General features: G+C 71.5%; 51 protein-coding genes and 1 pseudogene (2 of these 52 running past the window's edge). 20 read left to right on the top strand and 32 right to left on the bottom strand.

The window, feature by feature from the left end; genetic code table 11:
* Positions 1–66, bottom strand: the 5' end (the start) of a protein-coding gene (locus ACIA5G_RS47915) for a hypothetical protein (RefSeq protein WP_395936123.1). The gene continues 78 nt to the left of window position 1, outside the view; only the first 66 of its 144 coding nucleotides appear in the window; its start codon is at positions 64–66; its stop codon lies beyond the left edge, outside the window.
* 3,436 nt (positions 67–3,502) lie between these two features.
* On the opposite strand from ACIA5G_RS47915, the pseudogene ACIA5G_RS47910 reads away from it, so the two are divergent.
* Together ACIA5G_RS47910 and ACIA5G_RS47905 are read left to right on the top strand one after the other, a co-directional pair.
* A pseudogene (locus ACIA5G_RS47910) lies at positions 3,503–3,826 on the top strand (lysine 2,3-aminomutase); the annotation flags it as partial.
* Positions 3,827–4,103: 277 nt separating this feature from the next.
* A complete protein-coding gene (locus ACIA5G_RS47905) occupies positions 4,104–5,345 on the top strand; it encodes a hypothetical protein (protein ID WP_395936121.1) in 1,242 nt (413 codons plus the stop codon).
* A gap of 41 nt (positions 5,346–5,386) precedes the next feature.
* Here ACIA5G_RS47905 and ACIA5G_RS47900 read toward each other — a convergent pair whose 3' ends face one another.
* From ACIA5G_RS47900 to ACIA5G_RS47885, 4 genes are all read right to left on the bottom strand, one after another.
* Positions 5,387–5,809, bottom strand: coding sequence for a hypothetical protein (locus ACIA5G_RS47900; RefSeq protein ID WP_395936119.1), 423 nt, complete (start codon positions 5,807–5,809; stop codon positions 5,387–5,389).
* 437 nt (positions 5,810–6,246) lie between these two features.
* Positions 6,247–9,267, bottom strand: coding sequence for a tetratricopeptide repeat protein (locus ACIA5G_RS47895; RefSeq protein WP_395936117.1), 3,021 nt, complete (start codon positions 9,265–9,267; stop codon positions 6,247–6,249).
* Positions 9,268–9,331: 64 nt separating this feature from the next.
* Entirely contained in the window at positions 9,332–10,720 is a 1,389-nt protein-coding gene (locus tag ACIA5G_RS47890; RefSeq protein ID WP_395936115.1) for a hypothetical protein, read from the bottom strand.
* A 27-nt stretch (positions 10,721–10,747) separates the two neighbouring features.
* Positions 10,748–11,965 (bottom strand): twin-arginine translocation signal domain-containing protein, encoded by a 1,218-nt coding sequence (locus ACIA5G_RS47885; protein ID WP_395936113.1) that lies wholly within the window; start codon positions 11,963–11,965, stop codon positions 10,748–10,750.
* A gap of 250 nt (positions 11,966–12,215) precedes the next feature.
* On the opposite strand from ACIA5G_RS47885, the gene ACIA5G_RS47880 reads away from it, so the two are divergent.
* Entirely contained in the window at positions 12,216–12,794 is a 579-nt protein-coding gene (locus ACIA5G_RS47880) for an RICIN domain-containing protein (protein WP_395936111.1), read from the top strand.
* Between the two features lie 41 nt (positions 12,795–12,835).
* Here ACIA5G_RS47880 and ACIA5G_RS47875 read toward each other — a convergent pair whose 3' ends face one another.
* The 19 genes from ACIA5G_RS47875 to ACIA5G_RS47785 all read right to left on the bottom strand — a co-directional run bounded on the left by ACIA5G_RS47875 (position 12,836) and on the right by ACIA5G_RS47785 (position 31,701).
* On the bottom strand, positions 12,836–13,591 hold the full coding sequence (locus ACIA5G_RS47875) for a LuxR C-terminal-related transcriptional regulator (protein WP_395936165.1): 756 nt from the start codon (positions 13,589–13,591) through the stop codon (positions 12,836–12,838).
* A gap of 76 nt (positions 13,592–13,667) precedes the next feature.
* On the bottom strand, positions 13,668–14,885 hold the full coding sequence (locus tag ACIA5G_RS47870) for a cytochrome P450 (RefSeq protein ID WP_395936109.1): 1,218 nt from the start codon (positions 14,883–14,885) through the stop codon (positions 13,668–13,670).
* 100 nt (positions 14,886–14,985) lie between these two features.
* Complete coding sequence (locus tag ACIA5G_RS47865; protein WP_395936107.1) at positions 14,986–15,246, bottom strand: hypothetical protein; 261 nt, start codon at positions 15,244–15,246, stop codon at positions 14,986–14,988.
* Positions 15,247–15,652: 406 nt separating this feature from the next.
* Entirely contained in the window at positions 15,653–16,768 is a 1,116-nt protein-coding gene (locus ACIA5G_RS47860; protein WP_395936105.1) for an epoxide hydrolase family protein, read from the bottom strand.
* A 20-nt stretch (positions 16,769–16,788) separates the two neighbouring features.
* Positions 16,789–17,766, bottom strand: a complete 978-nt coding sequence (locus ACIA5G_RS47855) for an ornithine cyclodeaminase family protein (RefSeq protein WP_395936103.1) — start codon at positions 17,764–17,766, stop codon at positions 16,789–16,791.
* Positions 17,763–18,467, bottom strand: coding sequence for a 2OG-Fe(II) oxygenase (locus tag ACIA5G_RS47850; RefSeq protein WP_395936101.1), 705 nt, complete (start codon positions 18,465–18,467; stop codon positions 17,763–17,765). Before ACIA5G_RS47850 ends, ACIA5G_RS47855 begins: the two co-directional genes overlap by 4 nt.
* Complete coding sequence (locus ACIA5G_RS47845) at positions 18,409–19,185, bottom strand: thioesterase II family protein (RefSeq protein WP_395936099.1); 777 nt, start codon at positions 19,183–19,185, stop codon at positions 18,409–18,411. Before ACIA5G_RS47845 ends, ACIA5G_RS47850 begins: the two co-directional genes overlap by 59 nt.
* Before the next feature lie 10 nt (positions 19,186–19,195).
* Entirely contained in the window at positions 19,196–20,563 is a 1,368-nt protein-coding gene (locus ACIA5G_RS47840) for a class I adenylate-forming enzyme family protein (protein WP_395936097.1), read from the bottom strand.
* Positions 20,560–21,024 carry a hypothetical protein gene (locus ACIA5G_RS47835; RefSeq protein WP_395936095.1) on the bottom strand — a complete coding sequence of 155 codons (465 nt, stop codon included), beginning with the start codon at positions 21,022–21,024 and terminating at the stop codon, positions 20,560–20,562. The genes ACIA5G_RS47840 and ACIA5G_RS47835 overlap by 4 nt, the downstream gene beginning before the upstream one ends.
* Complete coding sequence (locus ACIA5G_RS47830) at positions 21,017–22,129, bottom strand: beta-ketoacyl-[acyl-carrier-protein] synthase family protein (protein WP_395936093.1); 1,113 nt, start codon at positions 22,127–22,129, stop codon at positions 21,017–21,019. The genes ACIA5G_RS47835 and ACIA5G_RS47830 overlap by 8 nt, the downstream gene beginning before the upstream one ends.
* Positions 22,130–22,161: 32 nt before the next feature.
* Entirely contained in the window at positions 22,162–23,394 is a 1,233-nt protein-coding gene (locus ACIA5G_RS47825; protein WP_395936091.1) for a polyketide synthase, read from the bottom strand.
* Complete coding sequence (locus tag ACIA5G_RS47820) at positions 23,391–24,668, bottom strand: MFS transporter (protein ID WP_395936089.1); 1,278 nt, start codon at positions 24,666–24,668, stop codon at positions 23,391–23,393. Before ACIA5G_RS47820 ends, ACIA5G_RS47825 begins: the two co-directional genes overlap by 4 nt.
* Positions 24,665–24,922 carry an acyl carrier protein gene (locus ACIA5G_RS47815; RefSeq protein WP_395936087.1) on the bottom strand — a complete coding sequence of 86 codons (258 nt, stop codon included), beginning with the start codon at positions 24,920–24,922 and terminating at the stop codon, positions 24,665–24,667. The genes ACIA5G_RS47820 and ACIA5G_RS47815 overlap by 4 nt, the downstream gene beginning before the upstream one ends.
* Positions 24,919–27,462, bottom strand: a complete 2,544-nt coding sequence (locus tag ACIA5G_RS47810) for an amino acid adenylation domain-containing protein (RefSeq protein WP_395936085.1) — start codon at positions 27,460–27,462, stop codon at positions 24,919–24,921. Before ACIA5G_RS47810 ends, ACIA5G_RS47815 begins: the two co-directional genes overlap by 4 nt.
* A 26-nt stretch (positions 27,463–27,488) precedes the next feature.
* Complete coding sequence (locus ACIA5G_RS47805; RefSeq protein ID WP_395936083.1) at positions 27,489–28,319, bottom strand: SDR family oxidoreductase; 831 nt, start codon at positions 28,317–28,319, stop codon at positions 27,489–27,491.
* Positions 28,316–29,032, bottom strand: coding sequence for a thioesterase II family protein (locus tag ACIA5G_RS47800; protein ID WP_395936081.1), 717 nt, complete (start codon positions 29,030–29,032; stop codon positions 28,316–28,318). Before ACIA5G_RS47800 ends, ACIA5G_RS47805 begins: the two co-directional genes overlap by 4 nt.
* A gap of 13 nt (positions 29,033–29,045) precedes the next feature.
* A complete protein-coding gene (locus ACIA5G_RS47795) occupies positions 29,046–30,320 on the bottom strand; it encodes an acetyl-CoA carboxylase biotin carboxylase subunit family protein (RefSeq protein WP_395936079.1) in 1,275 nt (424 codons plus the stop codon).
* On the bottom strand, positions 30,317–30,862 hold the full coding sequence (locus ACIA5G_RS47790) for a GNAT family N-acetyltransferase (protein WP_395936077.1): 546 nt from the start codon (positions 30,860–30,862) through the stop codon (positions 30,317–30,319). Before ACIA5G_RS47790 ends, ACIA5G_RS47795 begins: the two co-directional genes overlap by 4 nt.
* A complete protein-coding gene (locus tag ACIA5G_RS47785; RefSeq protein WP_395936075.1) occupies positions 30,859–31,701 on the bottom strand; it encodes a hypothetical protein in 843 nt (280 codons plus the stop codon). The genes ACIA5G_RS47790 and ACIA5G_RS47785 overlap by 4 nt, the downstream gene beginning before the upstream one ends.
* 249 nt (positions 31,702–31,950) lie before the next feature.
* On the opposite strand from ACIA5G_RS47785, the gene ACIA5G_RS47780 reads away from it, so the two are divergent.
* From ACIA5G_RS47780 to ACIA5G_RS47765, 4 genes are read left to right on the top strand one after another with little or no spacing between them, the layout of a single operon-like run.
* A complete protein-coding gene (locus ACIA5G_RS47780; RefSeq protein WP_395936073.1) occupies positions 31,951–32,145 on the top strand; it encodes an MbtH family protein in 195 nt (64 codons plus the stop codon).
* Positions 32,142–33,026: a ketopantoate reductase family protein gene (locus ACIA5G_RS47775; protein WP_395936071.1), complete on the top strand. Its 885-nt coding sequence runs from the start codon at positions 32,142–32,144 to the stop codon at positions 33,024–33,026. Before ACIA5G_RS47780 ends, ACIA5G_RS47775 begins: the two co-directional genes overlap by 4 nt.
* 17 nt (positions 33,027–33,043) lie before the next feature.
* Complete coding sequence (locus tag ACIA5G_RS47770) at positions 33,044–33,307, top strand: acyl carrier protein (RefSeq protein WP_395936069.1); 264 nt, start codon at positions 33,044–33,046, stop codon at positions 33,305–33,307.
* 16 nt (positions 33,308–33,323) lie between these two features.
* Positions 33,324–37,751, top strand: coding sequence for an amino acid adenylation domain-containing protein (locus ACIA5G_RS47765; RefSeq protein ID WP_395936067.1), 4,428 nt, complete (start codon positions 33,324–33,326; stop codon positions 37,749–37,751).
* Here ACIA5G_RS47765 and ACIA5G_RS47760 read toward each other — a convergent pair.
* Positions 37,735–38,232 carry a hypothetical protein gene (locus tag ACIA5G_RS47760; protein ID WP_395936065.1) on the bottom strand — a complete coding sequence of 166 codons (498 nt, stop codon included), beginning with the start codon at positions 38,230–38,232 and terminating at the stop codon, positions 37,735–37,737. The two genes, ACIA5G_RS47765 and ACIA5G_RS47760, sit on opposite strands and share 17 nt — an antisense overlap.
* Positions 38,233–38,245: 13 nt before the next feature.
* On the bottom strand, positions 38,246–39,661 hold the full coding sequence (locus tag ACIA5G_RS47755; protein WP_395936063.1) for an amidohydrolase family protein: 1,416 nt from the start codon (positions 39,659–39,661) through the stop codon (positions 38,246–38,248).
* A 131-nt stretch (positions 39,662–39,792) separates the two neighbouring features.
* Here ACIA5G_RS47755 and ACIA5G_RS47750 point away from each other — a divergent pair, with 131 nt between their 5' ends.
* The 5 genes from ACIA5G_RS47750 to ACIA5G_RS47730 all read left to right on the top strand — a co-directional run bounded on the left by ACIA5G_RS47750 (position 39,793) and on the right by ACIA5G_RS47730 (position 44,453).
* The gene (locus tag ACIA5G_RS47750) at positions 39,793–40,602 is read left to right on the top strand and encodes an IclR family transcriptional regulator C-terminal domain-containing protein (RefSeq protein WP_395936061.1); all 810 of its coding nucleotides are present in this window, start codon (positions 39,793–39,795) and stop codon (positions 40,600–40,602) included.
* Between the two features lie 66 nt (positions 40,603–40,668).
* Positions 40,669–41,835, top strand: a complete 1,167-nt coding sequence (locus tag ACIA5G_RS47745; RefSeq protein WP_395936059.1) for a CaiB/BaiF CoA transferase family protein — start codon at positions 40,669–40,671, stop codon at positions 41,833–41,835.
* A complete protein-coding gene (locus ACIA5G_RS47740) occupies positions 41,828–42,622 on the top strand; it encodes a citryl-CoA lyase (RefSeq protein ID WP_395936054.1) in 795 nt (264 codons plus the stop codon). Before ACIA5G_RS47745 ends, ACIA5G_RS47740 begins: the two co-directional genes overlap by 8 nt.
* An 11-nt stretch (positions 42,623–42,633) precedes the next feature.
* On the top strand, positions 42,634–43,494 hold the full coding sequence (locus ACIA5G_RS47735; protein WP_395936052.1) for a dioxygenase: 861 nt from the start codon (positions 42,634–42,636) through the stop codon (positions 43,492–43,494).
* 5 nt (positions 43,495–43,499) lie between these two features.
* Positions 43,500–44,453 (top strand): zinc-binding alcohol dehydrogenase family protein, encoded by a 954-nt coding sequence (locus tag ACIA5G_RS47730; RefSeq protein ID WP_395936050.1) that lies wholly within the window; start codon positions 43,500–43,502, stop codon positions 44,451–44,453.
* Here the strand turns inward: ACIA5G_RS47730 and ACIA5G_RS47725 are convergent.
* Positions 44,450–44,983 carry a carboxymuconolactone decarboxylase family protein gene (locus ACIA5G_RS47725; protein WP_395936048.1) on the bottom strand — a complete coding sequence of 178 codons (534 nt, stop codon included), beginning with the start codon at positions 44,981–44,983 and terminating at the stop codon, positions 44,450–44,452. The two genes, ACIA5G_RS47730 and ACIA5G_RS47725, sit on opposite strands and share 4 nt — an antisense overlap.
* A 102-nt stretch (positions 44,984–45,085) precedes the next feature.
* Complete coding sequence (locus tag ACIA5G_RS47720; RefSeq protein ID WP_395936046.1) at positions 45,086–46,801, bottom strand: glycosyl hydrolase family 18 protein; 1,716 nt, start codon at positions 46,799–46,801, stop codon at positions 45,086–45,088.
* Positions 46,802–47,099: 298 nt separating this feature from the next.
* Between ACIA5G_RS47720 and ACIA5G_RS47715 the strand changes: the two genes are divergently transcribed.
* From ACIA5G_RS47715 to ACIA5G_RS47700, 4 genes are all read left to right on the top strand, one after another.
* Complete coding sequence (locus ACIA5G_RS47715; RefSeq protein ID WP_395936044.1) at positions 47,100–49,679, top strand: FtsX-like permease family protein; 2,580 nt, start codon at positions 47,100–47,102, stop codon at positions 49,677–49,679.
* Positions 49,672–50,364, top strand: coding sequence for an ABC transporter ATP-binding protein (locus ACIA5G_RS47710; RefSeq protein WP_395936042.1), 693 nt, complete (start codon positions 49,672–49,674; stop codon positions 50,362–50,364). Before ACIA5G_RS47715 ends, ACIA5G_RS47710 begins: the two co-directional genes overlap by 8 nt.
* Entirely contained in the window at positions 50,361–51,047 is a 687-nt protein-coding gene (locus tag ACIA5G_RS47705; RefSeq protein WP_395936040.1) for an ABC transporter ATP-binding protein, read from the top strand. The genes ACIA5G_RS47710 and ACIA5G_RS47705 overlap by 4 nt, the downstream gene beginning before the upstream one ends.
* Positions 51,048–51,127: 80 nt before the next feature.
* Entirely contained in the window at positions 51,128–51,484 is a 357-nt protein-coding gene (locus ACIA5G_RS47700; RefSeq protein ID WP_395936038.1) for a VOC family protein, read from the top strand.
* Here ACIA5G_RS47700 and ACIA5G_RS47695 read toward each other — a convergent pair.
* A complete protein-coding gene (locus ACIA5G_RS47695; protein ID WP_395936036.1) occupies positions 51,481–52,320 on the bottom strand; it encodes an oxidoreductase in 840 nt (279 codons plus the stop codon). The two genes, ACIA5G_RS47700 and ACIA5G_RS47695, sit on opposite strands and share 4 nt — an antisense overlap.
* Positions 52,321–52,416: 96 nt before the next feature.
* Here ACIA5G_RS47695 and ACIA5G_RS47690 point away from each other — a divergent pair, with 96 nt between their 5' ends.
* Positions 52,417–53,319, top strand: coding sequence for a LysR family transcriptional regulator (locus ACIA5G_RS47690; protein ID WP_395936034.1), 903 nt, complete (start codon positions 52,417–52,419; stop codon positions 53,317–53,319).
* Here the strand turns inward: ACIA5G_RS47690 and ACIA5G_RS47685 are convergent.
* Positions 53,316–53,945: an FMN-dependent NADH-azoreductase gene (locus ACIA5G_RS47685; protein ID WP_395936032.1), complete on the bottom strand. Its 630-nt coding sequence runs from the start codon at positions 53,943–53,945 to the stop codon at positions 53,316–53,318. The two genes, ACIA5G_RS47690 and ACIA5G_RS47685, sit on opposite strands and share 4 nt — an antisense overlap.
* 63 nt (positions 53,946–54,008) lie before the next feature.
* Here ACIA5G_RS47685 and ACIA5G_RS47680 point away from each other — a divergent pair, with 63 nt between their 5' ends.
* The 3 genes from ACIA5G_RS47680 to ACIA5G_RS47670 all read left to right on the top strand — a co-directional run bounded on the left by ACIA5G_RS47680 (position 54,009) and on the right by ACIA5G_RS47670 (position 56,650).
* Complete coding sequence (locus ACIA5G_RS47680) at positions 54,009–54,656, top strand: TetR/AcrR family transcriptional regulator (RefSeq protein ID WP_395936030.1); 648 nt, start codon at positions 54,009–54,011, stop codon at positions 54,654–54,656.
* Positions 54,657–54,702: 46 nt separating this feature from the next.
* Complete coding sequence (locus tag ACIA5G_RS47675; RefSeq protein WP_395936028.1) at positions 54,703–55,506, top strand: hypothetical protein; 804 nt, start codon at positions 54,703–54,705, stop codon at positions 55,504–55,506.
* A gap of 64 nt (positions 55,507–55,570) precedes the next feature.
* Entirely contained in the window at positions 55,571–56,650 is a 1,080-nt protein-coding gene (locus ACIA5G_RS47670; protein ID WP_395936026.1) for a GDSL-type esterase/lipase family protein, read from the top strand.
* 97 nt (positions 56,651–56,747) lie between these two features.
* Here the strand turns inward: ACIA5G_RS47670 and ACIA5G_RS47665 are convergent, their stop codons facing one another.
* Positions 56,748–57,047: a hypothetical protein gene (locus tag ACIA5G_RS47665; RefSeq protein WP_329047467.1), complete on the bottom strand. Its 300-nt coding sequence runs from the start codon at positions 57,045–57,047 to the stop codon at positions 56,748–56,750.
* Positions 57,034–57,168, bottom strand: partial view of a hypothetical protein gene (locus ACIA5G_RS47660; RefSeq protein ID WP_395936024.1) — the 3' portion only. The gene runs 90 nt beyond the window's last position; the window shows 135 of its 225 coding nt (coding positions 91–225); its start codon lies beyond the right edge, outside the window — the gene reads right to left on this strand; its stop codon occupies positions 57,034–57,036. Before ACIA5G_RS47660 ends, ACIA5G_RS47665 begins: the two co-directional genes overlap by 14 nt.

Below are 57,168 nucleotides of genomic sequence, written 5' to 3'. Positions count from 1 at the left end.
GAGCTTGGCAGTGGCGGCGTGCAGGCTGACGGTGAGGCCGTCGACCTCGCCGAACCAGCCGTTCATCCGGGCTTCGGTGATGCGCTCGACGAGGTTGCGGACGATCTCGGCGAGCCGCCCCCGCTGGCGCGGATCAACGCGCAGGACGGGACAGCGGATGCAGGCTTCTCTGAACTAACCCGTGTGCGCTCAACTGACCACTGGTTGTCGAGGGTCGGGAGAACGCGCTGTCTGCGGCATGTCAGGGTGTTCCGATCACGACGATAACGCTGCCTCCGGAGTCTCCTATTCCTCCAGGATCTCGACCGATGATCTCATACTTGGCCTTACTCGAAGATCGGGCCTCGGTTCCTATACGCCCTTCGGCGTGACTGCAGTCGGCAATCAGGCGGAGTGCACCTTCACGGGCGACCCGTCGCTGTTCCTATACGCACTTAGGCGTGACTGTGGTCGGCGCAGCAAGCAGTACGGCGGTACCGGTGGTCAGAAGAAGTTTCTATACGCCCTTCGACGTGACTGCGGTCGACACCCGTCGGCAAGGACATCGTGTCCGGCCTCGGCTTGACGTTTCTATACACCCTTCGGCGTGACTGCGGTCGACAGCCTACCCCGCCGAACGCGCCTCTGACCAGCAACAACAGCGGCCCCCTGCACGGCACCGCCCATCGCCGCCCAGAGTAGATCGCCAACAAGGCCGTTGTACCACGTTTACGCTGCTAGAGCACGTGCACGCGAGATAGGATGTCGATCTTCACCTCACCATCCCCCAACCGGACCAACCGGGTCACAGCGCGATCCAATACGGCCGCTCGGGCTCGAGGTCGGCTTGGCCGAGCACGACGGTCTTCGACCAGCACGTGGCACACAGCGGCACCAGGTGAACCGCGTGTAGTGAATATCGAAATTTCGTGTATCAATTAGTGACATGCCTGTAGGTCCGGGGAGAAACGACAAAAATCGACGCCAACTCGATAGCGTTTCCGCCAAAGGTGAACTGGTCGCCGACGTCGGCAATGCCGGGACCAGTTACAGCACGGATTAGAGCATCCACGTCGAGTTGATATTCATCCTTCGACGTGACTGCGGTCGGTACCTGTGCGCCCAGGCGAACACCCGGTACCAGGAACTCACGTTTCTATACGCCCTTCGGCGTGACTGCGGTCGGCACCGCTGGCTGTTCGACCACTTCGAGTCGCTCGAGGAGTGGTTTCTATACGTCCTTCGGCGTGACTGCGATCAGCACCTTACCCAGCGGGACGCGGTCTGACCAGCACCAGCGGCGGAACAGTGCACGGCTTCGCGAGTGGCTGAGAGGTTCTCATCCCGCGCCTCGGCCAGCAGCCTATTTCTATATGCCCTTCGGCGTGACTGTGGTCGTCACAACCCCGACGACTTCCTCTCCCTCTCGCTGTTTCTATACGCCCTTTGGCGTGACTGCGGTCGGCACCCTACCCCGCCGACCACGCCTCCGACCAGTAACAACACCGCACCCTGCACGGCACCGCCCATCGCCGCCCAGAGAAGATCGCCAACAAAGCCGTTGTACCACGTTTACGCTGGTAGAGCGCGTGCACGCGAGATAGGACGTCGATCTTTACCTCACCATCCCCCAGCTGGACCGACCGGGTGGCACACAACGGCACCAGGTGAACCGCGTCGATGCCGGCGTTGATCATTCCCGGCGAGTCGCCCACGGAAGCTGGGCAGGTCGACGAAGTCAATCACCCGATCCCGACCGTCGGGACCCGCGACACCCACGCATCACCGTCCGTGTCGCCACGACGCCAGCAACCCGTACAACCGGCGCCGATCAAGCACGCCGCCGGGAACCGGCATCTCCCACAAACTCGACATCACCACACTCCGTCCAGCGTTCCGTCCGCGCCGCGCGGACACCGCCGAAGTCGGCGGCAGGCTGACCTCGGTTTCACCACCACCGAACCCGCCGTCAAATCGTTACGCGACGATGCAGCTGGTGCGGTTCGACAACCACGGGCCTGCCGACCACGCCGCGCACAGGGAGCCACGACACCCTTTGCCCCACCCGCTGTGCCCTGGGGCTCCAGTACGGCGGCAAAGTCGTGGTGGTCGGTCCGGTAGTCAGGTCCGGCCGAACCGACTCTCGTCTGCTGGTCCGCGCCCCTTTGCCATAGCCCCGCCTCGCCTGGCCTCCTTTGAACGCCGGCATCGAGATAAGTGTATTCAGGCACCCTTCGGGGTGACTGTGGTCGACACGGTGACGGAAGGCGTCCCACAGCGGAGCCGTCGGGTCTCTATACGCCCTTCAGTGTGACTACGTGCGGCGCTACACCAGTTCCTAAACGGTTTTCTGGTCAGGTTTCCATACGCCCTTCGGCGTGACTGTGGTCGATACATCAGAACCAGTGGTACCGCGACTGCGCCAAGGTGAAGCTGTTTCTATACGCCCTGCGACGTGACTGCGGTCGGCATTGTGCCCTTCGGCATGACTGTGGCCAACACTACGGCATGCTGGGAGCAAATCCGAGCGGTAAGTCGTTTCTATACGCCCTTCGGCGTGGCTGCGGTCGACACGTGACCTGCTATCTGCGGCGGCACATGCTGGAGAGTTTCTATACGCCCTTCGGCGTGACTGCGGTCGGCACCCTACCCCGCCGACCACCTGCTCTGACCAGCAACAACGCAGACCCCCTGCACGGCACCGCACATCGCCGCGTAGAGAAGATCGACAACAAAGCCGTCGTATCAGGTTTACGCTGGTAGAGCACGTGCACGCGAGACAGGATGTCGATCTTCACCTCACCATCCCCCATCCGGACCAACCGGGTCACAGCCCTATCCAGTACGCCCGGTCACCTTGTCCATGCGGTCGCAATGCTTCCCCGGTTCACAGCCGCGCGACGGCAGCCAAGTCTCCAGCCTGAGCGTCGGCACCGGCACGCGACTGACCGGCTTCAGCGGCAACATGACATCCGCCCGCGCGCGAAGTCCACGGTCGGGTCAGGCAGCATTGGCGCCACCCGTCGCTTCCCAAGCTTCCCGCCGGCGCGCGTACGACACCGGTTCTCACACGGGCATCGCCCAGTCGTCCATAAACCTCCCACTGTGACGCAGAACACCTGAATACTCAACGTGATCTAGCTGTCAGTAGTGCCGTCAGCGGCCGTCGGGCCTCGCAACAGGGCAACCACGACTATCCGTCCATGAACTCAGGGAGCCGATGCACGCCACGGGCGCAACGCCCACCGACCGCAAGGTCGACAAACAAGATCGGCGCGCCTGACCCCATCTGCACATGGTCCGGCGATGGCGCAGGCACACAGTAGCTCCTATCATTCAAGAGTCCGTTCGCCCGGCGAGCGTGACAGCGCACGTGGGACTGACACCCGTCGTCCGTCGGCGTTGACCGGATCACCTCTTCCGCAAACGGCCCAGAAACGGCCCAGGATTCCACTATGGACGTTTACCTTCGCTAACTTCGCAGCTCAACCTGTGCTCGGCTGCGCGAATTCCAGAGCTTTGATATACGTGCGACATGATCCCGAACGCCGAGCACTGGCGGGTGTCGGTGCACGAGGCGCAGGAGCTGCAGCACTCGATCATGGGTTACCTGCCGGGGTACGCGACCCCGCGCATCGTGTGCGACGTGCCGTATGTCGGGAAGCGGTGGGTGCACCAGCTGGCCGATTACGACCGGGAGCTGGGGATTTCGTACTGGACGAAGAACTACCGGACCGGCATCGAGCTGGACGACCCGGAGGCGTTGAACCGGCAGTACCCGTACTACGACCCGATCTCGACCCTGCCTGAAGCCGGCCAGACCTGGTGGGCGAACCAGTCCAGCTGACTCCGACGCGTCACTGTGCGAGGGGTGCCGCGGAGCCCGATCGGGGCCGCGCGGCACCCCTCGGCCTATTCGCGTGTTTGGTCTGGTCAGGTGGTGCAGTGGCCGAGTGGCGGACACCGGCGGATCAAAGATCACCCGGACTTGCCCTGCCACCGCGTTTCCCACCGTAGAGTGCCTGCATGCGTGTGCTTTTCAGCCGTCCGGTGCCGGCCGATCACACCTCCCCGTTGATCACCCTCGAGGTCGTCGCCGGACCCGACTACGCCCGGGGTCGCTGATGTCCGCCGACAGCGAGTACAGCCGGTTCCTCGACGAACTGCTCCCCGAACTCGAGTTGTCGCTGAGCAAGCGCGAAGATGCCGAAGCGGTGCTGGAGCGGCTCCGCGCCTACTACGCGGGGTTGCCCGCGCCCGGCCAAGAGCCGCGGCCGGAACCGGGCCGGGTCGCCGTCATCGCCCTCGATCCCTGGCGCGACTGGTCCGCCGAGGTCAAGAGCGCGGTGCTGGTCGCCGACCTGGTGATCTGCGACGACCCGCTGCTATACGTGCAAGACCACATCAAGCGGTTCGCCCACTTCTACCGGCGGACCTTCGGCAGGCAGACCGGCACCCGGCTGCTGGCTCACCTGGCGACCCAGCTCGAGCGGATGTGGGACGTGCTGCCGCTGGTACGGGCCGGGCTCGTCGTGTTCCGGCCGCTGCGCATGGCGGCCGAGGAGACCGTGACCGCGGTGGTGCGCGCGGTCACCGATCACCTCGGCGACTACCTGGAAATGCTCGGCTGCGACGTGCACAGCTATCCGCAGTGGGTTGAGTATCGGCTGCCGTTGCTGGCCGAGCAGGCGAAGATCGAGCTGGACCGTGAGCTGTGGACGGAGTTCGGCATGGGTCCTGCCGAGATAGCCCGCTTCACCGTCGAGCCGCGGCTGACCCTGCAGTCCCTGACCACGTGGAACGGGCTGCTGCACGCGGAAGCGGTCGACGGGACGTTCTGGAGCACGTCCGACGCGTACTGGCGGCTGGCCCGGGACGCGATGAACGGCCTGCATCCCGGGACGAGGCTGTTGTCCTTCGTCGACACGTTCACCCGGCCGGTCCTGGAACAGGTGCCGACGCTGGACCTGCTCACGATCCGGGGTAACGACGACGCGTTCGACGCCTTCCGGCGGCACCTCGCGCTGACCGAAGACCTGATCGGCTCGGATCCGGACGATGAGCAGTTCTCCGCGGACGTCGCCCGGGTCTTCGACGAGGTGTTCCGGCCGAACATCCGCGTCATCGAGAAAGCCATGCGGCGCAACACTCTGCTGCGTGACCTGCCCTTTGTCCTGGCCACGGCCGGCTTCGCCGTCGCCGGCGGGATGGCCGGCGCCGCACCACCCGCGGCGACGATCTTCGGTGCCCTCTCGAGCCTCCTCGGCTTCGGCCCCGCGGTCCGCGACGGCCTGCGCCGGGAAGCCAAGGTGCGCCAGGAGCCGGCGTTCGTGTTCTGGAAGCTCGGCGTGCCCGGCGCTTCCTGAGACGTCATTTGTCGAGCAGCCACCGTCAGGGAGTGGCAGTGCTAGTTGCAGATCATGGTGTCACGCCAGCAATTCGTGAAGTCGTAGACCCTCCCATACTCGCTTTTGATGGCGAGGTAGACACGATTCGCTCCACCGGGAACGTCTGCGGAAAGGGAAAAACTTCCCGAGGTGATAACATCGCAGTGAAGGCTCGTGCTTCTCTCGTCGAGCGCTTTCAAGTCCACCAGCGAGGTCGCGTATGCCCGCTCGCAGCCGCTGGCGTTGAACGACCCGATGACGCCGACTGAGCGGTTGTAAAAGGTGACCGTACCGGAGTAGTAGCCACCCGTGCCGTCCTTGAGGAGGAAGTTGAGAGTGGGGTAGGCGTCTGCGCTTGCCGGTGACGCTGCGGCAACTGTGGGCCCAGCGACGAGAGCGGGAACTACCGCCGCAGCCGACACGATCATGCCGATCCTTCTCATCGGTTCTCCCCCGCTCGCAGGTTATGAATGCAATTTATCTGGATGGAAAGTTGGTTCATCGTTTCCTCCCCATTTCTGGTTGGGATAAGCCGGAGCGGTTCGCCGCGAGGACCCCGCCCTGGGCATACGCAGCCGGGCAAGGGCGCTGCCGGGTGACCGACCCGGCCCGCTCATGGCGGCCAGCAGCCTCGGTCCTGCTCGCACGTTTCCTCCCCTGGTGAACCGACGGACCGCGTGGACCCGCCCGACCCCCTCACGCTCGAGCCGGTCCTTCGGTTGAGTCCTCGGGTGCGGCTTCTGCAGGCTCCGGGAAGAGCACTCCGGTCCGGTAAGCGGAACCGGCGCGACGTGCGCAACACGGCGTTGGGTTTCGTGGGTGGGTGGTGCGGTCCGGCGTCGTGCACGGCGGGTGCATCTGCATGCGGCGCCGATCGACGCTAGTGCGGTGGATGGGCGGCACCCATCGCCGCGAACAGCGCGTCGGCCTCTGCTTGGTGCTCTGTTGCGGCGTCTGCACCGTGTAGCCGTGCCACCAGGTTCGCAAGCAACTGCAACGAGCGGGCCTCACCGAGCCGGTGGCCGGTCTCGCGGTGCACCTTCAATGCCTGACGCACGAGGTCGAGCGCCTCTTCGTGGTCGCCGAGGTCGAAGTGCACCTGGGCCAGCGCGTGCAGCACCCGGCCGCGGCGCAGCGTGAGCCCGGTCACGGTCACGAGTCTCAGCGCCTGCTCGCACAGCGCCAGCGCCTCGTCGAGGTCGCCCACTACGCGCCGCACGTTGGCGAGGCCGATCACCGCCGACACCTCGGCGCGACCGAAACCGATCTTGCCCGCCGTCCGCAGCGCGTTGGTGTGGTGGGTGATCGCGTCGTCGGTGCGCCCGCCGCGCAACGCTGCCGTGCCCAATGTGTTGTGCGCTTCTGCGACCAGGCGCGGCTGACCGGTTGAAAGAGCGAGCTCGAGTGCGTCCTGTGCGTGCCCGGCGGCGTGAGTGTGGTCGCCCTCGTCCAGCAGCAGGCGGGCCAACCCGTCCAGCAGCTCCACCTCGGCCTGCCGGGATGCTCCGTGGCGCAACAGTGATCGCGCTCCGTCGAACTGAGCTCGAGCATCGGCGAGCCGGCCCATCTCCCAGTAGGCGGAACCGAGGTTCACCCGCACGGTGACCGCTGCCGCCGAGTGTTCGCCGAACCCGAGCGCGTTCTCGTAGTGGCGGACGGCGTCGTCCAGCCGGCCCTGGTCCTGCAGTGCGATGGCGAGGTTGTTGGTGGCGGCCGCCTCGATCGACCGGACTCCGTGTTCCCGCGCGATGCGCAGCGCTTGCTCGTAGTGCTCGATCGCGGCCGGGTACTCGCAGAGGCCCGCGTAGAGGGTGCCGAGGCTGTGGCACATCGCCGCCCTCGCCGGTTCATCGCCGGCGACGGTGGCGGCGCGCAGCCCGAACGTCGCCGCGACCCGCCACTCGATGCCGTCGGTCTGGATCCAGAAGTAGCCGCGCAGCGCGTCCGCGAGCTGCCAGGCGAACGGCAGGGGGCCGCGCTCGGCCGCGTGCCTGATGGTGGCGACCAGGTTGGGGCGCTCGGCGTCCAGCCACGCCAATGCGGAGGACGCGCTGTCGAACCGCGTGGTGGCGCGCGGCCCCCGCATCCGGGCCATCTCCGGGTACAGCAGGTCGGCGGCGGTGTGCACCACGCCGAGGTACCAGGTCAGCAGCCGGTGCACCGCGTCGCCGGCCGCGGCTCGTTCCGCGGCGTAGAGCCGGAGCAGGTCGTGCAGCTGGTAGCGCGCTGACGCCTGCTGCTGGACCAGGTGACCGGCGGCCAGCGTGCGCAATGTGATGGCCGCCGTGTGCGGGTCGACGCCGGCCATCACGGCGATCATCTCAGGCGTGACGTCGGGACCCGGCACCAGGCCGCAGAGCCCGAAGACCTGCTGCGCCAACGGTTCGAGCGCGGTGTAGGACAGGTCGAACGCACTGCTGACGGCGATGTCGTCGTTGTCGACCACCAGCGCGGCCAACCGGCGCTCGCGCAGTCGGTGGACCTGACGGCTGATCGAACCGGGCGGCGCCCCGGCGATGTTCGCCGCCGCGATCCGCAACGCCAGCGGCAGTGACGCGCACAGCTCGACCAGTTCCGCCGCGGCCTGCGGCTCGAGGTCCACCGCCTCGCTGCCCAGCACCTCCACCAGCAACGCCTGTGCCTCGTCGGTGGTGAACACGTCGATGCCGACCCTGCGCGCCCCGTGCGTCACCGTGAGACCGCGCAGCTCGTCGCGGCTGGTCACCAACACCGCACAGCCGGACGTCGCGGGCAGCAGCGCACGCACGTGATCTGCGTCGGCCGCGTTGTCCAGCACCACCAGTACCCGCTTGCCCGACAGCATCGAGCGGAACAACGTCAGCTGCCCGTCGTGGTCGAGCGGGACCGTCTCAGCCGGTACGCCGAGCGTGCGCAGGAACAGGCTGAGGGCCTGTTCCGCACTGACCGGCGGCCGGGTGGCGTAGCCGCGCAGGTCGACGAACAGCCGTCCGTCCGGGAACGCGGCACCCAGGCGGTGCGCCAGGTGCACCGCGAGCGCCGTCTTGCCGATGCCGGGTGGCCCGACCAGCGTGATGATCGGCATGCCCAGCGCGGTCAACCGTGCGGTGAGCTGGTCGATGACCTCGATGCGGCCCGAGAAGTCGCACAGGTCGGGCGGCAGCAGGTGCCATACGGTGGCGGGCGGTGCGGGCGGGGCGGAGCCGAGTGTGCTGAGGTAGCTCTGGTGCAGCGCGGGGCTCGGGTCGATGCCCAGGTCGTCGGCGAGCAACCGCCGGACGTGGTGGTAGGCCTCGATCGCCTCACCGGTCCGGCCGGCCTGGTGCAGTCCGCGGATCAGCAAGCACCACAGACGTTCCCGTAGCGGGTACGTAGCGGTGAGAGTCCTCAGTTCTCCGGTCACGTCGGCAGCGCGCCTGCTGTCCAGGTCGAGCTCGATCCGGCGCTCCGTCGTGGCGAGGTGGTGCTCAACCAGCGCCGCGAGGCCGGCCGGTTCGACGTCCACGTCGGACAGCGGAGTGCCTCGCCACAGGCCCAGCGCCCGGCTGAGCAGCTTGTGCTCCTCGGCCGGATCCGGTGCGGCACGCGCCTGGGCGAGGAGGAGCCGGAACGCCGCCAGGTCGAGGGAATCCAGGTCGGTCTCGATCCGGTACCCGTCGTGGGTCGTCTGGATGAGCCCGGCGGCCAGCGACTTGCGCAGCCGCATGACGTAGGTGTTGACCGCGCGGCGCGGGTCGGCAGGAGAGCCGTCCGGCCACAGCGCGTGCACCAGTTCGTCGGCGGAGACGTTCTCGTTGTGGCGGAACAACAAGGTCGCGAGCAGCGACCTCAGCTTGGCCGCGCCGATAGGCACGACCACACCGTCGCTGAGCACCTCGAGCGGCCCCAGCACCCTGAACTCGTAGCCCACCCAATCCTCCACCGATCGATGGTTGAGGATTGTGCCGGACCACAGGACAGGGTGCCGGGGTTTTACTCCGTTGGGCCTATGCCAGGCCGAGCAGCCCGTCGATGTGCGGCACGAGGGTGCCCTCGACACCGCTCGGATCCTGCGGGCTCGACCCCGCGTTCAGCGGCGCGATCAACGAGTACGAGTGCCCGAAGGTGCCGGGTCCGATCATCTTCGGGTCGCCGTTCTTCCATCCGGCCTCGCCGTAGTTGGGATCATCGCCGTCACCGGCGCTGAGCACGTCGAAGGCCGGCACGTAGCAGTCGATGTGGTTGGCGTACCCCATGACCCACAACGGTGTGGCGTTCTTCGCCGCCCACTTGGCCTTGGTTCCGACGTGCCAGCCGCTGAGCACCTCGTGCGACATGGTGAGGATGGTCAGGCCGCCGAGGTCGATCTTCTGGATGGTCATGGGCATGTGGTTGACCACGTCGCCCGCGTCGAGCTCCGCAAGCATCTGCTTGGCGTGCCGGTATCCGGTCCCGTTTTCCTCACCCGGCGAGCCGTTGGCACGGGCACGGTACTTCAGGGTCAGCTCCGAGAGCTCGTCTTCGTCGTCGAGGTCGACCGCGTAGTTCAGGTCGACCGTCCGGATGTCGGTCGTGATGGGCCCGTGGATCGGGAAGTACGCGGCGTTGCGGACGGTCGCGATGATGGCGGCGACCAGCCGTTCCGCAGCGAGCGCAGTCTTGTTCACGCCATCAGGGGGATCGTTGGGGTTGATGTCGCCGGCCGCTCCCTGGAAGAAGATCACCGGGACGTTCGTCTCTCCCAGCCGCTTCTCCACCTCGTCCATCGCGTAGCCGCAGTAGTCCGCGTCCAGCGTGCGGCTCATCCACGTCGCGCAGACCGGGTGACAGGCGTGCCCGGCCAGCACCGCGAACAGGTCGCGGTTGTCCGCGCGCCGAGCGACCAGGACCGGAACCTCACGGGGGGTCCAGGCCAGCCTGCGGCGGTTGAGCCCGATCTCCGCGAACCCTTCCGCGTAACCGAGCGTCACCTCGACCAGCGGCAGGGCGTGCGCGTGTTCGGCCACACTCACGAGGAACGGTACAAAGACGTCGTCCGTGTACTGCTCGGTCGTCTCCGCTGCCCCGGTACTCCCCAGCAGCACGTAGGGATCCGGCTTGGCACCGACCATCGGGCCCGCGTGGGTGTGGCTCTGCGCGAGCACGAAGTTCTCCGGGGCGCTGACCACCCCGGACTCCATCAACTCCGCGAGGATGCGCTCGTAGACCGGTCTGGGGATGCTGATCACGTCGGCCTGCAGGAACACCACCCGCTGCCCCTGGGGCGACACGATGATCGCGCAGCGGACCCTGAGCGGGTTGGCGACCGAGCCGTCGGCACGCCGGTCCGTGCTCCACCCGTAGCCCCCCATCGGCGTGTTGTTGGGAACCGGCAGATTGTCCCTGGCGACGGCCATGCTGAAATTCGTCGGCAACGGCATCGGTCAGCCCACCTCCAGCTTGTCGTTGAAGAAGACCGACCGGATCGGCCAGAAGCCTCCGGGGCTGTCCTGCGCGCGGTACACCATCTCGCCCGTCCCGGTCCTGGCGAACGCCGACAATCTGCCGTCGGCGCCGAGGACTCCCGACGGTTCCCCGGTCGTGACGGGCTCCAACTGGTCCCATGCCGACCAGTTCGCGCCCCACGAAGGCTGGGAGCGGTGGATGAGGTGGTTCTCCTCCGTCGGACCCGCTCGTTTGGCGAACAGGGCCATGCCGCCGGTGGGACCGACCACGACCGACGGACGGCCGAGGATCTTGTGCTCGGTCCACTCCTGCCACGAGCCGAGCCAGTCACCTCCCGCGCTCTTCTGCCAGGTGAACGCGACGCCGTTCACCGATCCGGCGAACACCGTGATCGCGCCGGTCGGGTTGACGATCGCCGTCACGTCTTCGTTGATGGCGATGGTGCCGGGAATCGCGGCCCAGTTGCCGGCCGGGCTGAAGGTGTCCCCGGCGAAGCGCTGCCAGCGGTGCACAACGCCGCCATTCGCTCCGCGCGCGAACACGACCATGCCGCCGGTCGGACCGATGACGGCCCAGGGCCGGCCGACCCCATCAGTGGGAAAGGCCTGCCAGCCCGCCCAAGCACCACCTCGGCCTCGCTGGTACGTGTGGTGGATACGCCCGTCGGTTGCCCTGGCGAACAGCGACATCGCGTTGTCGATGTTCAGCACCGGGAACGGCTCCTCGACGAAGGTGACGCTCGAGGACGGGCTCCCCAGGTTCGTCCAGCTCCAGTTGACGCCACCCTCGGTCGCCTGCCAGCCGGTCCAGATCTTGCCGTCCTTGTCGGTGGCGAACACCGACATCGCCCCGTTGGCGTTCAGCAGCGGGATCGGGCGCCCCTTGACCTCAGGACCGTTCTGCAGCAGCCGCCAGCCGGTCCACGAGTCGCCCGCCGGCAGCCACCGGTGCCAGATCCTGTGGCCGTCTCCGATGGCGAACGCGACCAACGCCCGCCCGGTGTCCAGCGCGGCGGGATAGCCGTGCGACAACGTCGCCAGCCGCGGCAGCGTCGACACCGCCGGCTGTCCGGCGGCTTCCAGTGGCCCCAGCAACCCGCCCAGCGCAAACGCTCCGCCCGCGACCGCGGCACCTTTGAGCAGGGTCCGCCTGCTCAGCCCGTAACCACGCATCGGGCCCCCATAGAACTCGACCATGGGGACACCATGCCGCAGGCCTGCGTCACTTCGATGTCATCCCGGTGACGCCCGCCGGCCCATGACACCTGTCATGACGGGGTCGTGAGCTGCAGGCGCGACCGAAGCGGTGCGCGGATGGGCTACGCAGAATTGCGAATGGTCCCGGGCTCTCGTCCTTGGTGACATTGGTGTGCCGGATCGAGAACGACCGGTGCGATCATCTACGGGGAGAGAAATCCAGGTGAAAACTTCGCATGGTGCCAGGCGCATGGGCCGCTTTCTGGTCGTGGCGGCAATCGCGCTCGGCGGGATCGGCGGCGCCTCGGCCACGGGGGCGGCCGCCCAGTCCACATCGGACAGCGAGCAGGCCGTAGGACAAGGAATCCAGACGGTGTTCTTCCAGATCCGGGTACGGCACACCGGCAAGTGTCTCGACCTCAACACCGCTGCCGTGGACCCGAAGGCCGACGGCGTGCCCGTCCAGCAGTGGGACTGCCTCGGCCCGGAACAGAAGAACCAGCTGTGGCGGCTGATCGACAACGGTGACGGGACCTACACCGTCAAGTCCCTGTTCAGCGGCAAGTGCCTCGACGCCTCCGGCGTGGGCACCGCCAACGGGACCAAGGTCGGGCAGTGGACGTGCACCGGCCTGTCGAACCAGCGGTGGAACTTCGACTTCGTGTCGAACGACTTCTACTACTGGATCCGCCCGGCCTACGACGCGTCCAACTGCCTGGACGTGGACACCGGCGTCGCCAACCCGACCGGCAACGGCGTGCCGGTCCAGTTGTGGGACTGCCTGCCCAGCGAGCCGCACAACCAGCTCTGGCGGTTGCTGAGCTCCTGACGGGGGCGCGCCCCGGCGGCCGTGGGCTGCCGGGGCGCGCGTCATGCCTGCTCAGCGCCGGGCAGGCCGGCGAGCGCGGCGACCAGTCCGGTCCGGTGTGTCAGATCCAATTTGCGATACACGTTCTCCAGGTGCTTGTGGACGGTCCGAGGACTGACGGCCAGGGCGCGGGCGATCTCCCGGTCGGTGGCACCGCGCGACACCCACCCCGCCACTTGCCGCTCTCGCGGCGTGAGCTTGGACAGCAACGATGTCCACGGCATTCCCTGGGCAGCGCGGCGTCCGAGCACCTGCGCGATATGGAGGCCGAGCAGACCGACCAGGGCCTTGTCCCGGCGTGAGAAGCCCAGCCGTGAGCGGTACAACGACAGCAGGCCGATGTGCGGCCCGCCGACCGGCACCATGCACAACAGTTCGTCCGTCACCCCGCGTGGCCGGTAGAGATCCACGTAGAACGGGGTCCGCAGCAGATCCCGGGTCGAAGCGAGATCGCTGAGCGCCACCGGCGAACCCACCGGCACCTGCCGCGTGCGGTAGCCGACGCACCCGGGATGCCGCCGGATCATCTGCCCGAACCCCGGGTCACGCATCAGGTGCCCCGGTTGCCCGGTGACCACCCCCAGCAACCGGTGAGTCGCGCCAACGCCCCACAGACACCCGACGTCGTCGGCCCCGACCAGTTCACCGATCCGCTTCAGCGCGCCCGCGGGCACGATGGTGTCGCACCCGTCCTCGTTCACCTCGCGCACCACGTCCAGTGCCCCGCGCAGGTCTCGCGAGCACAAGTCGACGCTCATCACCCTCCCCGCAGTCAGTGCCCGGTAATCAGAGCCGCCGGCAGCCGCTCAGATACGTGAAAGGGAAAGACCGCGGTCACCGGGTGAGTGGCAGCGCTACCATCCCGCGCAATGCCGGGTTCTGGCGTCGCTCCACCTCGCCCGCGATCCGCAACGTCGGGAAGCGCTTGCCGAGCTGTTCGAGCAGCACGGTCATCTCCAGCCGGGCCAGGGCTGCGCCGAGGCACAGGTGCAGGCCGTGGCCGAAGAACAGGCCTCGGCCGGCGTCGCGGGTGATGTCGAACCGGTCCGGGTCCGCGAAACGCGCGGGGTCGCGGTTCGCCGCTCCGTTGAGGATCACGATCACGTCCTCGGCCGCGATCTCCACGCCGCCGAGGACCGTCGGCCGGACGGCCGCGCGCTGGCTCATCTGGGCGGACCCGTCCCACCGCAGCATCTCCTCGGCCGCGCCGGCGGCCAGTCCGGGATCACCCGTGAGCAGGGCGAACTGGTCCGGATGGGTCAGCAACGCGTGGATCCCGATGCCCAGCGCACCCGCGGTCGTCTCGTAACCGCCACCGAACAGCACGAGCAGCGAGTTGAGCGCGTCCTCCTCGGACATCAGCTCCGCGTCGGCGGTGGGCCGCACTAGCAGCGCCGACGTCAGGTCGTCCTGGGGTTCCGCCCGCCGCAGGGCGATCAGGTCCGCGAAGTAGGCGCGAAACTCGACGGCGGCCGCGTCGACCTCGGCGCGCAGGTCCGCCGACATCGCCGGGTTCACCTGCTTGCCGATCAGGTCGGTGACGCGGCGGAGCCGGTCGTGGTCAGCTTCGGGCACGCCGACCAGGTCGCCGATCACCGCCATCCCGAGCGGGTAGAGCACCGTGCTGACGAACTCCGCCGTGGCCCCGTCCGCCGTGGCGTCGGCGAAGCGGTCCAGCACCCGGTCGACGGCCCGGCGGACCGCGGGCTCCAGCGCCTGGACGCGCCGGACGGTGAAGTCCCGCATGAGCAGCCGTCGCTCACGCGTGTGTTCCGGCGGGTTCTTCCACGGCAGGAGGTCGGCCAGCAGCGCCATGGCCGGGTTGTCGCGCCAGCCCGGCATGTGCCGATCGCGCCACTGGGCGTCCAGCACCAGGAAGGTTTCGCCGTCGGCGAGCACCGGCTGGCAGTCGGCGAACCGGCTGAGCACCCAGCCGCCGAAGACTTCGCTGCGGAAGATCGGCGCTTCTTCGCGGAGCTTCGCGTAGACGGGGTACGGATCGGCGAGCCCGGCCGGGGTGGACAGGGACAGCAGGGCTTCGTCTGCGGACATGGTGCTCCCTCCGGTGGCGAAACGGTCCCCGCAGTCTTGTCGTTGGCTCCCCCACCGGGGCAGGGTCCGGGCCGCGGCTTCACTCGGATGGCAGGACCGGTTACCTGATCGGCAGGTACGCCGCGACATCGGCGAGCGCGTCCAGGGTGGCGCGGTCGACGTGGCCGGTCGCGGTGTCGGCCTCGGCGACGACCATCCCGTACCCCTCCGGGCGCGACCGGTAGTGCAGCCCGGTCATCGACACCCCGGCGATCCCGAGCACGGCCGCGATCTCCAGCGGCCGCACGTCGCCGCTCCCCTGCACCGCCTCGACCCGCTCGAACGCCGTCGCCTGCTTCTTCGACCGGAAGCCGACCCGCACCCGACCGCAGCAGCAACCGGTCCAGCGAGGTGCACGGCGTCTCGACCAGGAAGTTCCGCACCTTGCCTGACGCCGCCACGACGCAGTCACCCGCGCGCGCTCCAGCCGCCGGGCCGCGCTTGAGCTCCTTGAACTTCAGCTGGCTGAGCGCTTCGTCCGACTCACGCCCTTCGGCGCGTCTCGAGCGAGCGGCCCGGCCGTGAGTCGACGACGTCGCCGGCGCTGTTGCCCGCCAAGGCCTCGGACGCAGCCCCGCCCGAAGAAGCCGCGCCGCTGCCCGCGCCACTGGCGATGGCCACGGCCGCCGCCGCGACCACCACCCCCGTGCCCTTGTCCCGGAGGTGATCTGCGCGGCCGGGGACCGATGGGAAGGAACTGACCGGGATCTGTCACCTATGGCCGTCGCTCACCGATACGGGCGGAAGAAGTCCCGCAGCTCTTGCGCGTAGATCTCCGGCTCCTCGAACGCCGCGAAGTGCCCGCCCCGCGGTGGTTCAGCCACGTGGACGGTGTTCGCCGTGCGGTCCAGCCACTCCCGCGGCGGGCGCACGATGTCGGCCGGGAAGAGCGCGAAGCCGGACGGGACCTCGACGCGGCGGGCGAGCTGGGCCGGGGTGATCGCCGAGTTCGCGCGGTACATGCGCATCGACGAGCCGATCGTCTCGGTCAGCCAGTAGAGCGTCACGTTTGTCAGGATCTCGTCCTGCGTGAACCGGAAACCGTCGCTCCACGCGCGCATCTTCTCGACGATCCACGCCGCCAGCCCGGCCGGTGAGTCGTTCAGGCCCGTCGCCGCCGTCTGGGGTTTCGTGCGGTGCATCGCCGCGTACGCGCCCTCCGAAGCGCCCCACGCCGCCGCGCTCGACAGCCATTCGCGTTCCGCCGGCGTCAGCTCCGCCGGGTCGCCGGTGAAGACCGGGACGCCCGCGTCCGTGCGGTGGACGGCCGCCACCCGGTCGGGGTGGTCGAGCGCGAGGTAGCGGCTGACGTGGCTGCCGATGTCGCCGCCCGCCGCGCCGAAGCGCTCGTAGCCCAGCTGCGTCATCAGCTCGGCCCACAGGCCCGCGACCGCGATGGAGTTCAGCGGCGTCGCCGGGCGCGAGGAGTACCCGTAGCCCGGCATGTCCGGCACGACGACGTCGAACGCGTCGGCCGGGTCGCCGCCGTGCGCGCCGGGGTCGGTCAGCAGCGGGATGACCTTCGTGTACCGCCAGAACGAGTCCGGCCAGCCGTGGCTGAGCACCAGCGGGAGCGCCGGACCGGCCGCCCGGACGTGCGCGTAGTGGATCTCGTGGCCGCCCAGTGAGACCGTGAACCGCGGGATCGCGTTCAGCTCCGCCTCCCGGGCGGGCCAGTCGAACCCGTCCGCCCAGTACGCGACGAGCTCACGCAGGTAGCCGACGTCCGCCCCGATCGACCACCCGGCGTCTTCGGGCGCGTCCGGCCAGCGCGTGGCGCGCAGCCGGGTGCGGAGGTCTTCGAGCACCGCCGGGGCGGTCTGCGGGGCGAACGGAGTCGGCATGCCCCGAATCTACGAGGCCGTCAGTACTCGACGCGAACGCCGGCGCCCGTCTCCTCCGCCCGGGCGTGGATGAACCGCGCCGCCGCCAGGTCCTGGACCGCCAGGCCCACCGACTCGAACACCGTGATCTCGTCCTCGGACTCCCGGCCCGCCGCCCGGCCGAGCAGGACGTCACCCAGGGGCGTCAGGTCCGCCGGGCCGATCGCGCCTTCCCGTGCCGCGAACAGGTAGTCCCCCGCCTCGTGCGTTGCCGATTCCACCGAGTCGACGAACACCCGCGCGTCGGCCAGCGTCGCCGTGTCGAGCTCGCGGGTGTGCGGGACGCACGAGCCGACCGCGTTGACGTGTGTGCCCGGCCGCAGCCACTCGCGCCGTAGCAACGGTGACACGGCGTTGGTCGCCGTCACCACGATGTCGGCCGCGCGGACGGCTTCCTCCGGTGCCGAAGCCACCTCGATCGGCAGTCCCAGCGACGCCGACAGCGAGTCGCAGACCTGCTGAGCCCGTGCGGTGTCGCGGGCCACGACCCGCACCCGGTCGACCGGGCGAACCGCGGCGAGTGTGCGGATGTGCGCCGCACCCTGGACGCCGATGCCGAACACCGTCAGCTGCGCCGCGTCCGGGCGGGCCAGTGCCTCGGTCGCCACCGCGGTCACCGCCGGGGTGCGCAGCTCGGTCAGCACCGACGCGTTCAGCAGCGCCAGCGCCTCCCCGGTGTCCCCGCTGAAGAGCAGCATCGCGCCCTGGTGGGCGTCGAGGCCGAGTGCGGTGTTGCCCTCGAACAGGCACACGATCTTGACGCCGTAACCCGCGGCCGCGGTGTGGGCCGGCATCATCGCCAGCAGCCCCGCGGCACCTTCCGGCGCGACAACCGGGCGCAACGGCTGGTGCGCCTCGCCGCGCGCGAGCGCCAGGAGGGCCTCGCGCATCGGGGCGAAGCCCTCCTTCGGCGGGAAGAGCGCGCGGACGTCGGCCCCGGAGAGCACCAGCAGCGTCATCGGGTACCGAACAGCTGGTCGTCCAGGCCCACCGGGCGCACGGCTTCCGGGATGGACTGCGTGTAGTAGTTCATCGTGACGACCGCACGCAGGGCTTCGTCGGTGCGCAGCGGCTGGACGTAGTGCGGGTGGAAGCGGGCGTCGAAGAAGAACAGCTGACCGCGACGCGGGTAGATGACCGCCGCGTCCTCGTCCACTTCGGACACGTCGCGGGCGTGGCGGTTGCGGGAGACGACCAGGCCGCCGCCGGTCTCCTCGGTGCAGTCGGTCAGGTACAGCAGACCCTCCATCGGGTTGCTGTCCACGTGGCACGGGTAGCGCATGGTGACCCCGCGCTGCACGTTCAGGCTCAGCGCCCGGTTGGCGGTGCTGGTCAGCTCCAGCGGCTCGTCGATCAGCCGCTCACCCAGCCGCCGGAACCAGCCGGTGTAGAGCTCGTTCACCCACGGCGCCTGCTCGACGAGCACCTCGCCGTCCACCGACTCCAGGGGGATGATCGCGTCGGGCGTCTCGCGCGCGGTGGTCATCGTCGGGCGGAAGCTGCGCTTGGCCGCCTGCCGGGCCGCGACCTCGAGCAGTTCGTCGGCCCAGCCGGTGGGCAGGGCGCTGCCGACGTCGTAGATGTGCCAGTGGAACGGCAGGTCACGCGGCGGGGCCCAGTCCGCGAACAGGCCCGGGGTGTGGTCGATCGTGGCCGACATGGTTCCTCCTTGTGGTCGGAACGTCCTCAGTGGACGCTCGGTGCGCGCGCAGCCGCTCGGCCACCTCGGGCGGCCGCTCGTACGGGAAGTCGTGACCGCCGGGGAAGGCGGCCGTGGTGAACCCGGCGCCGGCGTAGCGGGCCCACTCCTCGACCGCGGTCCCCGGGGCCGTGAGGTCGGCGAGGCCGTACCAGGCGAACAGGTCGACCGGCAGCGGCTCGGCCGGTTCCGGCTCGTAGGCCGCGACGAGGGTCAGGTCGGCTCGCAGGCTCGGCACGAACAGCGCCCGCATCGGCGACTGCAGGGCGGTGGGGTCGACGAACCCGAGGGCGACGAGCCCGGTCAGCAGGTCGTCGTCCCCGGTGGTGACGAGCCGGTTGAACTCCGCGGCCGAAATCATGTGCGGGGGCCGGGCCCCGGCGACAACAACGAACTCGGGCCGCGGCAGGGTGTCCGTCGCGCAGATCAGGCGGGCCATCTCGTAGACGAGCAGCCCGCCCATGCTGTGCCCGGCGAGTGCGTAGGGTCCGTCGCGCGGGATCCGTTCGACGAGCTTGGCGGCCGTCTCGACGAGCGTCGGCGCCGGGGTTTCGCGCGCCGCCTGGCCGCGTCCCGGCAGGTCGAGCGCGCGGACGGTGAACTCGGGGGCCAGTGCCGCGGCCCACGGGCGATAGGCCCGGGCCGAGCCGCCGGCCCCCGGCACGCAGATCAGTTCCACGGTCCCTCCCCTACTTGTGCAGGCTCCCGGCCGTGACCGGGTGCACGGTCAGCTCGCCGGGGCGTTCGTTGGGTGTCAGCAACGGGTACAGCGTCCGCCTGACGTCCTTTTCGGACAGTGATCGGCGCTCGTCGACGTAGATCGCGAGCCCGAGGGCGCCGGCGTTCTCGTCACCGGGCGGAGTGACGACCGCACGCAGGACGCCGTCGAGCGACTCGGCCGCCTTGCGGACCGAGGAGAGGGACACCTTGTCCCCGCGCACGATCGCGAAGTCGGAGATCCGGCCGCTCAGCCACAGGTAACCGTCGTTGTCGAGGCGGCCGACGTCGCCGGTGGCGATGGTGTCCGGCCCGACGAGCTTGCCGCGCGACACCCCGCCTTCAACCCCGACCTTCGCCCGGTACACCGTGTCGGCGGTGACGAGCACTTCCTGCTCGTCCGGGCCGCGACCGGCGTCGCGCACGCTCAGCCGGACGCCGTCGAGCGGCGTTCCGGCCGAGGCGAACCGGCCCGGCGGTTCGCGGTGCGCGGCCAGCGTCGATACCCGGGGCCCGGCCTCGGTGAGCCCGTAGGTCAGGTACAGCTCGAGCTGCGGGTTCGCGGCAAGCAGCGCCGCGGTGCGGGCCGGGGCGAGGGCGTGGCCGCCGACACCGAGTGCCCGCAGGCCGGTCGGCAGCGCGCCGCCGTCGGCCAGCAGGTCGGCGACGAGCAGCGGGGTCAGCGCCGAAACGGTGACATCGTGCGTGGTGACGACGTCGCGATAGCCGGCCGGGGTGAACGGCGGGCCGGTGACGACCAGCGACGCGCCGGTGACCAGCCCGGCCAGCACCTGGGCGACCAGGGCGTAGGAGTAGTGCATCGGCAGCGTGATCAGCATCCGGTCCTCGGCCTCCAGCCCGATGCTGCGGGCGTGCCGGGACGCGTTGCGCCGCAGCGCTGTGACGTCGTGCAGGCAGCCGGTGGCCATCCCGGACGTGCCGGAGGTGAGCAGGATGGTCTGCCCGGGCCGGTGTGTCCGGTGCGGCCCCTCCGCCAAGCGGGTGACCGTCACCTCCTCGACCTGGCCGGTGCCGGTCCCGGCCGGGCGGACCAGCGCCGCCGCGCCGAGCCGCCGCGCGGTCGCGCGCAGGCGCGTCGCCGGGGTCGACGCGGCGAGCAGCGTCGGCACCAGACCGGCCAGGACCAGGGCGAAGAAGACGCGGATCAGGCGGGTGCCGTTGGGCAGCGCGACCAGCACGACGGATCCGGGGGCCAGCCCGGCCGCAGCGAACCTGTCGGCGAGCTCGCCGACTCCGGCGCAGCGACCGGTGGCGCCCGGCCACGTCGTCCGGGCGAGCAGGTCCTCGACCTCCGGCACGGTCACCGCGGTGGTGTTCACGCCGCCTCCAGGAGTTCGCAGGTTCCGCGGTGGGTGCCCGAGCGGTCGACCTCGTGCGTCACCAGCAGCACCGCGGGCGCCGCCCCGGCCAGCCAGCGCCCGGCGAGCACCCGCGCGACGGGAACACCGTCGGCCGGCGGCATCGTCAGCAGCAGGCTCGGACCGTGCAGGCCGAACTTCAGGCAGCTCAGCCCGACCAGCGTCCCCGGGCTCGCGGCGACGAACCGCAGTGGCGAGATCGCCTTCTTGGCGACGTCGACGGCGACCTGGCGCAGTGTGTCGCCGGTGGCGTACTCGCTGACCCCGAGCACGCCGACCTGGTCGCGGGGGCCCGGCCAGTCGCGCAGGGCCTCGCCGACCAGGTCGCACACCAGCCAGGCGGACGCGTCGGCGTAGCGGACCGGCGCTCCGGGCGGCCGGGGCGCGTCGGGGGCGCGGGTGGCGGTGACGGGTTCAGGCATCGTCCCCCCGTTCGACCAGCAGGCAGGTGTTGAACCCCCCGAAGCCGAGGGTCAGGCTGATCCCGAACCCGCCGGTGACCGCGCGCGGGGTGTCACGCGCGATCGGCAGCCGCAGCTCCGGCATCGGCCGGAGCAGGCCGAGCACCGGCGGCGCCGTCCGGTCGCGCAGGGCCAGCAGCAGCGTGATCACTTCGACGACGCCAGTCGCGCCCAGCGAATGTCCCAGCGCCCCCTTCGTCGCGAACACCACCGGCGGCCGCGCCAGCCGCCCGAACAGCCCGGACAGGCAGGTCGCTTCGGCCTGGTCGTTCAGGACCGTGGCGGTGCCGTGGGCGTTCACGACCGCGACGTCGTCGAGGCTCAGGCCGGCCATCTCGACGCAGCGGCGGACCGCCCGCGCGGCGGCCTCACCGTCGGGCTTGGGCGCGGTCATGCCGGCCGCGTCGTTGGTGGAACCCCAGCCCCGCAGGTAACCGTGCACGCGGGCGCCGCGCCGCCGGGCCGAGCCGGTCCGCTCGAGGACGACGTAACCCGCGCCGTCGCCGGGCAGCATCCCGGACCGGTCGGCGTCGAACGCGCGGTGCGTCGACTGCGACAGCGTGCCCAGCAGTGAATGCCCGAGCCGCTTGCCCTCGGTCAGCAGGTCGACGCCACCGGCGACGGCGACGTCCGCGTACCCGGCTTCCAGCAGCTCCGCCGCGACGGCGATCGCGTCCGCGCCCGACGAGCACGCCGTCGACAACGACACCGGCGGCCGGGTCAGCCCCAGGCGCTTGCCGGCCTCGGCGGCCCAGTCGTGCAGCGACCCGGGGTCGGCGTCGTCGATGTGGGGGCCCAGGCTGGTGCCCAGCACCAGGATCGGGTCGGTGTCCTCGGCCCGCAGCCCGGCGTCGTGCAGCGCGGCTTCGGCGGTGACCGTGGCCAGCTCGACGTGCCGCTCCCGCGCGCTCCCGCCGGCCGGGCCGTCCGGCAACGGGCCCGCGACGAAGCTGCGGAACTTGTTCGACCCGGGTACCACGCGCAGCCCGGTGCGCCCGGCGAGCAGGTCCTGCCAGACCTGTTCGCGGTCGGCGCCGAGTGACGTGCGCCAGGCGGTTCCCGTCACGCAGAGCACCTGGTCCCGGCGCGGGCCTCCGGTCAGCACGGGACCTGCTCGAGGACCGCGAACGCGTTGGTGCCCCCGATCCCGGCCGACATGACCCCGGCCCGGCGCGGCCCGGCGGGTGTCCACTCGCGACCTTCGGGCACGATCGAGAACCGGTTGCCGCCCGCGGTGAGCTCGTCGATCGGGTCGCCGGTGTTGGGGGTGGCGGGCAGGAACCCGTGCTCCACCGCGAACGCCGTCTTGATCAGCGCGGCGAGCCCGGCCGCGGTGTCGGTGTGCCCGATGCTGGCCTTGACCGAGCCGACGGCGAGCGGCTGGCCTTCCGAGCCGAGGGCCTCGGTCAGCGCGGTGGCTTCGATCTGGTCGTTCATCGGGATGCCGACGCCGTGCGCCTCGACGTAACCGAGGTCCGCGCCGGTCAGCCCGGCCCCGGCCAGCGCCTTGGTGACCACCCGGATCTTGCCTTCGACACCGGGGATGGTGAACCCGGCCTTCTGCCGGCCGTCGTTGTCGACCGCGGTCGAGCGGATCACCGCGTGGATCGGGTCGCCGTCGGCGAGCGCGTCGTCGAGCCGGCGCAGCAGGACCGCGCCGACACCGTCGCCGGGGACCGTGCCGGTGGACGCGCGGTCGAACGGCCGGCACATGCCCTCGCTGGAGTAGATGCCGTTGGGCGTGTACTCGTAGCTGCCGTCGGTGTCCATCACCGCGACGCCGCCCGCGAGCGCGTAGTCGCAGTCACCCAGCCGCAGGCTCTGGCAGGCCAGGTGCACCACGACCAGCCCGGTCGCGCAGGAGGCGTCGACCATGATGCTTTCGGCGTGCAGGTCGTGGAAGTAGGAGAAGTGCGGGCCGGCGAACGTCGCATCCTTGTCCACGGTGGACTCGAAGGTGCCGCGCTCGACGTGCTTGGTGCGCGCCACCCCGGCGTAGACCGCGGTCGACGGGCCGATGTCCGACAGCCGCACGCCGGCGTCCTCGGCCGCGGCCCACAGCGCTTCGTAGAGCATGCCGTGCTGCGGGTCGCGGTCCGCCGTCTCGCCGGTGTAGCCGACCAGCCCGGCGTCGTAGTGGTTGCGGTCGGGGATCAGGCCCCACGCCGGGATGTCACGCGGGCCGTCCCCGGGCGGCACCGGGCCGCCGCGGGTGAAGCGGTCCCGCCCGGCGCGGAGGTTGTCCCAGAACTGGGCGGCGCTCGCGGCCCCGGCGTACCGGCAGCCCATGCCGACGATCGCGATCGCGTCGGATCCTGCCTGCGCGCTCATGCCGCGGCCTCCATTTCGTCTTCGTCGAGGGTCCCGGGCTCGGCCCGCTCGGCCGGGAGCGTCCGGCGCAGGCTCAGCACCAGCAGCGTCGCCACGACGCTCAAGACGACCATCACGACGACGAACACGGCGCCGGACCCGAACGACAGCAGCGCCCCGGCCAGGCCCGGGCCGATGACGGCGCTGGTCGAGAGGGTGATCGAGAACAGCGCGTTCGCCCGGCCCCGCAGGTCTTCGCCGACCGCGTTGTTCAGCAACGTCGTCAGCAGCGGGACCACGAGGGACTCCCCGATCGACAGCAGGATCACCGCGACCGTCGCCAGCACCAGCGCCGTCATGCCGGTGTGGCCCCCGGCCAGCAGCACGAACACCCAGCAGGCCGCGAACATCACGCCGCTGGCCGCGACGAGCAGCGTCCGGGAGAACCGTTCGAGGTGGGGCATCACGACGAACTGGATGACGGCGCAGAGGATGATGTTGACGGCGAAGGCGAACGACAGGCCGCTGGCGGTGATGGCGCCGGTCTGGGTCAGGTAGCCGGGCAGCCCGGCGCGGAACTGGCCGAAGGAGACCAGCCCGGACAGCAGCAGCACGGCCAGCAGGGCGAGCAGGCTCGGCGAGCGCAGCACCGCCCGGTAAGTCCCGCGGACGGCGGCGCCGGCCTTGCTTTCGGCGTGGTGCACCCGGTTCGGCAGCGCCCGCACGGTCGCGACGGCCATCACGAAGAACGTCGCCGCGTCGATCGTGTACATCAGGAAGTACCGGCCGACCGGGCTGAGGAAGGCGAACGCGGCGAACACCCCGCCGAGGATCACGCCGATCCCCATCGCGACGTTGAGCACGCCGTAGTCCGCCGAGTACGCGGTTTCGCGCTGGTCGTGGCTGGTGGTCGCGCCGTAGGCCGCACGCACGGCGGTGCCGACGCCGCTGATCCCGAACCCGAACACGACCGCGGCGGCGAGGGCGACCCAGGCCTGCCCGGCGAAGGCGAACAGCAGCGTGCCGATCCCGGCGTTGACGTTGGCCAGCGGCACGACGACGTTGTAGGGCAGCCGGTCCAGCAGTGCACCGTAGGCCAGGCCGCCGAACACGGCGGCGAACGCCTGCACGGCGAGCGTCGCCGCGGGCACCCAGGTGGGCAGGTGCCGGACCTCGGTGAGGTAGATCCAGAGGAACGGCATCACCATGCCCGCGCCGAGCGCGCTGATGCCGTTGGTGAGGATCAGCAGCCGTGCGGCGCGGGGCAGGGCGGCGATCCGGCTCAGGCCCTTCATGCCGCGTTCGCCTCCAGCCGGGCGGACACGGCGTCGACGAGCGCGGTCACCGTCTGGTGGTCGAACAGCATCCGGACCGGCAGCCGGGTGCCGAGCTCACGGCCGAGCGCCGCCATGATCCGCGTCGCGCCGAGGGAGTTGCCGCCGACGGAGAAGTAGTAGTCCTCGTCGGTGAACCGGTCGTGGCCCAGCACGCGGGCCCAGGTCCGGCGGACCAGGTCGGTGAGGTCGGGCTGCGGGTGCGGTGTGGTCACGGCTGGGCTTCCTTCTGTGCGGGCGGTCCGGCGAGGTGGGCGGCGAGCAGGCGCGGGGTGGGGTGGCCGTAGAGGTCACGGATCCCGACCGTCAGGCCGGCGTCCCGCAGGGCGGCGAGGGTCTTCGCGGCCAGCAGCGAGTTCCCGCCGCTGTCGAAGAAGTGGTCGTCCGGCCCGATCGCGGCGCCCAGCACCGACCGCCACGCGCCGAGCACGACGTCGGCGTCACCGGTGGCCTCCACCACCGCCGCGGCCGGGGCGCCGCCGAGGACCGGCTCGGGCAGCGCCGCCTCGTCGAGCTTTCCGTTCACCGTCAAGGGAAGCGCGGTCACTGCCGTGAACGTCGAGGGGACCATGTACCCGGGCAGCAGGGCGGCCGCGCGGGTGCGCAGGCCCGCCAACGCCGAGCCCGGCGTGCCGTCGGCCTGGACGACGTAGGCGTCGAGACGCGCTTCGGCGGTGCCCGGCGCGGCGAGCACAACAGCGGCCGCGACGACGTCGGGCTCGGCCAGCAGGACCTTGCGGATCTCGTCGAGCTCGATCCGGTAACCGCGCAGCTTGACCTGGCTGTCGAGCCGGCCGAGGTGCTCGAGGCGCCCGTCGGGCCGCAGCCGGCCGAGGTCGCCGCTGAGGTAGCGCCGCCGTCCGGTGCCGGGGTCGGTGACGAACCGGTCGGCGGTCAGCTCCGGGCGGCCGAGGTAACCGTGCGCGAGCCCGGCGCCCCCGACGGCGATCTCGCCGGGCACCCCCGGCGGCAGCCGGCGGCGGCGCGCGTCGACCACGTGGATCTCCCAGCCGGGGATCGCCCGGCCGACCGAGCGCGACCCGGCCAGCGCGTCCGCGCGGGTCACGGTCTGCGCGGTGACGTGGACCGTCGTTTCGGTGATGCCGAACATGTTCACCAGCCGGCAGCGCGTCTCCGGGTAGCGGTCGAACCACGGCAGCAGCGCAAAAGCGTCGAGCGGTTCCCCGCCGAAGACGACCAGCCGCAGCGGGAGGTCGTCGAACCGCCGCAGCTGCGTCTCGGTCACCTGCGCGAAGCTCGACGGCGTCTGGTTGAGGACGGTGACCCGTTCGTCCCGCAGCAGCGCGGCGAACTCGTCCGGCTCGCGCCGCGTCCACTCCGGCACGACGACCACCCGGCCGCCGGTGAGCAGCGGTCCCCAGATCTCCCAGACCGAGAAGTCGAAGGCCACCGAGTGGAACCACGTCCAGACGTCGGTGTCGCCGAGCCCGAAGTCCCCCGTGGTGCCGGCCACGAGGTCGACGACGTTGCGGTGCGGGACGACAACGCCCTTGGGGCGTCCGGTCGAGCCGGAGGTGTAGATGACGTAGGCCGGGTCGTCGGGCCCGGCGAGCTCGGCCGGCACTTCGCCATCGGCGGGCAGGTCGGCGGAGGTCACCGCGGGCACGCCGGGCAGGCGGCCCGCCGCGGTCTCGTCGGTGACGACCAGCGCCAGCCCGGCGTCGTCGGCGATGTAGGCCAGCCGCTGGTCGGGGTAGGCCGGGTCGAGCGGGACGTACACCGCGCCGGCGCGCAGCACGCCGAGCAGCAGCGCGACGAGTCCGGCGCCGCGTTCGTGGACGATCCCGACCCGGTCACCGGGCCGGATCCCACGGTCCTGCAGGCCGGCGGCGAACCGCTCGGCCCGCTCGGCCAGTTCCGCATACCCCAACCGGCCGTCCTCACCGGACACCGCGGGCGCGTCCCCACGCCGGGCGGCCTGTTCGGCGAAGACGGCGGTGATGGTGCGCGGGTTCCCGGCCGTCGCCGGCTGCGGTTCGGGGCCCGCGTCGAGGGTGATGTCGGCGAGCGGCCGGTCGGGGTTGCCGGTCCGCAGTTCCGCGAGCACGGCGGTGAGGTGGTGTCCGAGCTGAGCCGCGGCCCACGGTGCGACAGCGTTCCCGGCGAACCAGGCCGTGGCGTTCCCGCCGGTGACGTGCACGGTCAGCGGATACGGCGTGCACGACACCACGCGGATCGGCTGCGGCTCCCGTTGTTCGTCGGCCACCACGCCGACGGTGGGGACGTCGCGCGTCGCTCCGGCCGGAGCGGTGGCGACCTGCTTGCGGAACACGCCCACCGGCTGGTCCTCGTCGACCGTGACGAGAGTGGCGCCGCCGGGCACGCCGAAGGCGAGCGTCGCACTGCGGGTGTAGCGGCTGAACACCAGGCCGAGGGCGGCGAGCACGTCGGCGGGATCGGCCGGGCCCAGGTCCACGGTGGACGGTTCGGACGTGCCGGTCAGATGTGTCAAGGGGTCCCGGTCCGCCGCTGTCTCGGGCAGCGGGGCCAGGGGTTCCGGCTCGGGGACCGGCGTGGTCACCACCAGCTCCCGCACGCCGTCTACATAGGACAGCACGACGAAGCGTGCGCCCCCGGCAGTCGCACGGCCCAGCTCGCGGTCCCGCCAAAGATCCGCGTCGGCCGAGGCCAGGGGGACGGGCTGGAACCACAGGCTTGCGTCGTGGTCGGCGGCGCGGGCGCGAAGGGTCTCGTCGGCGAGCCCGGCCGGCAGCCGGTACAGGGCGGTGGACACGTTCTGCACTGCTCTCCCTCCCCCTTTCAGCGGCTCGTGAAGCCGCCGTCGACGGTGACGACCCCGCCGGTGGCGTGCCGGGACTCGCCGGTGGCGAGCCAGAGCACGGCCGCGGCGACGTCACCGGCTTCGACGAGCTCGTTGGTGGGCTGGTCGCGCACGAACGTCGTCTCGTGCTCGGCGACGTCGAGCCCGAGCGCGCGGGCGATCTCCGAGAGCATCCGGCCTTCCAGCGCCGGGTCGTCGCGGACCGAGCCGGGGCACACGGCGTTGACGCGGACCTTGTGCGGGGCGAGGTCGAGCGCGGCGGCCCTGGTCAGCCCGAGCACACCGTGCTTGGCCGAGACGTAACCGGCGAAGTTGCGGTACCCGACCAGGCCCGCGGTGGAGGCGATGTTGACGATGCTGCCCGAGCGCTGCGCGATCATCGTGGGCGCCACGGCCTTGACCGCCCGCCACGGCCCGCTGAGGTCGACGTCGATCATCAGCGCCCACTCGGGCTCGGTCATTTCGTGCACCGCCTTGCCCGAGGGCGCGGCGATGCCGGCGTTGTTGACCAGCACGTCGATGCGGCCGAAGCGGTCGACGGTCTTGCGGGCCACGGCCTCCAGCGCACCGAGGTCGCGGACGTCTGCGGCGACGACGAGCGTCGCGGCGCCGTGCTCCGCGCACAACGCGGCGGTGTGGTCGAGCTGGCTGGCCGTGCCGGCCGGATACCCGAGGCCTTCGATCGGCGCGGCGACGTCGAGCAGCACCAGGTCCGCGCCCTCGGCGGCGAGCGCGGTCGCGCAGGCGCGGCCGATCCCCCGCGCCGCGCCGGTGACGATCGCGGTCCGGCCCGCGAGGCGGCCGGTCACGACCGCGCCCCTTCGCCGGCCAGTGCCCGCTCCATCAGCGCCACCAGCGGCTGCCACCGCTCGACCAAGTACATGTGGCCGCCGGGGATCTCGTGGGTGACGCAGCCGGCCGACGTCACCTCGGCCCAGCGGGCGGTCGCCGCCGAGGACACCAGCTCGTCGTCCGCGCCGCGGACCGACACGATCGGGAACACCGCGGGGTCCGGGTGCGCCGGCCGGTAGGTCTCGTCGACCGCGACGTCGCCGCGCAGCGCGGGCAGGAGCAGGTCCCGCAGGTCCGGGTCGGCCAAGGCGGGGTGCTGGTAGCCGGCCAGGTCACCGACGGCGACCACGAACTCGTCGTCGGGCAGGTCGCCGATCGGCGCGGACCGCGGGACGCCGGGGCGGGGCGCGCCACTGGCGAACAACGTCAGCTCGACGCCCGGCCGTTCGCGTGCCACCAGCCGGGCGACCTCGTAAGCGACCAGCGCGCCGAAGGAGTGGCCGAAAACGCCGGCCCGCCCGGCGTCACCGACCTCGCGCAGGACGTCTTCGGCGACCGCGTCGAGCAGCTCCGCCATCGTGGCCACCGGCGGCTCGGCGAACCGGCGCTCCTTGCCGGGCAGCTCGACGGCGGCGAACCGCAGTGCCGAGGAGGCGTCCGGCCACGCCTGGAAGAAGCTCGGTCCCGCCCCCGCGGGCGGGAAGCACAGCACGGGCACGCCAGCCGTCATCGTCGTCGTCCCCTCACTCGAACCGGTTGCCCTCGGCGACAAAGGCGTCCGCGGCGGCGAAGGCGGCCCGCAGCTCCTCGCCCGTCGCACCCTCGACCCACACGTTCTGCAGCCGCCCGTTGGTGCCGGTCCGGTAGTCGGGCACGTCGCCGACGGCGCTGCGGGCGTCGACCCGCCACACCCCGGGGACCCGGCCGAGCTCGGCGGGGTCGGCCAGTGCGGTGATCCGTCCGCCGGTGAGCGGGCCGTGGGTGAAGACGCAGGCCGCGTAGCCGGTCGCGTCGATCGGGCGGCGTTCGGCCTTGCCGACAGCGGCCTCCAGCGCCAGCCGCACCGGGTTGAGGTCGCTGACGTGCGGGAGGATCGAGGAGAGGAACCCGCCGAGCCGGCCGTTGACCTCGATCAGCCGCGGCCCAGTGGCGGTGAGCTTGAACTCCAGGTGGGACACGCCGGTGGTGACACCCAGCGCGGTCAGGATCCGCTCGGCCCGCTGGGCCGCGAGGTGCTGGGTCTCCCACGACAGCAGCGACGGCCCGGTGATCCCGGTTTCGCGCAGCGGCGGGATGAGCGGGAACCGGTCGGAGAGCCAGAACGGCCAGTGCTCACCTTCGCCGAGCGATAGCACCTCCACCGAGAAGTGGTCGCTGAGCCAGTCCCCCGCCGGGTGCGGCACGCCGATCAGCCGCTCTTCCAGCAGCCAGGTCTGCGCGCCCGCGCCCCCGTGGCCCAGCCGGAAGCCGGCGTGGCCCGACACCGCGGCGCCGGTCGCCTCGGCCAGCGCCGCACGCAGGCCGGCCTCGTCGTCGACGGTGTAGACGTTCAGGCTTCCGTTGCCCCGCACCGGCTTCAGCACCGCGGGGAACCCGACCGCGGCCACCGCAGCGGCCAGCCCGTCCTCGTCGGTGAACGACGCGGCGCGTACGCCGAGGTCGGTGCCGGCGAGCCGCGCGCGCTGGATGTCCTTGTGCGTCACGGCTTCGGCGGTCGCCTCGTCGTGGTAGGGCAGGCCCAGGCGGGCGGCGACCGCGGCGACGAGCGGGATCCACTCGTCCTCCAGCGTCACCACACCCTCGACGTCGAGGGCGGCCAGCTCCGCGGCGACCGAGGCGGCGTCACGCCCGGCGGCGTCGACGACCTCGCCGAGGTCGGCCAGGCCCTCCCGCTCGTCGGCCGTCCACGGCTCGGGGCCCGCGTTGACCACGACCAGCTCGCACCAGTCGGCCGCCGCGTCGAGCAGGTCCGGCAACCCGGACGCGTCGGCCGATTCGAACACCGCCACCTTGGTCATGACCCGGGCTCCCGCCGTCTCGCGTACTTGCGGGTCTCGCCGTCGGTGCCGAGGAACGCGAACCCGGTCTTCTCCAGCACCCGCCGTGACGGCAGGTGGTCCTCGTCGGTCTCGGCGAGCACCGCGGTGACGCCGCCCTGCTCGAACGTCCAGGCCAGCAGCGCTTCGACGACCTCGGTCGCCAGGCCGCGCCCCTGGAAGGCCTCGATCAGGCCGTAACCGATCTCAGCGGCGCCGTCGGCGTCCGGCGCGGAGTGGAAGCCGACGTCGCCGATGGCGAGCCCGGTCTCGCGGTCCACGATCTGGTAGAGGCCGAACCCCGGGCGGTAGGCGTCGGCGACGACCATCCGCAGCACGAGCTTCGCGCCGCCGACCGTGCCGTCGAACGGGTAGCCGGGCGCCCACGCCCACCGCTGCCCGGCCTCCTCGCCGGCGAGGATCGCGCGGACCTCGTCGAACGGGACCTCGCGCAGCGTGGTGCGCGGCGTCGAGAGGACCGTGAGCGGCGGTCCGGCGATGGGGTGCTTCGTTTCCTGCGTCATGCCGCCTCTTCTTCAGGGGCCACCGCGCTCATCGCGCGGTAGACCGCGGTGTTCTGCAACCACAGCTTCGGGAACAGCGGGCGCACGGCGAGCCGCTCCAGGTCGGAGATGGACCGGCCGCGCATGCTCCGCGGCCGGCCGGGCGCGCCCTCGTCCTCCTCGTCGGCGGCGCGGGGCTGGCCGCCGAGCATCTGCCAGACGAGGTTGAGGTGGACCTGCTTCCACTCGAGGACCTGCGTGTCGAACCGCTGCAGGCCGACCATGACGTCGGCGAGCTGCGCGATCCGCGGGGTGGCGGCGGTGTCCGGGGCGGTCCCCTCGACCAGGTCGGCCGGTGTGGCGCCGGCATCGGCCGCGGCGGACTCGAAGGCCGCCCACACGGCGTGCGCGGCGCGCCGGACGTTGCGCGAGCCGGGTGAGGCGAGCCCGGAAGCGGCGCCGGCGAGGTTGTCGCGCATCCGCAGGAACGACACCTGCGAGAGGGAGTTCGCCATGACGCGCAGGCATTCGACGGTCAACGCCGCGGTGTCGGCGCACCGGACCAGCAGCCGTCCGGCGGCGATCGTGTCACCCCGGTCGAGGGCCTCGGTCAGGTCGCAGAGGCAGTGGTGCACGGCGACCCAGCAGTACTCGGTCAGCAGGTGCACGATCTGGAAGAAACGGTGGTCGGAGTGCAGCAGCTCGTCCTCGGGAATGAGCGCCGAGAGTGCGGTGGTCAGCCTGATCTCGGTCTCGTAGCCGCTGCCGCGGTCGAATTCGTACCGAAGCCGTGGATTCGTTTGGGACGGATTGAGCGTCCGCACCTCACGGTCGCCGTCCCCGCCTTCCCAGCCTGCCACGAAAGACCCCCAACACGTGAATTCGACAGCCGAATGCCCCTGGTGCACAAGGTGGCAGTCCGGCCGCAAGGGCAGCAACCAAAAACCACAGTGACTCAGATCACAGCATTCCAGAATACGTTTTACGACACGCCGGGCCGTCCTCCGCGAATGCGCAGAAAAGGAGAATGGCGGGTGCGGGAGAGTCGCTAACGTCGGTTTCGGCAGCTGTCCGGGTCCGCCCGGCGGGCGTGCGGAGTGGGGGCGAGAGTGGCGGAAGACGACGAGGCGACCCATGTCGCCGTGGTGAACGACGAAGAGCAGTACTCGGTCTGGCCGGCCGGGCTCGTGCTCCCACCAGGCTGGCGCCCGGCCGGGCTCACCGGCAGCGAGGAAGCCTGCCTCGACCATGTCGCCGAAACGTGGCGCGACATCGCGCCACGCTCGGTCCGCCGGTCCGCATGAGCCGGCACGCGGTCCTCGGCGCCGGCGGGGTCGGGCTCGCCCTCGCCGCCGCCCTGGCCCGCGGCGGCGAGGCCGTCACGCTCCTGCTGCGGCCCGCTTCCCTCGCCCGCTACCCCGGCACCGTGACGGTGCACCACGGGATCCGCGAGGGCTTCACCGTCCCGGTCCCGGCCGCCACCACCCTCACCGAGCCCGTCGACGTGCTGTGGGTCTGCGTCAAGCACCCCGACCTGCCGGGCGCGCTGACGAACGTCACCGCCGAGGCCGGCGTGGTCGTCCCGCTGCTCAACGGGCTGGGGCACCTTCCGCCCCTGCGGGAGCAGTTCGGTGACCGGGTGGTCGCGGGCGCGATCCGGATCGAAGCCGCGCGGACCGCGGTCGGCGTGGTCCGGCAGGAGTCCCTGTTCACCGAGATCGAGCTGGCCGGCCCGCCCGAAGTCGTCTCGGCGGCGCTGGCCGCGGCCGGGATCGGCTGCGCCGACGGCGGGTCCGCGGCCGACGTCCTGTGGCGCAAGCTCGCACTGCTCGCCCCGCTCGCCCTCGCCACGACGTGCGTCGGCGGCCCGCTCGAGCAGGTCCGCGCCGACGACGAGCTGACCCGGCTGATGCTCGCCTGCGCGGACGAAGCCTGCGCGGTGGGCCGGGCCGAAGGCGCGCACCTCGACCGCGGCCGCGTCCTGCGTGCGCTCACCCGGGCGCCCGGCCGGACCCGCACGTCACTGCAGCGCGACGTCGAACGCGGCGCGACGGGCGAGCTCGACGCGATCGCCGGCCCGATCCGCGCGGCCGGCGCCCGGCGCGGCATCCCGACCCCGGCCACCGACCAGCTCGTGCACCGGGCCGGGCAGCACGCGGGCACGCCACTGCCCGCCGGAACCTGAGAGTGAGGCAAGCGCTCATGTCGCCGAAGACCACCATGGAGAACACGCTGCGCGAGATCCTGGTCGCCGACCTGTACGTCGACGTCCCGGCCGACGGCATCCACGCCGACGACAGCCTGCAGGAGACCCTCGGGCTCGACTCGCTCGGGTTCGTCGAGTTGCGCGCCCGGTGCGAGCAGCAGTTCGGCGTGAACATCTCCGACACCGACTTCACGCCGGTGAACTTCCGGTCCATCAGCACGATCGCCGACTTCGTCGTGCGGCGCCAGGCCGGCAACTGACCTCGAAGGGACCACTGTGATCGACGCACGCAGGCCGGCGACGGCGGAGCAGGCCGAAGTGTGGCTCGCCATGCAGCGGGAGCCGGAGTCCGCCCGGTTCACCATCCCGCTCGACCTGGAGTTCACCCCCGGCGTCGACGTCGGCGCGCTGCGGGCCGCGCTCGGCGACGTCGTCGAGCGGCACCCCAACCTCCGCAGTGCCTTCCACGCCGAAGACGGCGAGCTCGTCCAGGTGGTGCACCGCCGCCCGCCGGTGCCGTTCGTCGAACACCGGCGTCCCGGCCGCTACAACCGGGACGCCGCGCTGGAGTGGGCGGCCGCGGTCGCCGCGCAGCCGTTCGACCTCGCGTCCGAGCCGCTCGTGCGGGGCACGCTGCTGACCGCCGACGACGGCGCGCTGTTCGTGCTGGCCGTGCAACACATCGTGTCCGACGGCTGGTCGCAGGCCATCCTCGTGCGGGACCTGGCACACGCCTACACGGCGCGGGCCGCCGGGAACCGGCCGTGGGACACACCGCTGCCCGCCGAGTCGTCCACTGTGGACGTGCCGCCGGCCGAACTGGCCGCCTACTGGACGGGCCTGCTGGCCGACCAGCCGCCGTCGCTGGCGCCGATCGCGGACCTCAACCGCCCCGGCTCGGTGCCGGGAGTGGCCGGCTTCCACGAGTTCGTGCTGGCCGACGACGTCCTCGACCGGGTCCGCGAGGTGGCCCGGGAGCGGCTCGCGTCGCCCGCGGTGGTCGTGCTGAGCGCCTGGCTGACCCTGCTGCACGCGTGGAGCGCCACCGCCGACGGCACCACCGGCATGCTGTTCGCCTCGCGCACCACCGAGAACGAGGACCGCGTCGACCTGCTGGCCCGGGTGCTGCCGGTGCGCAGCACCCTCGACTTCACCGAATCCTTCACCACGCTGGTCGACCGCGTGCGTGACCAGATGCTCGACTCGCTGGAGCACTCCGCCGTGCCGTCGGCGCAGCTGCGCGAGATCCGCCGCGAGGGCGGCGCGACGCTCATCGACAACAGCGTGTTCATGTACTTCCCGGAGGAGGAGCTGACCTGGGCCGCCGGGGACACGACCATCCGGGTCGTCGAGCACAAGACCGCCGCCGGGAAGTACGACCTGTCGCTGGCGGCGCTGGAAGGGGACACGCACATCCGGCTGCGGGTCGACCACGACACGCTGGTCTACCGGGACAGCACCGCCGAGCTGCTGCTCGCGCAGCTGGTCAAGCTCCTCACCGACGCGGTCGCCGACCCGGCCGCGAGCTGCGGTGCGCTCGTCGCCGCGTGCGACCCGTTCGTGCCGGCCCGCCCGGAAACCGAACGTGCACCGGTCAACCGCGTCCTGCTGCCCGACCTGGTGCGCCGGCACGCCGAGCTGCGGCCGGACGCGGTGGCAGTGCGCTACCACGACGAGGTCCTCACCTACGCCGAGCTGGTCTCGCAGGCGGCCTCGGTCGCGAACTGGCTGCGCGCCGAAGGGGCGGGCGCTGAATCGCTCGTCGCGCTGCTGCTGCCGCCGGGCCCGACGTCGGTCGTGTTCTGGCTGGGCACGCTCATGGCGGGCGCGGCCTACCTGCCGCTGGACCCGGCCTACCCCGACACGCAGCTGCAGATGGTCATCGACGACGCCCGGCCGCGGCTGGTCGTCGGCGCGCCCGGGTTCGTCGAGCGGGTCCGGCTGCCCAAGTGCCCGATCTACCTCGTCGACGAGGCCCTCGCGGAGGCCGCGCGGCACCCGGCCACCCCGCCGGAGGTGGTGATCGACCCGGCGACGGCGTTCAACGTGCTCTACACGTCCGGCTCGACGGGCCGGCCGAAGGGTGTCGTGTGGCCGCACTCCGGGTTCATCCGGCTGCTGGACCGGCCGGACTTCGTGCCGCTGCACCACACCGACGTCGTGTCCCAGCTCTCGCCGCTGAACTTCGACGGCGCGACCTACGAGGTCTGGGGCGCGCTCACCCACGGCGCCGAGCTGGTGATCTTCGACAAGGAGCTGACGCTGAGCCCGCCGGAGCTGCGGACGGCGTTCCGCGAGCGCGGGATCACCACGCTGATCGTGTCGACGCCGTTGCTGAACCGGCTGATCGAGGACGTGCCCGACCTGTTCCCCGGCCTGCGCCGGGTGTACTTCGGCGGTGAGATCATCTCGGTGCCGCACATGGAGAAGGCGTTGCGCTGGTGCGCGCCCGGCACGCTGCTGCACAGCTACGGGCCGACGGAGAACTCGTTCACCTCGACGTGGACGCCGATCACGGCGATCGAGGAGAACACCCGGACGCTGTCGATCGGCTCGGTCGTCCCGGAGACCGATGGGTACGTCGTGTTCGACCACGCCACCATGCGCCAAGCGCCCCGAGGAGTGCCGGGCGAGCTGCTGCTGGGCGGCACCGGCGTGACACGCGGCTACCTCGGCAACCCCCGCGAGACGGCGCGTCGCTTCATCCCTGACCCGTACTCGGGCGTGCCCGGCGCGCGGCTGTACCGCACGGGCGACCGGGTCCGGTGGCTGCCGGACGGCCGTCTGGAGTTCATCGGCCGCAACGACAACCAGGTGAAGATCCGCAGCCAGCGGGTTGAGCTAGGCGAGGTCGAGTCGGCACTGGCGGCGCACCCTTCGGTGGAGGCGGCGTTCGTCCGGGTGTGCCTGAACAGCCGCAAGGAGAAGGAGATCGCGGCGTACGTGGTCCTCGGCCCGGGCGGCACGGTGGAGGAGTTGCGTCGGCACGCGCGGGAGGTGCTGCCGGTGTTCGCGGTGCCGCGGTACCTCGTGACGCTGGAGAGGATGCCGCTGACCCCGAACGGAAAGATCGACCGGCGGCGGTTGCCCGAGGTGGGGCCGGGGAGTGAGGCTCCTGCTTTTGTGGCCGCCCCTGTTGCTTCTCCCGTCGCCGCACCGGCGGATTCCACGGTGGACCTGGTGCGGGCGGCGTGGGCCGAGCTGCTCGAGCACGACACGTTCGCGATGGACGACAACTTCTTCGATGTCGGTGGGCATTCGCTGATCCTGGTGAAGCTGCAGGCGGGCCTGCGGGCACGGTTCGTGTCGGCGCCGACGATCGGTGAGCTGCTGCGCCACACGACGGTGCGGGCTCAGGTGGCGTTGCTGGCGAACGTCGCACCGGTGGAGGTCGCGCCGGCTCCTGTGGCGCGTGCCTCGGAGCCCGCTGCGGGAGTGGCAAACGGCCGGCGCATCCGGGCGGCATCCGATTCTGGGGCGCCGTCGCCGGAGGCCGTGTCGGCTGCGGCGCTGATCGGCGAAGACCCGTCGCCGGAGCCCGCGGCTTCGCCTCTCTCCTCGGAGCCGGGGCCCGCGTCGACTGTGGGGCCGATCAGCGAAGATCCGCCGGCCTCGGCTCCCCTCTCGGACCCGGAGCCGGAGCCGGAGCCGGAGCCCGTGATCGGCGGGCGGCAGATCATCGCCGTGTCCGCGGCCTCCCCCACGGCACTCGCCGAAGCCCGGCAGCGGCTGGCCGACCACCTCACCTCGACCACCGGCATCAACCTCGCCGGCGTCGCGGCCACCCTCGACCGTGGCCGCGAGCGGTTCCCGCACCGGTTCGCCGTGGTGGCCGACGATCCCGCCACGGCCGCCGCCGCGCTCCGGGCGGGTGTCTTGAGCACCGGGCCGATCGCCGGGGGTGTGGTCGACCGGACCCGTCCGGTCCGGCTGGTCTTCGCCTTCGGCCCCACACCCGGACCGGCGGCGCAGGCCTTCGCGGCGCAGCGCGCACTCGTCTCGGAGTTCACCGCCCACGGCGCCGTACCCGACATCGTGACCGGCGCCGAAGCGGGACACCTGACGGCCGCGGTCGCCGCCGGCGTGCTGTCGTTCGCCGACGGCGCGCGGCTGGCCGAAGCGCTGGACCTCGACACACTCGCCTCGGCGCTCGAAGAGATCACGTTCGCACCGCCGGCGGTCCCGATCGCCACCGCGGAAGGCATCCTCCCCGCCGGGCGCCCCCTGGACACCCGGCTGTGGGCCAAGCACCTCACCTACCCGGCGGACCCGGCCGCCCTGCTCTCCGCAGCCACCGGAAACCGGGCAGCGGTGGTGGCCGGCTTCGGTGGCGGCTTCCTGGCCGCGGCGTCGAGCCGGCCGGAGCTCACCGGGGTGTCCACAACGGACGTCCAGGCAGCGTTGGCCCAGCTGTGGTGCAGCGGCGTCGACGTGCAACTCGCCGACCGCCGAGCCCGAAGGGTCCGGGTGCCTGGCTATCCGTTCGCCCGCCCGGGCGCGGTGGCAGCCGAGGCCCCCACGGTGCGCGAAGCCCTCGAGGCAGCGTGGGAAGCGGTGACGGGAGCGCCACTGGAGGGTGCGTTCCCCACGGAGAAGCTCCCCGAACTCCACCACCGCCTCCGGCTGGTGTTCGACGACGTCCCGGACGTCGCGACCCTCGAGTCCACAACGGACCTCGAAGGGCTGCTCAAGCGGAGGAGCTGAGCAACGCCACGACCGCGGCCGACTTCGTGTCGTCCAAGAAGCGCAGGCCCATGAAGTTGTCACCGGCGGTGAAGCCGGGCAACGCCCAGATCGCCTCGTAGGGCAGCTCGACCACCCGGTAGCGGCGCAGGCTGTAGACGTTGCTCCACAGGCACTTGCCGGGATCCGGGTCCCAGAGCTGCCGCGCGAAGCGGAGGTTCCGGAAACCGTGGCCCACCTCGGCGGCGGCTCGCACCTGCTTGCCGCCGGTGAACAGGACGACGTCGCCGGTGGTCACGGTGTCCATCCGGCGGTCGTACTTGTCCTTGGCGCCCCAGAACCGCGCCCGGCCGCCCGGGTGCAGCGCGTTCAGGCGGGCGAGGTCCGCCGGGTCCAGCAGGTCGGCGTGGTCGCGGAAGGCGACCGTCCGCTCCAGGGTTTCCGCCCCGTACCGGCGCGCTTCCGGGGTGCCGTAGGACGGCTGGATGAAGACCTGGGCCACGCCCCGACGGTACTCAGCCGCCGTGGGTGGTTTCGCTCTGGTAGGTCGTGTACGTGTACGGGTTGTCCATGATCTTCGTCTCCGGGATGTCCGGGTTCATCCCCTGCCGCCACGCCTCCTCGCCCAGCTGCGCGCGCAGGTACTCGACCGTCGACTCGACCTGGCGGCGGACCGCGGGCAGGTCCACGCCGACCAGCCGGCCGTCGCGCTTGACGATGCGGCCGTTCACCAGCACCGTGTGGACGTCGCCGCGCTGGGCCTGGAACGCCACGTGGCCGTACGGGTTGAGCAGCGGGAACGACACCGGTGAGTGCTCGTTCTTCAGCAGCACCACGTCCGCCTTCTTGCCCACCTCGAGGCTGCCGATGTCCGAGCGGCCCAACGCGGCCGCGCCGCCGCGGGTGGCCCAGTCCACCACCTGCTCCGCTCGCAGCGCCGCGTGCGTGACGGTTTCGCCCTTCGCGTGCGCCTCCAGGTGCTCGCGGGAGCGGTCCGCGCCCAGCGTCGTGCGCATCGCGGAGAACAGGTCGCCGCTCCACCAGACCGAGGTGTCCATCGACAGTGACACCGGGATGCCGTACTGCCGCAGGGCCCAGGTGGAGGGGTAACCCTGGCCCGCGCTCTGTTCGCTTTCCGTCGAGACCGACGCCGACCCGCCGGTCGCGGCGATCCGGTGGTAGGAGTCGGCCGAGAGCGACGCGCTGTGCACGTAGATCGTCTCCGGGGTCATGAACCCGTGGTCGTGCATCAGCCGGATGCTGTCGTCGCCGGTCGCGCCCCACACGCCCGCGTGCGTGGTCACCGGCACGCCGAGCTCGCGCGCCACCTCGAACGCCGGCTTCTCGGGGAACGCCGGGTCGCCGGTGACGTCGAACGCGAGCTGGAAGCCCAGGTCGCCGCCCGTGCGCCGCGCGACGAAGTCGCGGAACTCCGGGGTGCCGGTCCAGTTCGCCGGAGCGTCCTGGATGTTGCCGTAAGCCAGGACGAACCGGCCGGGCGCGGCTTCGAGCGCGTCGGCCGCAGCGTCGGCGTGCTGGGTGGTCTGCAGGCCGTGGGACCAGTCCACCGTGGTCGTGACGCCCGCTTCGAGCGCTTCCCACGCGCCGAGGAGATTGCCCGCGTGGATGTCTTCGGGGCGGAACACCTTGCCCCATTCGAGGTAGTACCAGACGAAGTACTGCGTCAACGTCCAGTCGGCGCCGTAACCCCGCATGGCCGTCTGCCACAGGTGGCGGTGGGTGTCGATCATCCCCGGCATGACGATGCCGCCCGAGGCGTCGATCTCGGTCGTGCCCGCCGGGACCTCCAGCGCAGGCCCGATCGCGGCGATCTTGTCGTCGGTGACGAGGACGTCTTCGCCGGGCAGCACCCGGTGGGTGTCGTCGAGGGTCAGCACCGTGCCGCCCCGCAGGACGATCGATCCGGACATCGCTGCCTCCACTCGCGTACACTTGTCCGCTCTACGGACACTCAACGGGTGAAGTCACCTTTGCCCAGTGCCGGGCCGGTGTCAATCCCCGCCGCTACGCTGCGGGCAGGACCATTGCAGGAGGAGGGCGCATGCCACGCGAGGGAACCGGTCCCGACTTCATCGAGGCGCTGGCGCGCGGGCTCGAGGTGATCACCGCGTTCCGGCCCGGCCGGGAGGTGATGACGCTGGCCGAGGTGGCCACCGCGGCGAACCTCGCCCGCCCGACCGCCCGCCGGATCCTGCTCACCCTCGAGGAGCTCGGATACGTCCGCGCCGACGGCCGCGGGTACTCCCTGACCCCGCGCGTGCTCGACCTCGGTGTCGCCTACGTGCGCTCGAAGGGACTGTGGGACGTCGCCCGGCCGCACCTGGAACGCCTGGTCGCGCGCACGAACGAGTCGTGCTCCATCGCCCAGCTAGACGGCTCCGACATCGTCTACGTCGCCCGCGTCGCGGTGCCGAAGATCGTCGGGCTCACCGTGCAGATCGGCACCCGCTTCCCTGCCCTGCCGACGTCGCTGGGCAAAGTCCAGCTGGCCGCGCTGCCGCCGGACGAGCTGGAAGCGGTGCTGGCCGAGCCGACGCGCTCGGGGCTGGTCGCGCGCTGGCAGCCGGAGCGGGCCGAGCGCGACGCCGAGCTGCGTGAGGTCCGGGCCCGCGGCTGGGCGCTCACCGACGAGCAGCTCGCGCTGGGCATCCGGTCGGTGGCCGCGCCGCTGCGCGACGGGTCGGGCCGGGTGATCGCCGGTGTCAACGTCAACTGTCACGCCGCGGAGACGCCGGTCGAGCGGCTCCTGGACCACCACCTGCCGCTGCTGCTGCAGGCCGCCGGCGACATCAGCGCCGACTTCGCCCGGCTCGACGACGTCCCGCACGTCACCGTGCCGGCGGTGTCTTGACCGCCGCCGCCCTCGCGAGGAGACTGCGGACAAGAGTCCGCCAGACGGACAGGAAGTGAGGACCGGGTGGAAAACAGCGCTGCCGGCCCGTTGTCCGGGCTGCTGGTCGCGGACTTCTCCCGGGTGCTCGCCGGCCCGTACGCCACGATGCTGCTGGCGGACATGGGTGCCGACGTTGTCAAGGTCGAGGGCCCGCAGGGGGACGAGACCCGCACCTGGATGCCGCCGGTCCGCGGCGACGTCTCCACCTACTACCTCGGCGTCAACCGCGGGAAGCGGTCCATCGCCCTGGACCTGCGTGAGGAGGCCGACGCCGCGGTCGCCCTCGAGCTGGCCACCCGCGCGGACGTGGTGATCGAGAACTTCAAGCCCGGCGGCCTGACCAAGTACGGCCTCGACTACGACACGGTCAAGAACACCAACCCCGGGACCGTCTACGCCTCGATCAGCGGCTTCGGCTCCGGCGACGGACGGCACGTGCCCGGCTACGACCTCATGGTGCAGGCGATCTCGGGCCTGATGAGCCTGACCGGCGATCCGGACGGCCCGCCGTACCGGGCCGGGATCTCGGTGTTCGACGTGATGGCCGGCAACCACGCGGTGATCGGCATCCTCGCCGCGCTGCGCCACCGCGACACGACCGGCGAGGGCCAGCACGTGGAGGTCAACCTGCTGTCCTCGGCGCTGACCGGGCTGGTGAACCACAGTTCGGCCTACGCCGCGGGCGGTGTGGTGCCGTACCGGATGGGCAATGCCCACCCCAGCGTCTTCCCCTACGAGCCGCTGCCGACGGCCGACAATGACCTGATCGTCGCCGCGGCCAACGACGGGCAGTTCCGCCGGCTGTGCGAGGTCCTGGACCTGCCGGACGTCCCCGACGACCCGCGCTTCGCCCGCAACGCCGACCGCACGAAGAACCGCGAGGAGCTGCGGCCGATCCTGGTGGAGCGGCTCGGCACGAAGACCGCGGTGGACTGGTTCGAGGCGCTGACGAAGGTCGGCGTCCCGTGTGGACCGATCAACACCATCGACGGCGGGTTCGCGATGGCCGAGCGGTTCGGGCTGGACCCGATCGTCGAGGTGGGTGAAGGTGAACGCGCCGTGCCCACGACCCGCCACCCGATCCGGTTCTCCGCGACGCCCGCTGCCTACCGGCTGCCGCCGCCGGAGCTCGACGAACACGGCGCCGAGCTGCGCGCCTGGCTGACCACCCCGGAAGGTGAAGATGGCTGACCCGGTTTACGAAACCGCGCTGGGCTCGTCCACGAAGGACAAGATCACGCTGCTCGGCCACGACCTCGCCGAGGACGTGATGGGCACGGTCGGCTTCGGCGAGCTGGCGTTCTGGCTGGCCACCCAGCGCCGTCCCAGCAAGGGCGAAGCGCGGGTCTTCGAGGCGGTGCTGGCCGCACTGGCCGACCACGGGTTCACCCCGACCGCGATCGTCACCCGGCTGACCTACCTGTCCGCGCCCGACTCGGTCCAGGGCGCGCTCGCCGCCGGTCTGCTGGGCGGCGGGTCGCGCTTCCTCGGCGTCACCGAGGACTGCGGCCGGTTCCTGCACGACGTCCTCACCGAAGCGGGCGCCGCGCCCACCGACGAGGCCGGCTGGGACGCGCTCGCCCTGAAGACGGTGGAAGCCGTTCGGGCGCAGGGGAAGTACGTTCCCGGGCTCGGGCACCACGTCCACAAGGACGGCGACCCGCGCACCCGGCGGCTGTTCCAGATCGCCGGCGAAGAAGACCTGCGCGGCCCGCACCTGGAGCTGTTCGCCGCGATCGGCCGGGTGCACCCGCAGGTCCTCGGGAAGACGCTGCCGCTCAACGGCGCGGGGGTGTGCGGCGCCGCGCTCGCCGACCTCGGGCTGCCGCTGGAGCTGCTGCGCGGGTTCGCGCTGCTCGCCCGGACCGCCGGGCTGATCGGCCAGCTGGCCGAGGAGCTGCGGCACCCCGTCGCGAACGACATCTTCCTGTCGGTCGACCTGAACAACCGGTCGGTCGCCCCGGACCCGGAATCCTGAGAGGAACGCCGATGCAGCTGGTCACCGAGGACAACATCACCGAGCTCGCCGCCCGGCGCTGGTCGGGCGCGCACGACCCGCGGACCGCGGAGCTCATGGCCGCGCTCGTGCGCCACCTGCACGCCTTCGCCCGCGAAGTGCGGCTGAGCGAGACCGAGTGGATGGCCGCGATGCGGTGGCTCACCGAGACCGGGAAGATCAGCAACGAGAAGCGCGAAGAGTTCATCCTCGCCTCCGACGTGCTCGGGCTGAGCATGCTGGTGGTGCAGATGAACCACGCCTTCGACGCCAAGGCCACCCCGGCGACGGTGCTCGGCCCGTTCCACATCGACGGCTCGCCGGAGCTGGAGTTCGGCGGCGACATGTCCGACGGCCTGCCCGGCACGCCGCTCTACGTCACCGGCACGGTCCGCGGACTCGACGGCTCCCCCGCCGGCGGCGCGATCCTCGACGTCTGGCAGGCCGACGAAGAGGGCGCCTACGAGTCGCAGATCCCGGACATCGACGAAGCGCGGCTGCGCGCGAAGTACGCCACGCGCGCCGACGGGGCCTACTGCGTGCGCACGATCGCGCCGAAGGGTTACTCGATCCCGATGGACGGCCCGGTCGGCGAGCTCATCGGCGGCACCGACATCAGCCACTTCCGCCCGGCGCACGTGCACTTCCTGATCAACGCGGCCGGCTACGAGCCGCTGATCACGCACCTGTTCCAGGAGGGCGCCGAGTACCTCGACAGGGACGTCGTGTTCGGCACCAAGCAGGAGCTGGTCGTGTCCTTCGAGCCCCGCGAGCCCGGCCCGACGCCCGACGGCGGCGAGTCGGCCGAGCCGTGGCTCGAAGCGCGTTACGACTTCGTCCTCCAGCCCGTCTGACCGCGGTGCGCGCGGCGGAGATCCGGACGGCCGGCGGTCCCCCGGTGGTGGCCGACCGGCCGGTGCCCGAACCCGGGGCCGGCGAGGTCGCGGTGAGCGTCACCGCCGCGCCGATCAGCCCGCTCGACCTGCTCTGCGCGTCCGGCACGTCCTACTTCGGCCGGCCCGAGACGCCGTACGTGCCGGGGGTCCAGGGGGTCGGGGTGCTGACCCGGCCGACACCGACAGAGCCGGCCGGGACCGCGGTCTGGTTCGCCACGACCGCGGGCATGCGGCCCGGGGACGGCAGCATGGCCGAGCACGCCGTGGTCTCCCCCGCCGACCTGGTGGTCCTGCCGTCCGGAGCGGACCACGCGCTGGTGGCGGCGCTCGGGCTCTCGGCGGTGGCGGCGTGGATGTGCTTGACCTGGAAGGGAACCCTCGTCCCGGGCGAGACCGTGCTCGTGCTCGGCGCGGGCGGTGTGGTCGGCCAGTCGGCGGTGCAGCTGGCCCGCGTGGCCGGGGCCGGGCACGTCATCGCGTGTGCGCGGTCCGCCGCCGCGCTGGAGCGGGCCCGGCGGCTCGGCGCGGACACCGTTGTCCAGCTCGCAGAAGACGACGACGTCGAGCGGCTGGCGCGGCGGCTCGGCGACACCCCGGTCGACCTGGTGATCGACCCGGTCAGCGGGATCCCGGCCGCGGCGGCGCTGCGCACCCTGCGCCCGGGCGGGCGGCTGGTGAACCTCGGCAGCGCGGCCGGTGACGAGTGCCCGGTGTCCTCGGCCGTGCTGCGCAGCAGGTCACTGCACATCCACGGCTACACGAACAATGAGCTCGACACCGGCCGGCGCAGCGAAGCGCTCCTCACGGTGGTGGAGCACGCCATCGCCGGAGCGCTCACCGTCGACCACGAGCGCGTCCCCCTGCACGACGCCGGTGCGGCCTGGACCCGACCGGGCCGGATCGTGCTGGTGCCCTAGCGGGCGTAGCCGTTTTCGATCAGCCGCTTGCCGATCTGGTCGTAGACGGCCGGGTCGTCCGGCGCGACCGTGGCCAGGCCGTCGACGTACCGGTTGAACAGGCAGAAGGACGCCGCGATCAGGACGGTGTCGTGCAGCTCGAGGTCGGTCGCGCCCTCGGCGCGGGCGGCCGCGACCAGCTCTTCGGTGACCGCGCGGCCCGTCTCCCGCACCGCGAGCGCGATCCGCAGCAGCGCCTTGAGCTTCGCCGACACGGGGGCGTCGTCGATCCCACCGCACGCGGCGTCGACAACGGCCTGGCCACCGTCGAGGGTCTGGGCCGCCACGGCGGAGTGGCTGCCGGTGCAGAACCGGCATTCGTTGCCGTTGGACACGACGGCCGCGATCAGCTCACGCTCCCCGACGGTGAGGGTGCTGGGGCCGCGCAACAGCACCTCGCCCAGCTGCCCGAGCGGCGCCGCGGTCTCCGGCCGGTAGGCGAAGAGCGCCGAGATGCCCGGCAGCTGCGGGTCGAGCGGGATGTGCGGCATCAGGTCCTCCTCGCGGGGGTGAAGATCTTCCCCGAGAAGTCTTTCGGGTGGCGGCGGCCCGGCCAACCTCCGTGTTGCGCAACCGGGCCGCCGCCGAAAGGCTCAGCTGATGGTGAAGTCGTCGGCGTAGAGGGCACTTTGGCCGTACCAGCCGTGGACGTAGACCGTCACCGCGCCCGAGGCGCCGGTCGTGAACGGCACCGACAGCTGCGTCCAGCCGCTGCTCGAGGTCCACGTGCTGGCGTTCGCGCCGCCCCGGACCCCGAGGTAGGCGTAGTTGCCCTGCACCCAGGCCTTGAGCGTGTAGGCGTGGTTCGGGGCGAGCGTGACGTTCTGCGCCGCTTCCCCGGTGGCCGAGGCGGTGGGCACCACCTGCAGCGCGTGGGTCCCGGAGTGGGCAGGCGTGGCGACGATCGAGTCACCCGCCGCGCTCCACGGGCTCAGCACGCCGGTCTCGAAGCCGCCGTTGACCACCCCACCCGCGGGCGGGGTGCCCTTCACGGTGAGGGTGAAGGTGGCGCTGTGGCTGCCGGACGTCGCGGCGCCGGTCACGGTGAGCGGGTAGACCCCGGGGACCGCCGCCGACGTGGTGCTGACCGACAGTGTCGCGGTGCCACCCGCGGTCACCGAGCCCGGGCTGACCGACGCGGTGACGCCGGCGGGCGCGCCGGTGACCGACAGCGCCACCTGCTGCGCGGACCCGGACGTCACCGCGGTGCTGACGGTCGCGGTGGCCGAGCCACCCGGGTCGACCGCGGCCGAGGACGGGTTCGCCGCCAGCGAGAAGTCGTTGCCCGGCACGGAGGTGCCGCCGGTGAAGGGTTCGAAGGCGTGGCTGAAGAACCACGTGTCCTGGGCGATGCCGGAGCAGTTGTCCGCGGCCGCGCCACCGGGGCAGCTGCCGTTGTCGCGCTGCAGGGCCCAGAACGAAATCATGTTGATGCCCTTGGAGACCGCCCAGTTGTAGACAGTGGCGGCGTCGGCGGTCGTGAACGTCTCGGCCGGGCCGAAGTCGTCGACGCCGATCATCTCGGTGACCCCGACCATCGCCCACAGCTGCGCCTGCGTCTTGCCCGGGTAGAGGGCGGCGAGCTGGGAGACCAGCCCGGTGGCGGCGGTCTGGGTGTCGGTGGCCATCTGGTGGGCGGCGTTGTCGTAGTAGTCGAAGGTCATGAGGTTGACGACGTCGACGCGCGCGCCGTTGGAGACGGCGTTGCGCAGCACGGCGAGCCCGCTGTCGGCGAGGCCGCGGGTGGTCGTGGGCAGGGTGTAGGAGATCTGCAGCGACCGCCCCGACGCCGCGGCCCAGTCCTGGACCTTCTTGATGGCCTTGTTGCGGCGGTCGATCCCGGCGGTGTTGGTGAGCGAGTTGTCCTCGATGTCCATGTCGAGCCGCGGGACGTCGTAGGTGGTGATCACCGCCTCGTAGGCGGCCGCGATCGAGTCGACGTTGGTGCAGCTGTCGGCGATTTCGGTGCCGGTGTTGTCCGCGGTGTAGCCGCCGAAGGACGGGATGACGTCACCGCCGCGGGAGCGGATCGTGGTGATGTCCGAGCCGAACGTGGCGGTGGAGATCGGCATCCCGGTGTCACCGTTCCAGTAGACGGTGCAGGAACCCTTGGTGGCGGCCTGGATGAAGGCCATCGTCAGGTGCTTGGCGCCGGACTGCTGTGCGAGCGCGGCCGGGCTCTCCCCCGTCCAGGCTTCGAAGTAGGGGGCGAACACGTGCGCGGGCAGCGGCGTGGCGGCCTGCGCGGTCCCGGCGCCGGCGACCGGAGTGCCGGTGAAAACCGCTGTGAGGGCTAGGAAAACGGACATTCGGAAGAAAGGTCTGCGTCGACGCATCAGTGCTCCAAAAGCCGGCGGGGAGCCGTGCTGCGGCGTCGCACGGCGGGACCACCTCAGGATTGGATCAGACCAATCGATGCGTCAAGGTCTAGACCATTAAACCGGCCGGATGGTGGTAGCCGTTGCTCATGTCCGCAATGTCGGATCCGGCCGCGCGCCGACCACAGCGGGTGATTAACGATCGGAACAAAAACGTGCCAACTCCTGCGATCTGCCGGTAGCGTGCGCGTCCATGCGGGTGACGTGGGGGAAGATTGGACAACGCAGAGTGACCAAGCCGTGGCGGGCGGCCCCGAAGGCTGCCCTCTCCAGCCCGCTGACGCTGATCGTGGCGGCCGTGACCTCGCTGCTGGCCTGTTTCCTCGGCACCGCAGCGGTCCTGCAGGCCTCCGCCGCCGGCGGCGCGACCGTCGCCTACCAGACCGGGATCACCTGCCCCGACAGCTACGGCCCGGTGTTCGGCAAGGGCAACATCCCGGTCAAGGACATCCCGGCGATCACCTCGGCCGTCCGGCGGCACGCGCCCGCGCACGGCTTCGGCACGCCCGTCGTCGGCCAGTACACGAACGTGCTGCCCGGCACCCAGTTCAACGGCGACCCGCACTACAAGATCCGCCTCGGGTACCGCGACCAGGCCGGTCTGGACAACCTGACGCTGCAGCAGGGCACCCGCGCGCCGGGGCTGTGGCTGGGCAACGTCGTGGCCGACGCCGAGCACATCGGGGTCGGCGCGAAGCCGAGCATCCAGGGCATCGGGCTGCCGCCGGTCACCGGCATCTACCGCGACCTGCTCGACCCGCCGCCGCGGTGGTGGTGCTCGCAGCAGTCGGGCGCGGTGGTGGACCGGCTGGCCAACGACCCGATCGACTCGATCGTCTTCGCCACCGACGGCAAGACCTTCGACGACGCGGTCAAGGCCATCGGCCTGCGCACGATGCAGTACTTCCACATCTCGTTCTACGAACCGGCGCCGACCACCCTCAGCGGGGCCGAGGACCTGCTGCAGCGCTCGCACGACCTCGTCGCCGACGTCCGCGCGGACCTGACCGCCCAGGGGCTCGGCTCGCTGGTCGCCGCGGACGTCCCGACGTTCGAACGCTCGGTGCAGATCGCGCGCCAGGCCGAGGACAACGTGTTCGTGTCGATCCTGCCGCTGGCGCTGATCAGCGTCCTGGTCGGTTGCGCGGGCCTGGGCACGGTCGCCCTGCAGTGGTACCAGCGGCGCCACGCGCAGCTGCGGCTGCTCTCGGCCCGCGGCAGCGGCCCGGCGGCCCTCGGCGGGCTCGCCGTAGCCGAACTGGGCCTGCCGATCCTGCTCGGCGGCGCGGCCGGAGCGGCCGCCGCGCGACTACTGCTCCGGGTGTACGGCCCGGACGGCGCGCCCGACCCCACGGCGGAGCTGCGGGCCGGCGCGGTCGCGGCCGGGACGCTGCTGGTGTCGCTCGCGCTGCTGGCGCTCGTCGTCGCCGTTCGGGTGCACCGGGAGTTCGAACTGGGCCGGGTGCGCGGCAAGGGCAACCGGGTGCGGCTGCTGGGGTACTTCCCGTGGGAGCTCGCGACCGCGGGGATGGCCTGGCTCGGCTGGAACCGCCTGACGCACTACGGCACCGCGTCCCGGCTCGGAAATCCATTACCCCAGGTCGACCCGCTGGCCCTGACCTACCCGGTGTTCGTCGTGCTGACCGTCGGGCTGCTGACCGCGCGGCTGGCGTGGCTGGCCCTGCACGCCTCCCACCGGGCCCGGTTCTGGTCACGTCCGGCGCTGCAGCTGGCGATCCGGCGGCTGGCCGGCGCCCGCGCCCCGGTGACCGGGGTGCTCGTGATCGGCACCCTCGCCATCGGCACGCTGGCCACCGGCATCGGCATCGCGCGCGGCCAGGAGGAAGCCCTCGACACCAAGTCGGCGATCTTCGTCGGCAGCAACGCCCGCCTCGACACCGACAGCCCGATCGGCATGGGTGACGTCGCGATGCCGGCGTCACTGGCCGGGACGAGCACGGTGGTCGGTGAGCTGACCGGCACCGGCAGCGTGGTGCTGGTCGTCGACCCCGCGACGTTCACCAAGGGCGCCGCCGTCGACCGCGTGCCGGGCGACGTCGGCGAACTGCTGCGGAAGATCGCACAACCGGACCCGCGCGGCACCCCGGTGATCCGCGTCGGGCACACGGCCAAGCAGACCACCGAGCTGCCGGACGGGCTCCCCGACGCCGTCACCGTCGGGGACCTGCCGGTGTTCCCGATGATCGGCACCTCACCCGGATACGTCGTGTCCCGCACGGTGCTGAGCCACGCGCAGCTCGACAGCGTTCCGAAGTGGAGCGTGCTGACCAGCGCCCCGATGGCGGAGGCGACCACCGCACTGCGCGCCGCGGGGGTGTTCATCCCGAACCGGGTCAGCCGCGAGAGCGCACTGGACGGGCTGCCGTTCTTCGTCGTGTCGTGGACGTTCTCGTTCGTGGCGCTGCTCGGCGCGGTCCTCGGGGTGGTGGCGATCCTGGCGCTGCTCGTGGCCGTGGAGGTGCGCCGGCGGCAGAACGCGCTCGCCGGCGCCTTGGTGCTGCGGATGGGAATGCGGCCACGGACACTGCTCGCGAGTCACCTGATGGAGCTCGGCGCGCTGAGCGGGCTGGCGATCGTGGTCGGGGTGGTGTGCGGGGTCTCGGTGGCCGGGCTGTCGGTGCCGCGGTTCGACCCGGCGACGTTCCTCGCGCCCCGCTCGGAGCTGCCGAACCCGCTGCCGTTCGTGCTGACCGTGCTGGCCATCGGCGTGCTGGTGGTGGGCCTGGCCGGCTGGATCGCGGTGCGCTCGGTGCGCACCGCCCGGACCGCGGAGCTGATCCGTGCCTGAGAAACCGATCTTCTCCCTGCGTGGCATCGGCGTGGACTACCCGACCCCCGCCGGGGTGGTCACCGGCGTCGACGACGTCAGCATCGATGTCCCGGCGCGCGGGATGACCGTGCTGGCCGGGCCGTCCGGGTCCGGGAAGTCGACCCTGCTGCGGGTGCTGGGCCTGTTCGAACAGCCCGCCCGCGGCACGCTGACCTTCCAGGGCGCCGACGTCCGCAAGCTCAAGCACCGCGAGCGGCGGGCGCTGCGCCGCAACCACCTGGGGCTGGTGTTCCAGAACCCGTCGGACAACCTGCTGGGCTACCTCAGCGTGGCGGACAACCTCCGCGCGGCCGCCGAGGCCGCGGGCACGGAGTGCAACGCCGACGACATCCTCGGCCAGCTCGGCCTGCACGGCACCGGCGGCTGGAAGATCACCGCGCTCTCGGGCGGGCAGCAGCAGCGGCTGGCGTTCGGGTGTGTGCTCGCCGCGCGCTCGACGGTGATCCTGGCCGACGAACCGACGTCCCAGCTGGACGAAGCGTCGGCCGACCTGGTGCTGGACACGCTGCAGTACCTGGTGGACCAGGACTTCGCGGTCCTGGTCGCCTCGCACGACGAACGCCTCATCGACCTCGGCGCGCGGGTGGCCCGGCTGCACAAGGGCGCCCTCGAAGGCATCGAAGAACGGGAGCCGCAGCCATGACCGCGGAAGTCGCGCCGTCCATGCTGGAAGCCGTCGGACTGCGCCGCAGCTTCGCCCACCCCAGCGGGGACATCGAGGTGCTGCGCGGGCTCGAGCTGCGCGTCGCCGCCGGTGAGCTGGTCACGGTGTCGGGCCGGTCGGGATCGGGCAAGAGCGCGCTGCTGGCCCTGCTGTGCGGGTTCGACTCCCCCGACTCCGGGTGCGTCCTGCTGGACGGCGTCCCGATAAGCGGCGCCCCGCCGTGGCACACCTGCGCCGTGCTGCCGCAGGCGCTCGGGCTGGCCAACGAGCTGACCATCGCGGAGAACGTCGCCCTGCCGCTGCGGCTGCGGTCCGACGTGCCGCGGCCCTCCAACGCCGACATCGGCGCGCGCGTCACCGAGCTGCTCGACGAGCTGGGCATCGGCGAGCTCGGCGACCGCTACCCGCTGGAAGTGTCGTTCGGGCAGCAGCAACGGGTCGCGCTGGCCCGCGCGGTCGCCGGCCGGCCGCGCGTGCTGCTGACCGACGAGCCGACCGCGCACCTGGACGCCGGCTCGACCCCGCGGGTGCTGCGGCTGCTGCGCCGGTGCGCTGCCGAGGGGGCGGCGGTCATCGTCGCGACCCACGACGACGAGGTCCACCGCATCGCCGACCGCCGCGTCCGCCTCCTCGACGGGGTGCTCACCGCGCTGCTGGACTAACCGATCAGGAATCGAGAAGCGCTGGTCAGCGGGCCGGAATAACGTCGTCGACGTAAGCACCGACGACTTCAGGAGCACCGATGAGCACCCAGGGGATCAAGACCGTCCTGCACCCCGTCACCGACGTGGCCGCCGCCAAGGCCGTCTACACCGCCCTGCTCGGCATCGAACCGCAGGCCGACGCCCCCTACTACGTCGGCTACGACACCGCGGGCCAGCACATCGGCCTGGTGCCGAACGGCGCGCAGCAGGGCATGACCGGCCCGGTGACGTACTGGCACGTCGCCGACATCGAGGCGAAGCTCGCCGAAGTGACCGCCGCCGGCGCGAAGATCAAGGACGAGCCGAAGGACGTCGGCAACGGCCGCCTGGTGGCGACGTTCACCGACGCCGACGGCAACGTCCTCGGCGTGCTGCAGGACCCCGAGCAGGCTTAGTCCAGCGCGGTCGCCCGGCTGACGTCCTCCCAGGCGGCCAGATCGGCGGCGAGCGCTTCGTGCTGGGCCCGGATCGCCGCCACGGCGTCCGCGCCCAGCGCGAGGTGCAGCGGCGCGTCGGCACTGCCCACCGCGCGGACGATCGCCGCGGCGGCCTTGGCCGGGTCGCCGGGCTGGGTGCCGTCCATCGCCTCGACCGCGTCGCGCGTGCCCGACGTCGACACGGCGTAGGCGTCGATCGTGCGGGAGCGGTGCATCCGGCCGCCGCCGAACTCCGTGCGGAACGCGCCGGGCTCGACGATCAGCACCCGCACCCCGAACGGCGCGACCTCCGCCGCCAGCGCCTCCGACAGCCCTTCCAACGCGAACTTCGCCGCGCTGTAGGCGCCGAAGCCGGGCATCGACAGCTGCCCACCCATGGAGCTGATCTGCACAACCGTGCCGCTGCCTTGGGCACGCAGGTGCGGCAGCACCGCCTTGGTCACCTCGGCCGCGCCGAAGAACATCACCTCCATCAGGCCGCGCAGCTCGTCCATCGTCAGCTCCTCGACCGCGCCGACCGAGCCGTTGCCGGCGTTGTTGACCACCACGTCGATGCGCCCGAACGCCTCGAGCGCGGTCTTCACCGCGGCGTCGACCTGTCCGGCGTCGGTGACGTCCAGCTCCGCCGTCCGGACCCGGTCACCGCCGTGTTCCTGCAGTCCCGCCAGCGTTTCCGGCCGCCGAGCGGTGGCCAGCACCCGGTCGCCGGCGGCGAGCGCGGCCAGCGCGATCTCCCGGCCGAAGCCTGCGGAGCAGCCGGTGATCAGCCAGACGCGGCCGTCGGTGTTCGTCATGGTCGGTTTCCTCCCAGTGGTTTCCTCCTCCATCCTGGGGACGAGCACCGCCGCGCCGCCAACACCGATGTCCTGCCGGGGCTACAGTCTGAGCCTGTGACCCCCGAGCTGCGGCAGCTGCGCTACTTCGTCGCCGTCGCCGACGAAACCAGCTTCACGCGCGCCGCCGCCGGCCTCCACATCGCACAGCAGTCGCTGTCCCAGCAGATCACCGTGCTGGAACGCACCCTCGGCACGCGCCTGTTCGACCGGGACCCGCGCGGCGCCCGCCTCACCACCGCCGGGCAGCTGTTCCTCCCCGAGGCCCGCGCGGTCCTCACCCGAGCCGAAGAAGCCGTCGCAACACTCGGCCGGGCGGTGCGCGGCGAGATCGGCACCGTGCGCCTGGCGTTCCTCACCACCACGGCGAACTACCTGCTGCCCCCGGTGGTCCGCGCGGTCCGCACCCGGTTCCCCGACCTCGCGGTGACCACGGCCGAGGCGTCGATCGCCGAGCTCGTCGACGGCCTGCGCGAGGACCGGTTCGATCTGGCGTTCACCCGGCCACCCCTGGTCGACGGCCTGGCGTCACGGACGCTGCTGACCGAGGAGGTGTGCGCGGTCCTCCCGGACGGCCACCCCCTGGCCGATCGCGCGACGCTGGACCTGGCGGACCTGGCAGGCGAACCGTGGGTGCTGACCCCGCGCGACAGCTGGGAACCCTGGCACCGCAGCTACGACGCCGACTTCGCCGCCGCCGGCTTCACCCCGCGGGTCGTCCAGCGCGCCGCCACCGTCCAGGGCCTGCTGGGACTCGTCGCGGCCGAGGTCGGCGTCACCCGGCTGACCCGGTCGTCCCACAGCCTGCGCCGCAGCGGGGTGGCGTTCGTGCCGCTGGCGCACGACATCGCCCGGACCGAGCTGGTCTGGTTGCCGGGCAACGACAACCCGGCCCGGCCGGCGATCGTGGAGGTCGCCCTTGAGCTCGCGGCGACCACGGACCTGACCGAAGCGGGCTAGAACGTCTTGGCCGCGTCCCGGGCCGCCTCGTGGGCGATCCGGCCCAGCTCGTCGGCGTCACCGGTGAGGGTCGGGTGGAAGCGGATCTCGGTGACGTCGTCGATCCCGGTCCAGTTCAGCCAGCCGGTGAAGAACGGCGCCTGGAAGTCCGTGCCGAACTCCGGGCCGAGCCCGGGACCCCACACCGCGCTCGTGTAGACGACGGCGGCACGCTTGCCGCGGCCGGCGAGCAGGCCCTCGTAGCCGGTCACCGCGTCGACGCCGAACACCAGCCCCGGCTGGGACACGACGTCGACGAACTGCTTGAGGATGTACGGCACCCCGGTGTTCCACATCGGGACGCTGAACAGGATCCGGTCGGCGGCGTCGAACCGGGCGAACGCCGCCTTCGCCGCCTCCCACGCCGCGGCCTGCTCACCCTGCGGGGTGCCACCGCCGAAGACGGTCATCTTCGCGCGCGCCGCGGCCGGGCCGAACGCGGGCAGCGAGCCGTCCCAGAGGTCCCATTCCTCGACCTCGGCGTCCGGGTGGATCGTGCGGTAGGTGCTCAGGAAGGTAGCTGCCAGGCGCAGCGACTGGGAGTCTTCCCCACGTGGGGACGCGGAAATGTGCAGCAGATCAGGCATGTCGGTGCTCCTCGGGTGGGGTGTCGGCTTCCGCCGGACGAAGAATCGGACTAGAGTCCGCTTATGTCTCCGAACCGTAGCGGACCCGAGTCCGCTTCGTCAACGCCGGTCGAACTCCCGATCCTCGGCGCACCCGTACGCGAACGAGCCGACGCCGCCCGCAACCGGATCCGCGTCCTCGCCGCCGCCGAAACCCTGTTCACCGAACGCGGCGTCGACGCGGTCACCATGGACGACGTCGCGAACGCCGCCGGCGTCGGCAAAGGCACGCTCTACCGCCGCTTCGGCGACAAAGGCGGCCTCGCCATGGCCCTGCTCGACGAACGGGAACGCGAACTCCAGGAACGCCTCCTCACCGGCCCACCACCCCTCGGCCCCGGCGCGCCACCCATCGACCGGCTCGGCGCGTTCATCAAGGCCTATCTCGAGTTCCTGGCCCGTCAGCTCGACCTCGTCCTGCTCTCGGAAACCGCGACCACCGGCGCCCGCTTCCGGACCGGCGCCCACACCCTCTGGCGCCGGCACTGCCACCACCTGCTCGAAACCGGCGGCGCGCCCGACCCCGAAATCGCCGCGGACGTCCTGCTCGCCGCCCTGTCCGCCGAACAGGTCCGCCACTGGCTCCACGACCGGCAGCGCACCGCGCAGACCCTGGCCGACTCCCTCGTCCGCCTGGTTCGACCCTGGATGACAGCCGCGCCCGGAAAGTGACCTTCCCCCGATACGGTCTCGCCGAACCCGCCACCGAGGGAGACCCATGCGGAAAACCGGCCCCGCCGTCGCACTCACGGCACTGCTCCTGACCGCGTGCAACCCCGGCGCCGCACCGCCGCCACCCACCCCCACCCTCACCAAACCCGCCACCGACGCCACCCAGCTCGCGGCCGCCGTCCGGACCGGCATCAGCACCACCCCGACCGCCACCTTCACCATGGACGCCGAATTCGGCCCCACCGGCAAAACCGCCACCGGCGCACTCGAGTTCGACGGCTCCACCAGCAACCTCACGATCACCGTCGACGGCAGCGAAACCCGCGTGCTCGGCCAACGGACCTTCACCCACCCACCCCAGTCCGGCATCCCCGGCAAACCCTGGATCGGCACCGACCCCGGCAACCCCGACCCGATCGCCCAAGCCGCAGCCGCGAGCGTGCCGGTCATCGTCAAGCTCCCCGACCTCGGCCGCGCCCTGACCGAAATCGACCGCGCCGGCCGCATCGTCTCCGCCGACCAGGCCACCCTGCACGACCAGCCGGCCACCCACTACCGCCTCGAGATCGACGCCGCCAAGGCCCCCGACCTGTTCCCCGAGTTCGCCGAACCACCGATCGACGGCAAACCGGCCAAGCCCGTCACCGCCAAGCTGCCCGCCGAACTCTGGCTCGACACCGCACAGCGACCCGTCCGGTTCACCATCGACCTGACCCCCGGCTTCGCCGCCGGAAACAGCGTCAAGGGCACCACCGACTACCGCGACTGGGGCGACCCCGTCGACATCCCGGCCCCACCCGCCGACCAGGTCGTCGACCTCTCCGAGCTCATGAAGAAGATGGGCACCTGACCGACGACGTCACGGTCCGTGTCCGCCGTCGGACCCGATCACCCGATCCGTAGAATCAACGGCGATGCGACGACTTCGGTGGTACTGGGGGGCACTGGTCCTCGTCTGCGTGGCCCTGCTGGTCGGCTTCTTCGCCTTCTTCGGCTCCGAAAGCCAACCCGGACAACCGCAACCCCGCCAGGGCCCACCCGGCACCGGCCCGCTCACCGTCGTCGCGATGGGTGACAGCACCGTCTCCGGCGAAGGCGCCGGCCAGTACACCGCCACCACCAACGGCCAAGGCGGCAACTGGTGCCACCGCTCCCCCAACGCCTTCGTCGACAAGATCGCCATCCCCGGCGTCACCGCCCACGTCAACCTCGGCTGCTCCGGCGCACCCGCCGAACAGGTCGCCCTCGGCGACACCAAACAGTGGACCGAAGGCTCCCAGGCACAGCAGCTCGCCACACTCGTCAAGGACCACCGGGTCGCGGCCGTCGTGATCGCCGTCGGTGCGAACGACGAACCCAAGTTCTCCAACCAGGTCACCGACTGCTTCAAGGCCTGGTTCAACCCCGGCGGCCCGCCCTGCAGCACGGCCCTCAAGCAGACCTGGCAGTCCAAAGTGGACGCCATGGTCCCGAAGGTGGCCACCGCCGTCTCCGACGTCAAGAAAGTGCTCGCCCAAGCCGGGTACGTGCCCGCGGACTACCAGCTGGTCGTGCAGTCCTACGCCGCCCCCATCGGCCCCGACCTGCCCGAAGAACTCCGCAGCCTCAACGGCTGCCCCTTCCGCGTCGAAGACCTCCGCTGGATCTCCCAAACCGGCATCGGCGTCCTGTCCTCCGGCCTCAAAGCCGCCGCACAACAGACCGGCGCACGGTTCCTCGACCTCGCCAAGGCCGGCGTGAAGCACGAGGCCTGCAGCGGCGGCGCGAACCCCGCGACCGAATGGTTCACCCGGCTGACCCTGCAGCTGGCCGACCTCGGAAAGGCCGACCGCGCCGGGCACGCGCTGCAGGAGTCGTTCCACCCCAACGCGGCCGGGCACACGGCGATCGCCAACTGCCTGACGGAGTTCCTCGCGACCCGCGAAGGCAACGCGTCGTGCCTGGCGGGCGCGGACGGGAAGCTGCACGCGGCCCCGGAGGTCGTCGCTCGCTGAGCGACTCCCCACGTCTTAGCTCGCTTGAGTAGTGACGTCCGCGCATACTGGCCGACGGTTTTTTTACCGTCGGCCAGTGGTATAGGGCGTTATACACTCAAAGATCGAGGGCTGCCCGCAGTGCGATGTCGATGCGTTCCTGGACGTCCAAGTCGATCTCGGCGATGCGCTCGTCGAACCAGGGCCGGTACAGCCTCGTGAGGTTGAGCGTCGACACCCAGTAGCGGGCGTCGACCGCCACCCCGAGGATGTCCTGCGGGTCGCGGTCGAGCAGTTCGGTGCCGAGCAGCCAGGGCCGCTCGGACTCGTTCACCCCGTCCGAGGACAGCAGCACGACGGTGCGCTGCCGGGCCGGTTCGGTCGGGGGGTGGTACGTCCAGACTTCACCCCTGCGCACGCAGATCCTTCTCCGCCGCCGCGCGCTCGGCCTCGTCGAACTCCGCGACGGCCGGCTCCGGCTTCTGCGGGGTGTAGCCCGTGCGAACCGCCTCGCGCCTGGCCGCCTTCGACAGCCAGGA

Source organism: Amycolatopsis sp. NPDC051758, from assembly GCF_044453095.1.
Lineage (GTDB): Bacteria > Actinomycetota > Actinomycetes > Mycobacteriales > Pseudonocardiaceae > Amycolatopsis.
Note: the sequence above shows the minus strand (reverse complement) of the source record. Positions and strands in the feature narration are given on the sequence as shown.

Coding starts and splice junctions, on each gene's coding strand:
- ACIA5G_RS47905 (WP_395936121.1), top strand. CDS start 4,104: ATGTCCGCCGACAGCGAGTACAGCCGGTTCCTCGACGAACTGCTCCCC.
- ACIA5G_RS47900 (WP_395936119.1), bottom strand. CDS start 5,809: ATGAGAAGGATCGGCATGATCGTGTCGGCTGCGGCGGTAGTTCCCGCT.
- ACIA5G_RS47890 (WP_395936115.1), bottom strand. CDS start 10,720: ATGGCCGTCGCCAGGGACAATCTGCCGGTTCCCAACAACACGCCGATG.
- ACIA5G_RS47885 (WP_395936113.1), bottom strand. CDS start 11,965: ATGGTCGAGTTCTATGGGGGCCCGATGCGTGGTTACGGGCTGAGCAGG.
- ACIA5G_RS47880 (WP_395936111.1), top strand. CDS start 12,216: ATGGGCCGCTTTCTGGTCGTGGCGGCAATCGCGCTCGGCGGGATCGGC.
- ACIA5G_RS47875 (WP_395936165.1), bottom strand. CDS start 13,591: ATGAGCGTCGACTTGTGCTCGCGAGACCTGCGCGGGGCACTGGACGTG.
- ACIA5G_RS47870 (WP_395936109.1), bottom strand. CDS start 14,885: ATGTCCGCAGACGAAGCCCTGCTGTCCCTGTCCACCCCGGCCGGGCTC.
- ACIA5G_RS47860 (WP_395936105.1), bottom strand. CDS start 16,768: ATGCCGACTCCGTTCGCCCCGCAGACCGCCCCGGCGGTGCTCGAAGAC.
- ACIA5G_RS47855 (WP_395936103.1), bottom strand. CDS start 17,766: ATGACGCTGCTGGTGCTCTCCGGGGCCGACGTCCGCGCGCTCTTCCCG.
- ACIA5G_RS47850 (WP_395936101.1), bottom strand. CDS start 18,467: ATGTCGGCCACGATCGACCACACCCCGGGCCTGTTCGCGGACTGGGCC.
- ACIA5G_RS47835 (WP_395936095.1), bottom strand. CDS start 21,024: ATGCCTGAACCCGTCACCGCCACCCGCGCCCCCGACGCGCCCCGGCCG.
- ACIA5G_RS47825 (WP_395936091.1), bottom strand. CDS start 23,394: ATGAGCGCGCAGGCAGGATCCGACGCGATCGCGATCGTCGGCATGGGC.
- ACIA5G_RS47820 (WP_395936089.1), bottom strand. CDS start 24,668: ATGAAGGGCCTGAGCCGGATCGCCGCCCTGCCCCGCGCCGCACGGCTG.
- ACIA5G_RS47800 (WP_395936081.1), bottom strand. CDS start 29,032: ATGACGGCTGGCGTGCCCGTGCTGTGCTTCCCGCCCGCGGGGGCGGGA.
- ACIA5G_RS47795 (WP_395936079.1), bottom strand. CDS start 30,320: ATGACCAAGGTGGCGGTGTTCGAATCGGCCGACGCGTCCGGGTTGCCG.
- ACIA5G_RS47790 (WP_395936077.1), bottom strand. CDS start 30,862: ATGACGCAGGAAACGAAGCACCCCATCGCCGGACCGCCGCTCACGGTC.
- ACIA5G_RS47775 (WP_395936071.1), top strand. CDS start 32,142: ATGAGCCGGCACGCGGTCCTCGGCGCCGGCGGGGTCGGGCTCGCCCTC.
- ACIA5G_RS47770 (WP_395936069.1), top strand. CDS start 33,044: ATGTCGCCGAAGACCACCATGGAGAACACGCTGCGCGAGATCCTGGTC.
- ACIA5G_RS47755 (WP_395936063.1), bottom strand. CDS start 39,661: ATGTCCGGATCGATCGTCCTGCGGGGCGGCACGGTGCTGACCCTCGAC.
- ACIA5G_RS47750 (WP_395936061.1), top strand. CDS start 39,793: ATGCCACGCGAGGGAACCGGTCCCGACTTCATCGAGGCGCTGGCGCGC.
- ACIA5G_RS47740 (WP_395936054.1), top strand. CDS start 41,828: ATGGCTGACCCGGTTTACGAAACCGCGCTGGGCTCGTCCACGAAGGAC.
- ACIA5G_RS47735 (WP_395936052.1), top strand. CDS start 42,634: ATGCAGCTGGTCACCGAGGACAACATCACCGAGCTCGCCGCCCGGCGC.
- ACIA5G_RS47725 (WP_395936048.1), bottom strand. CDS start 44,983: ATGCCGCACATCCCGCTCGACCCGCAGCTGCCGGGCATCTCGGCGCTC.
- ACIA5G_RS47720 (WP_395936046.1), bottom strand. CDS start 46,801: ATGTCCGTTTTCCTAGCCCTCACAGCGGTTTTCACCGGCACTCCGGTC.
- ACIA5G_RS47705 (WP_395936040.1), top strand. CDS start 50,361: ATGACCGCGGAAGTCGCGCCGTCCATGCTGGAAGCCGTCGGACTGCGC.
- ACIA5G_RS47700 (WP_395936038.1), top strand. CDS start 51,128: ATGAGCACCCAGGGGATCAAGACCGTCCTGCACCCCGTCACCGACGTG.
- ACIA5G_RS47695 (WP_395936036.1), bottom strand. CDS start 52,320: ATGACGAACACCGACGGCCGCGTCTGGCTGATCACCGGCTGCTCCGCA.
- ACIA5G_RS47685 (WP_395936032.1), bottom strand. CDS start 53,945: ATGCCTGATCTGCTGCACATTTCCGCGTCCCCACGTGGGGAAGACTCC.
- ACIA5G_RS47680 (WP_395936030.1), top strand. CDS start 54,009: ATGTCTCCGAACCGTAGCGGACCCGAGTCCGCTTCGTCAACGCCGGTC.
- ACIA5G_RS47675 (WP_395936028.1), top strand. CDS start 54,703: ATGCGGAAAACCGGCCCCGCCGTCGCACTCACGGCACTGCTCCTGACC.
- ACIA5G_RS47670 (WP_395936026.1), top strand. CDS start 55,571: ATGCGACGACTTCGGTGGTACTGGGGGGCACTGGTCCTCGTCTGCGTG.